Genomic DNA, 57,671 nt, shown 5'->3' on the forward strand with positions numbered 1-57,671 from the left:
CAACGACGGCACCACGACCACCTCGTTCACGGTGGACGCGGCGGACCGCACCACGTCGACCACGATGGACCCGGGCGGGCTCGCCCGGACCAACAAGGTCTCCTACGACCCGGACGACAACGTCGTGTCCGAGACGGACTACGACCCGACCGGCGACACCAGCACCACCGACACGCGCTACGACGCGCTCGGCAACGTCACCGGCAACACCGTCCACGACGGCACCACCGCGCCGGTCGGCCGCTGGAAGCTCAACGAGACCAGCGGCACCAACGCGGCGGACTCCTCCGGCGGCACCAACAAGGTCACCCTCGGCACCGGCGTCACCCGCTCCACCGAGCAGGGCGGCAGCGCCGTCTTCGACGGCACGGCCAACGCGTACGGCCAGGGCACCGGCCCGGCCGTCAACACCAACGGCAGCTTCACCGTCTCGACCTGGGTGAAGCTCGCCGACACCACCGCCAACCACACGTTCGTCTCCCAGGACGGCACGGCCGACCACGGCTTCCAGCTGTACTACTCGACGGCGTACGGCTGGACGTTCAACCGGACCTCCGGCGACGTGGCGTCCCCGACGCTGGCGCGTGCCACCTCCGGCACGGCGGCGGTGACGGCCAACACCTGGACGCATCTGACGGGTGTCTACGACGCGACGGCCGGGGAGATCCGGCTGTACGTCAACGGCGCGCTGAAGGCGACCACTCCGTACAGCGGCTCCTGGGAGGCCACCGGGCCGCTCCAGATCGGCCGCCGTATGTCGGGCGGCACGCAGGGCGAGTACCACAAGGGCTCCCTCGCGGACGTCCAGGTCTACGGCGAGGCGCTCACCGCGACGCAGGTCTCCGGCGTCTACGGCAAGACCCTGCCCGCCGCGGGCAGCTCGGTGCGCAGCACCAGCTGGAAGCTGGACCAGCGCGGCATGCCCCTCTCGGTGACCGACGCCAACGGCGCGACCACCGACTACGGCTACGACGAGTCGGGCCAGCAGACCAGCGTCACCGAGCCGGCGGTCAACGCCGAGCAGAACGGCGGCACTCCGACCTCCGTCCGCCCGGTCTCGCTCACCGGCTACAACACCTATGGCGAGCAGACCGAGTCCTCCGACCCGCTCGGCAACGTCACGGTCACCGCCTACGACGGCGAGGGCCAGGAGGCGTCCACGACGCTTCCCGACTACACCGCGCCGGGTGCCTCGACGCCGATCAAGGCGGTGTCCTGGAACGAGTACAACCACCTCGGCCAGGTCTCCGCGGAGGTCGACGCGCTGGGCAACCGCACCGAGTACACCTACACCCAGCTGGGCGACCTGGCCTCGGTGAAGGAGCCGGGCGGCGACACCACCCGATACACCTACGACACCAACGGCGACCAACTGTCGGCGACCCGCCCCAACGGCGCCCGCCAGGAGTCGACCTACGACTACCTGGGCCGCGAGGTCACCAGCACGGACATCGTCCGCCAGCCCACCCAGCGCGCGTTCACGGCGATCAACTACTACGACGCGCCGGGGCAGCAGCTGTCCCGCCGGGTGAGCCCGGCCGGGGTCCCCGAGTCGTACACGTACAACGCGCTCGGCGAGGTCGCGTCCACCACGGACGGGGCCAACAACACCACGCGGTTCACCTACGACAAGGACGGTGAGCTCCTCACCTCCACCGACCCGGACGGCACCAGCACCAAGAACACGTACAACGGGTTCGGCGAGCTGTCCTCGATCAGCGACCTGGACGCCAACGGCGCGGTGCTGCGCACCAGCGGCGCGACGTACGACCGGATGGGCAACGCGGTCTCCACGACCGACTTCCGCGGCCACACCACCGCCTTCACGGTGGACCCGACGGGTCTGGTCACCAAGGCCGTGCAGCCGGTCTCCGCGACGGAGTCGATCACCACGACCTACGGGTACGACGTCGGCGGTCACCGCACGCGCTCCACCGACGGCCGGGGCAACGCGTTCCTGACCACGTACAACACCTGGGGCCTGGAGGAGTCGCAGATCGAGCCCTCCACCCCGGCCTACCCGAACGCGGCGGACCGCACCTTCACGCTGGTGTACGACGCCAACGGCAATGTGCGCGAGCAGCGCTCGCCCGGCGGGGTGACCGTCACCAGCGAGTACGACGCCAAGGGCCGCCTCACCAAGCAGCACGGCACCGGTGCCGAGGCCGCGACGGCCGACCACACCTACACCTATGACTCGGACGACCGGATCACCTCGGTGACCGGCACCGACTCCGACACCGGAAAGGACACCTTCGGCTACGACGACCGCGGCCAGCTGCTGTCGACCAGCGGACCTTCGGGCACCGCGTCCTTCGCCTACAACGGCGACGGCGGGATGACCTCGCGCACGGACGCCTCGGGCACCTCCAGCTACGGCTACGACGGCGACGGACGGCTGTCCACGGTCAACGACGGCGCCACCGGCTCCGCGCTGACCTACGGCTACGACGTCAACAGCAACGTCAAGTCGATCGACTACGGCACCGGCAAGGCCAAGCGCGCCTTCGGCTACGACGCCCTGGAGCAGCTCAAGTCGGACACCCTGACCTCCCCGACCGGCAAGACCCTCGCCTCGGTGAGCTACGGGTACGACGAGAACGGCAACGAGACGTCGAAGACGACCACCGGGGTCGCGGGCGCGTCCGCCAACACCTACACCTACGACTGGGCGAACCGCCTGGCGTCCTGGAACAACGGGACGACGACCGAGGGCTACGGCTACGACGCCTCCGGCAACCGGACGCGGGTGGGCGGCGACACCTACACCTACGACGCCCGCAACCAGCTCAGCTCCGACGGGCACAACTCGTACACGTACACCGCCCGCGGCACGATGAGCACGCTCACCGACGAGCAGGGCAAGCAGACGGCGGTCAAGTCCGACGCCTTCAACCGGGTGATCAACGAAGGGGACCGCACCTACACCTACGACGGCCTGGACCGGGTGCTCAGCGCCAACGACCCGGGCATGGTCCCGGTGTTCCAGTTCGCCTACAGCGGCACCGGCAACGAGGTCGCGAGCGACGGTTCGGCCACCTACAGCCGCAACGCCGATGGCTCGCTGGTCGGGGTGAAGGACGCCTCGCGTTCCGCCCTGACGATGACCGATCTGCACGACGACGTCATCGCGCAGTTCACGGCGGGCGGCGAGGCGCTCAGCGGCTCGACCACCTACTCGCCGTTCGGCAAGGTCGGCCAGACCAGCACCATGCTGGGACGCCTCGGCTACCAGTCGGGCTGGACCGACCCGGAGACCGCCAAGGTCAACATGGCGGCGCGCTGGTACTCGCCGCAGACCGGCCAGTTCAACAGCCGCGACACCGCGGACGTGTCGGACGCGGCGTCCTCGGTCACCGGCAACAGGTTCGCCTACGGCGACGACAACCCGATGACGATGACCGACCCCACCGGTCACTGGAGCTTCGGCGGCGCCTGGAAGAAGTTCAAGAAGAAGGTCAAGCACGTCGCCAAGTCGGCGTGGCACAAGACCAAGAAGGCCGTCAAGCACGTCGCCAAGGCCGTCAAGAAGGCCGCGAAGAAGATCAAGCACGCGGTCAAGAAGGCGGTCAAGCGGGTCAAGCACGCGGTCCGCAAGGCCGTGCACTACGTGCACGACGCCGTCAAGAAGGTCAAGAGATACGTCAAGCGGACGTACAAGCGCGTCAGGCACTACGTCCACAAGGTCGCCAAGGCCGTCAAGCACGCGGTGAAGCGGGTCGCCAAGGCGGTCAAGCACGTCGCCCACAAGGTGGTCAAGGCCGCCAAGAAGGTGGGCCGGGCCGTCAAGAAGGCCGCCAAGGCCACGGCCAACTACGTGAAACAGCACGCCTCGACCATCGTCCCGATGGTGGTGGGCATCGCCGGTGCGGTGGCCTGTACGGCACTGACCGCCGGTGTCGGCGCGGTGGCGTGCGCCGCGGCGGCCGGAGCACTGGCCAACGCGGTCGGCTACGCGATGAGCGACGGACCCCACACCCTGAGCGGCTTCCTGGGAGCCGCCGCGATCGGCGCGGGCACCGGGCTGATCGGCATGGGCGCGGGCGCGGCGGTCGGCCGGGCCCTGGCGGGCAGCGCCCTGGGCGCGGTGGCCAGGGGCGGCCTGTCGGGCATCGCGGCCGGAGCGGCCGAGAGCGGTTCGTACTACGGGGCCACCTGCGCGGGCAGCGAGGACGGCTGCAGCGTCAGCGGCGCCGTGAAGGCGACCGCGGCGGGCGCGGCGCTCGGCGGCATCTTCGGCGCCGTCGGCGGCAAGGTGCGCGGCGGCTGCCACAGCTTCAGCGGGCAGACCTCGGTCGTGCTCGCGAGCGGTGCGGCCCGGCCCATCAGCCAGGTCAAGGTCGGCGACCTCGTCCTGACCGCCGAGCCGGGCAAGGACAAGAAGGAGGTCCACAAGGTCACCAAGGTCCATGTGACCAAGCACGACCGGGACTTCGTGGACCTGACGGTCGCCACCAAGGAGGGCCCCAAGCCGCTCCACACCACGGCGCTCCACCAGATCTACGAGACGACCGCCAAGACGTGGACGCGGGCGAAGGACCTGCACCCGGGCCAGCGGATCCAGACCCTCGACGGCTCCACCGCCGAGGTCCTCAACGCCCGCGCCTTCTCCAGCGCCACGACCGTCACCTACGACCTGACCGTCGACGGACTGCACACCTACTTCGTCACGGTCGGCGACGAGTCGCTGCTCGTCCACAACTGCAACGCGCCGAAGAACGTCGACGCCACGATCTCCGCGAAGACCCGGGCGCACGTGCTCAACGGCGACGTCAACGACAAGGGCGCGTTCGGCGGGTGGCACATGCACCCCAAGCAGTCCGGCGGCATCCCGGCCAACCGCTACATCAACGGCGAGCTGAGCACCAACGCCGACGGCTCGGTGACCGTCCGCGGCACCAACGGCGAGGGCAACGGCAAGGTCGGGGCCATCCGGGAGGACGGCACCACCCTGGAGAAGGACGGCAGCGCCGGCCAGACGTTCTTCCCGGAGGACTGGACGGCCGATGACATCATGGAAGCCGGAGCGAAGCTGTTCTGCTCCGGGAAGTACAAGTACGGCAACACGAGAGTGACGCACACGCACAGGGGAGTGAAGATGCAGGGCTTCCTGGAGAAGGGGGGCGACGGCGTCTACCGGCCGTCGACCTTCTTCCCGAAGGGCAAGTGATGACCGGCTCCGACCGACCGGCCGTGTGGTCGTTCACCCTGGACGAGGACGAGGACTGGGTTCCGTCCAGGGAGCCCGCCGGGGACGAGAACCTCCGGCGGGCGGTGGAGACGCTGCTCCTGGGGATCGCCTCGGCCAAGGCCGCCGAGGCCTACCTCGCGGCGTGGCGCGCCGACACCGAGCGCTGGGGGTCGGGGTTCTCCCTGTCGACCGCCGGCGCCGGGGCCGAGCGGGTCTCCGCCGGGACCGTCCGGCTGGTCGACCTGTACGGGCAGTTCGAGGACTGCGACATCGCGGCGGACGAGTTCGACGCGATGCTCCGGGACTACCTGGCGGCCGCCCGGGCCGCCGAGGGCTAGCGGTACGGCCGGGCCGCCGTCGGCCCGGCCGTGCACAACGAGCGGTGCCCGGACCCCTTGTGGGGGTCCGGGCACCTTTCACGTTCCAGTCAGCCGCCTGACCGTCAGAACGTGAGCTTGAAGTTGTCGATGTAGCCCGTGTCGTACCGCGCCTTGTCCTGGACCTTCAGCTTCCAGGTGCCGTTGGCGACCTCCGAGGAGGCGTTCACGGTGTACGTGGTGTCGATGTTGTCCGTCGAGCCGCCGGTCCCGGTGGTCTTGAGGGAGTACACCGAGCCGTCGGGCGCCACCAGGTCGATCTGGAGGTCGCCGATGTAGGTGTGGACGATCTTGACGCCGACCTTGAGGGCGCTGGGCGCGTTGCCCGTGACACCGGTGACGTTGACCGACGAGGTGACCGCCGCTCCCGGGGAGTCCGGGATGTTGACGTTGGTGCCGTTCTCGAAGACCTTGCCGCCGCCCGGGTCGCCGCCGTGGCGGGCGCCGACCGCGATGGCCGCCCACGCGTCGGTGATGTTGTTGACCTCGGCGCTGCCGGCGCCGTACAGCTCGGTCGCCGCGGCGATCGTGCCGTCGCGGGCACCCTTGTAGTCGGTGCTGGAGTTGAACTTGGTGGTGAGCGCCTTGTACCAGATCAGCTGGGCCTTGTCGCGGCCGATGCCGGTGACCGGCAGGCCGTCGGAGGTCGGCGAGTTGTAGGTCACGCCGTTGATGACCTTGGTGCCGCTGCCCTCGGAGGCCAGGTAGAACCAGTGGTTCGCCGGGCCGGAGGAGTAGTGGACGTCCAGGTTGCCGATGCCGGCGTACCAGCTGTCCTTGGAGCCGCCGTCCTTGCTCGGCTGGTCCATGTAGCGCAGCGGGGTGCCGTCGCCGTTGATGTTGATCTTCTCGCCGATGAGGTAGTCGCCGACGTCGGAGCTGTTGTTGGCGTAGAACTCCACCGCGGTGCCGAAGATGTCCGAGGTCGCCTCGTTGAGGCCGCCGGACTCACCGCTGTACTCCAGGCCCGCCGTGTTGGAGGTGACGCCGTGCGTCATCTCGTGGCCGGCCACGTCCAGCGAGGTCAGCGGGTCGTTGTTGCCCGAGCCGTCGCCGTACGTCATGCAGAAGCAGCTGTCGTCCCAGAACGCGTTGACGTACGCGTTGCCGTAGTGGACGCGGGAGTACGCGCCGACGCCGTCGCCCTTGATGCCGCTGCGGCCGAAGACGTTCTTGTAGAAGTCCCAGGTCTCCCCGGCGCCGTAGGCGGCGTCGGCGCCCGCGGTGGCGGCGTTGGAGTTGGTGCCGTCGCCCCAGGTGTCGTTCGTCTGGGAGAACAGCGTGCCGGTGCCGGACGAGCCGTGGTTCAGGTTGTACGTCTTGTGGCCGCCGCGGCCGCCGTCGGTCAGCGTGTAGTTCGAGCCCGACTGCGTGGTGCCGAGGGTGACCTGGCCGCTGTAGTGGGTGTTGCCGACACCGGTCTCGATGCCCTGCCACTGGTACAGCTTCGCGCCGGTCGACGCGTCGGTGATGACGTGCAGCTGGTTCGGGGTGCCGTCGTCCTGCAGACCGCCGACGACCGTCTCGTACGCGAGGGTCGGCGTGCCCTTGGCCATCCAGACGACCTTGCGCGGGGCGCGGTCGGCGGTGGCCTTCTTGGCGCCCTTGTCGGCGGCGGCCGCGAGGGCCTGCTTCTGCGCGCCGGCCGGACCCTGCTTGGCGGTGGTGGCGATGTTCTTCAGCTCGGCGCGGTTGGCCTTGAGGACGGCCTGGGTGGCGCCGCCCGCGGCGGTGTCGACGACGAGGTCGCCGCCGAGGACCGGGAGTCCGGCGTAGGTGCGCTCGTACCGCGTGTGCTGGGTGCCGTTCTGGTCCTTGGTCACATCGCGGACGACGAGCTTCTCCTGCGCGCCGAGGCCGAGCTGCTTGGCGGTCTCGGCCGTCTTGTCGCCGGCCTGGCGTATGAGCTCGGCCCGCTGCGAGGGCGAGAGCTTGGCGGGCAGAGCGCCCGGGTTGCGTACGGCCTGCGCCTTGAGGGCGGCGGCCGACGCGGAGTCGTCGGGACGTGCGCTGGCGCTACCTGCCTGGACTCCGACGGTGAGCATGGCGGCTGCGGAGAGCAGAGCGGCGGTGGCGGTGGCACGACGACGGTGCGTGGATCTCACGCGAACTCCTTCTGCGAGGGGGGTACCGGCGGCTGGGTCGGCCGTCCGGGCGGAGCATGCGGAGCGGTGGTTCTTGGATCGGGGAGAGAGTGCCAGGAGTGGCCGACTGCTGTCAGGAGCGCGTCAAGAAGTTGGCCGGAATTCGTTCGTTGTACGAAGGACGCCGTTCGTTAAGCGGACGTTTCCTTTGTCAACACCATGTGTACGGGGGGCAGTTGGGTGCGCCGCGATCGACGGGAGTGTCCGGATACGCACCCTGTCCCACCAGCACGAAAGCCGTCCGGAGCGGTCGCGGAAGCCGCTCGCGACAATGGCCGCAATGTGTCTCCGCACTTGTCCGTCCCGGAGCCCGCCGGGCGTCCGCCAGGCGGACAGTGGGACGGGTGCGGCGGCGATCCGGTTCCCGCCGCCGCACCCTTTCCGCTAGGCGAGGCTCTCGCGCCAGGCCCGGTGCAGATCGGCGAACCGGCCGGTCCCCGCGATGAGTTCGGCGGGCCGGCCGTCCTCGACGACGCGGCCGTGCTCCATCACCAGCACCCGGTCCGCGATCTCCACGGTCGACAGCCGGTGGGCGATCACGACGGCGGTACGGCCGTGCAGCACCGTGTGCATCGCGCGCTGGACCGCCCGCTCGCCCGGGATGTCCAGGGACGAGGTCGCCTCGTCGAGGATCAGCACCGCCGGGTCCGCGAGCAGCGCCCGGGCGAAGGCGACCAGCTGGCGCTGGCCCGCCGAGATGCGTCCGCCGCGCTTGCGTACGTCCGTGTCGTAGCCGTCCGGCAGCCGGGTGATGAAGTCGTGCGCGCCGATCGCCTTCGCGGCCCGCTCGATCTCCTCGCGGCTCGCCTCGGGGCGGCCGATGGCGATGTTGTCGGCGACCGTGCCGGAGAAGAGGAACGCCTCCTGGGTGACCATGACGACCCCGCGCCGCAGCTCGGGAACGGCCAGTTCGCGCAGATCTACGCCGTCGAGCAGGACGCGGCCCGTGGAAGGGTCGTAGAAGCGGGCGAGCAGCTTGGCGAGGGTGGACTTGCCCGCGCCGGTCGAGCCGACCACGGCCACGGTCTGCCCGGCCGGGATGGTCAGGTCGAAGCGGGGGAGGACCTCACCGCCCGTACGGTACGAGAACCCGACGCCCTCGAACTCGACGCGCCGCCCCGGCAGTTCACCGGACCGCTCCGGCAGCGGCACCGGCCGCTCGGGCTCGGGCACGGTCGGGACCTGGGCAAGGAGTCCGGCGATCTTCCCTAGGGAGGAGACGGCCGCCTCGTACGAGTTGAGGAACATCCCGAGCCGGTCGATCGGGTCGTAGAGCCGCCGCAGATACAGCACGGCGGCGGCCAGCACGCCCAGCGCGAGGGTGCCGTCGGCGACCCGGTAGGCGCCCCACAGCACCATCGCGGCGACGGCGGTGTTGGCGACCAGACGCGACCCCACCACGTACTGGGCCATCTCCAGGATGGCGTCGCCGTTGGTGCGCTCGTGCGTGTGGTTGAGCTTCTGGAACTCCTCGTCGTTGGTCCGCTCGCGGCGGAACGCCTGGACCGGCCGGATGCCGTTGAGGGTCTCCGCGAACTTGACGATCACGGCGGCGATCGCCGTCGAGCGGGCGTCGAACGCGCGCGAAGCGCGGCGCCGGTAGCGGCGGATCAGCAGGTGCAGCGGCGCGTACGAGGCGACGGCGAGCGCGCCGATGCCCCAGTCGAGCCAGAGCAGCACGACGCAGATGTACACACCGGAGAGCACCACGCCGATGAGCTCCTGGAGCCCCTCGTTGAACAGCTCGCGCAGCGACTCCACGTCGGAGGTGGAGCGGGAGATGAGCCGGCCCGAGGTGTACCGCTCGTGGAAGTCCACGCTCAGCGCCTGCGCGTGCCTGAAGATCCGCCCGCGCAGATCGAGCAGCACGTCCTGGCCGACGCGGGTGGAGGCGCTGATGAACGCGTACTGGAGCAGCCCGGCCCCCAGCGCGCAGACGAGGTACCCGGCGCCGACGGCCACCAGTGGCCCGTAGTCGTCCTCGCGGAACGCGGGCACGCCCCGGTCGATGGCGTACGCGACGAGCAGCGGCCCCGCCTGCACGGCGGCCTGCTGCAACAGAATGAGCAGCGCGGTGACCACGACGCGGCGCCGCATGGGGCGGAGCAGGTCGAGGAGGAGGGCGCGGGTGGCGCCGGCGGGGGAGGGAAGGGCGTCGCGATCGAACGGATCGTCCTGCGGCGGGGTTCTCGGCCCTTCCGGCTCCTCCGGATCGGCCTGCCGCTCCGCGCCGATGGTGGTCGTCATCGTTCTTCCCCCTCGTCCCCCGCGCCGGACATCAGCCAGGCGTACTCGGCGTTGCTGCGCAGCAGTTCCTGATGCGTGCCGACGGCGGCGATGCGGCCGCCGGAGAGCAGCGCGACCCGGTCGGCGAGCATCACCGTCGACGGGCGGTGGGCGACGACCAGCGCGGTGGTCTCGCGCAGGACGTCGCGCAGGGCCGCCTCGACGCGGGCCTCGGTGTGGACGTCGAGGGCGGAGAGCGGGTCGTCGAGCACCAGGAACCTGGGCCGCCCGACGACCGCCCGCGCGAGGGCGAGCCGCTGGCGCTGCCCGCCGGAGAGGCTGAGCCCCTGCTCGCCGACCTGGGTCTCGACGCCGTGCGGCAGCTCCCGTACGAACCCCGCCTGCGCGACGTCGAGCGCCCGGTCGAGGTCGTCGGTGTCGCCGCCGCCCATGAGGACGTTCTCGCCCACGGAGGCGGAGAAGAGGGTCGGCTCCTCGAACGCCACGGCGACGAGCGCGCGCAGCTCGTCGCGCGGCATGCCCGCGATGTCGACGCCGTCGAGGGTGATGCGCCCCCCGGTCGCCTCGTACAGCCGCGGCACGAGCGCGGTGAGCGTGGTCTTCCCCGACCCGGTCCCCCCGACGATGGCCATGGTCTCGCCGCTGCGGATGTGCAGATCGATCTCGGAGAGGAGGGGCGGGCTGTCGCTGGGGGCGTCGGGGTAGCGGAAGGCGACGTGGTGGAACCGGATGCCGAGGTTTTCGTCTGCGGGTTGTGTGTGGCTGGTCGCGCAGTTCCCCGCGCCCCTAGGCATCTCCAGCCCCTCCGGCGTTTGAGGAGCGGGGTCCGGGGCGGAGCCCCGAAGGCGGGGTGCAGGGGCCGCAGGCCCCGCGTGGGGGTCCGGGGGCGTAGCCCCCGGGAGACCGCCCTTACCCCCACCCACCCCCGGAGGGTTTAGGGAAGGGGCGGGGAGGGGCTCATCCAGGACCTCAAAGAATCGCTCCGTCGCCGTCCCCGCCTCCTGGCTCATCGCCAGCAGGAACCCGATCGAGTCCACCGGCCACCGAAGGGCCAGCGCCGTGGACAGGAACGCCACCAACGTCCCGGCCGACAGGCCCCCGTCGGCCACCCGCACAGTCCCCAGCACCAGCGCCGCCCCGATGGCCAGCTCCGGAATCGCCGTGATCACACCCCACAGCGCCGCCAGCAGCCGCGCCTTGTGCAGCTCCGTGCCCCGCAGCTCCCGCGCCAGCGAACCGAACGCCCGCGCCTGGCTGCGATGCCGCCCGAACCCCTTGATGATCCGCACGCCGAGCACGCTCTCCTCGACCAGCGTCGTCAGATCGCCCACCTGGTCCTGCGCCCGCCGCGCCGCCAGCGAGTACCGCGTCTCGAAGAGCGAGCACAGCCCCACCAGCGGCACCACGGGCACGATCAGCACCAGCCCCAGCGTCCACTCCTGGGACAGCAGGATGACGAAACCCACCAGAATCGTCACCGCGTTGACCAGCAGGAACGTCAGCGGGAACGCCAGGAACATCCGTACCAGACTCAGATCCGTCGTCCCCCGCGACAGCAACTGGCCCGACGGCCACCGGTCGTGGAAGGAGACGGGCAGCCGTTGCACATGCCGGTACAGATCCGCCCGCATCGCCGCCTCCACCCCCGCCAGCGGCCGCGCCACCAGCCACCGCCGCAGGCCGAAGAGGAGCGCCTCCGCCACCCCGAGCAGCAGCAGGACGAGCGCCCCCAGCCAGACCCCGCCGGGGTCGCCGTCGCTCACCGGCCCGTCGACGATCCACTTCAGTACGAGCGGGATCAGCAGTCCGAGACAGGACGCGAGCACGGCGATGAAAGCCGCGCTGAACAGCCGAGTTCGAACGGGACGCACGTACGGCCAGAGCCTCAGCAGCGTACGGACCGTCGACTGGTTCTTGGTGGGTGCATGTATGTCTGGCATCAATCATCGAGCCTAAACTTCCCCACCGACAACGCCCACAGGCTTTTTGACCGGGGACCAAGGTCGTAGAGGCCGTGCACCATCCGCCCTAGCCCGTCACGCGCAGCACCTGTACCGACCGCGCCCCCACCCTCACCTCCACCCCACCCCGATGCACCCGCCCGGCCACCCCCGCCTGGTCCTCCAGCGCCGTGTCGACCACCACCTCGTACCCCTCGCCCCACGGCGCCCCCGGCACCACGAACCCCGTCGGGCGGCTGCCCGCGTGCAGCACGATCAGGAAGCTGTCGTCCACCACCGGCGCGCCGAAGGCGTCCCGCCCGGGGATATCACGGCCCGACAGGTACAGGCCGAGCGTGGACGTCGGCGCGTACCAGTCCCGCTCCGTCATCTCCGATCCGCGCGCCGTGAACCACGCCAGGTCCCGCAGCCCGTCCGCCCGCTGCGCCCGGCCGGAGAAGAACGCGCGCCGCCGCAGCACCGGATGGCGGTGGCGCAACGCGACCAGCCGGCGCGCCAGTTCGAGCAGCCCGCGCGGGCCCGGCTCGTCAAGGAGGGACCAGTCGACCCACCCCACCTCGCCGTCCTGGCAGTACGCGTTGTTGTTGCCCCCCTGCGTACGCCCCATCTCGTCCCCGGCCACCAGCATCGGCACCCCCGTGGACACCAGCAGCGTCGTCAGCAGGTTGCGCAGCTGGCGGCGGCGCAGCGCGTTGACCCGGGGGTCGTCCGTCTCGCCCTCCACCCCGCAGTTCCAGGACCGGTTGTCGTCCGTCCCGTCCCGGTTGCCCTCCCCGTTCGCCTCGTTGTGCTTGCGCTCGTACGAGACCAGGTCCCGCAGGGTGAAGCCGTCGTGGGCCGTGACGAAGTTGATCGAGGCGTACGGGCGGCGGCCGCCCCACGCGTAGAGGTCGCTCGACCCCGACAGGCGGTAGCCCAGATCGCGCACATCTGGCAGCGCCCCCCGCCAGAAGTCCCGCACCGCGTCCCGGTACCGGTCGTTCCACTCCGTCCACAGCGGCGGGAAGGCCCCGACCTGGTACCCGCCGCGCCCCACGTCCCACGGCTCCGCGATCAGCTTGACCCGGCGCAGCACCGGGTCCTGGGCGATGACCGCGAGGAACGGGGAGAGCATGTCGACGTCGTGCATCGAGCGGGCGAGCGCCGCCGCCAGGTCGAAGCGGAAGCCGTCCACCCCCATCTCCGTCACCCAGTACCGCAGCGAGTCCGTGATCAGCCGCAGCACCTGGGGCTGCACCACGTGCAGCGTGTTGCCGCAGCCCGTGTAGTCGGCGTACCGGCGCGCGTCGGACTGGAGGCGGTAGTACCCCTTGTTGTCGATGCCGCGCAGCGACAGCGTCGGGCCGCGTTCGCCCGCCTCCGCCGTGTGGTTGTAGACCACGTCGAGGATGACCTCGATGCCCGCCGCGTGCAGCGCCCGCACCATCCGCTTGAACTCGCCGACCTGCTGGCCCGCCGTCCCCGACGCCGAGTACGCCGCGTGCGGCGCGAAGTAGCCGATCGAGTTGTAGCCCCAGTAGTTGCGCAGGCCCCGGCGCAGCAGATGGTCCTCGTGGGCGAACTGGTGCACCGGCAGCAGCTCGACCGCCGTCACCCCCAGGCGTACGAGATGGTCGAGCGCCGCCGGGTGCGCGAGGCCCGCGTACGTGCCGCGCAGCTCCTCCGGGATCCCCGGGTGCCGCTTGGTGAAGCCGCGCACATGCAGCTCGTAGATGACCGAGTCGGCCCACGGCGTCTTCGGGCGGCGGTCGTCGGCCCAGTCGTCGTCATCGTGGACGACGACCCCCTTGGGGACGTACGGCGCCGAGTCCCGGTCGTCCCGTACGGTGTCGGCCACCTGCTGCTGCGGCCAGTCCCGCACGTGTCCGTACACCTGCGGCGGCAGCGCGAAGTCGCCGTCGACCGCGCGCGCGTACGGGTCGAGCAGCAGCTTCGAGTGGTTCCAGCGGGCCCCCGTCCACGGGTCCCAGCGGCCGTGCACCCGGTAGCCGTACCGCTGCCCGGGTCGCACGCCCGGCACGAAGCCGTGCCAGATCTCATGGGTGAGCTCGACCAGGGCCAGCCGGGTCTCGGTGCCCGCCGTGTCGAACAGGCACAGCTCCACCGACTCCGCCCCGCCCGCCCACAGCGCGAAGTTGGTGCCCGCCACCCCGTCCGGCCCCACCCGGAACCGGGCCCCCAATGGTGTCGGTGCGCCCGGCCAGACCGCCGGGCGCACCGCGCCGGGACCGGCCCGCGGACCGCGCCGGCCGTTCAGTTCCCGGTGCCCTTCCCTCTGCGGAACCGGGCGCCCCACCCCCCGCTCCGCCTCCTGCTCGGCTGCGCTCGACACCCCTCGGCCTCCCGCGGCTCGGCGCCTGGACGGAGCGCGGCGTCCCGGCCGCGGCTCCCCACGCGTGTCCTCGCAGGTTTTCTTCCCGTTACCCGGCTCGTACTCACGTTTCCCCCGGCGGGGCGCGGTCGTTGACCGGGCGTGAGATTCGTACTGAAGCGGGCAGGGGCGACCACCGCGGCCGCCCTGACATGGGCGGGACTGACGGCGGCGCTGGTGGCCGGGCTGGCCGGGTGCAGCGGGGACCACCTGGACATCGGCGGGGTCGACGGGGTCAAGGACGTCGTCGCGGGCAAGGCGCGATCGCCCCGGGACGTGATCCTGGTGACCCCCGAGGACGGGGCCAAGGGCGTCAAGGCGGACGGGAGGATCGAGGTGCGGGTGCCCGGCGGGCGCCTGGAGCGGGTCAGGGTGATGAAGGCCGAGGACGCGCAGCCCGAGGAGGTGCCGGGCCGGATCACCGAGGACGGGCTCTCCTGGGAGCCGAGCCAGGACGCGGGGCGGCTCGAACTGGCCGCCAAGTACACGGTGGACGCGGTGGCGCTGGACGGCCACGGCCACCGCCAGGCCCGCCACACCACCTTCACCACGCTGGTGCCCGAGCACCGGTTCATCGGCTACTTCAAGCCGGAGAACCGCTCGACGGTCGGCGTCGGCATGATCGTCTCGTTCAACTTCAACCAGGCGATCGAGAACAGGGCGGCCGTGGAGCGCGCCATCAAGGTCACCTCGACGCCGCCGGTCGAGGTCGTGGGCCACTGGTTCGGCAAGGAGCGCCTGGACTTCCGGCCCAGGGAGTACTGGAAGCCCGGCACCAAGGTCGCCGTGGACATGCGGCTGCGTGACGTCCCCGGCGCCCCCGGGGTCTACGGCATCCAGGAGAAGCGGATCGGGTTCACCATCGGGCGCGACCAGCAGTCCCTGGTGGACGCCGACGCGCACACGATGGAGGTGCGCCGAGGCGGCGAGCTGGTCAGTACGGTCCCGATCTCGGCGGGGGCGCCGAAGAACACCACGTACAACGGCAAGATGGTCGTCACCGAGATGTTCGACGTGACCCGGATGAACAGCCGCACGGTCGGCTTCGGCGGGGAGTACGACATCCCGGACGTGCCGCACGCGATCCGGCTGACCGCCTCCGGGACCTTCCTGCACGGCAACTACTGGGCGTCCTCCGGCACCTTCGGCTCCAGCAACACCAGCCACGGCTGTGTGGGCCTGCGCGATGTGAAGGGCGGCAGCCCGGACACCCCGGCGGGCTGGTTCTTCGACCGCACGCTCGTCGGGGACGTGGTGGAAGTCATTAACTCCCGGGACAAAACGGTCGCGGCCGACAACGGGCTCGGTGGCTGGAACCTGGACTGGGCGAAGTGGAGGGCGGGCTCGGCCCTCTGACCCTCCCTCGCCGGCCGGCCCGGCCCGTACAGGCCCCCGGTGACGTCTGGATGTAGCCACAGCGAACGCACAGGACTATTGGGACTGAACAGTGACATTCGCGTGGCGGTGAGTGTGCGTCCGGTGTGATTACCTAGGCAATCGTGTGCGCGCGAGGACGCGCGCGGGGGTGTTTTTCAGTGCGGGCCGTGGCGTGATCCAGGCCGTGCGAGGGGAGAGAACTGTCGTGAACGGGCAGCACATATCGGGGGCTCCGACGAGAGCGGCGGGGCGGCGCGGTACGCCGGGTCTGCTGGCTCTTCTGCTGGGGGCGCTGCTCCTGCTGGTCACCGCGTGCGGTGGCGGCGACGACTCCGCCGGCGGCGGTGACGGCAAGGGCAAGGGCGGCGCCGGCAAGGCGGGCGAGGACACCAAGGCCTCGGCCGCGGTCGTCACCATCGCGCCCAAGGACGGCGCGAGCGACGTGCAGACGAGCGGCGCGCTGAAGGTCTCCGCCTCGCAGGGCAAGCTGACCGCCGTCGCGGTCGCGGACACCAAGGGCAACGCGGTGGCCGGAAAGATCTCCGCCGACGGCACCGGCTGGAGCCCGGACCAGCACCTCGCCTCCGCCACCAAGTACAAGGTCCACGCGGTCGCCAAGGACGACGACGGCCGGGAGTCCGCCAAGGACACCACGTTCACCACGCTCGTCCCCAAGAACACCTTCATCGGCACCTACGCCCCCGAGGACGGCGACACCGTCGGCGTCGGCATGCCGGTCTCCATCAACTTCAGCCGCGGCATCACCAACCCGCAGGCCGTCGAGAAGGCCATCAAGGTGACGGCCGAGCCGTCGGTGCCGGTCGAGGGCCACTGGTTCGGCAACGACCGCCTGGACTTCCGCCCGGAGAAGTACTGGGCCGCGGGCACCAAGGTGACCGTCAAGTTCAACCTGGACGGCGTCGAGGGCCGCCCGGGCGTCTACGGCAAGCAGACCCGTACGGTGAAGTTCACCGTCGGCCGCTCGCAGGTCTCCACGGTCGACGCCGCCGCCCACACCATGACCGTCGTGCGCGACGGCAAGACGCTGAAGACCATCCCGATCAGCGCGGGCTCCCCGCAGAACACCACGTACAACGGCCAGATGGTGATCAGCGAGAAGTACCAGGTGACCCGGATGAACGGCGCCACCGTGGGCTTCGGCGGCGAGTACGACATCAAGGACGTGCCGCACGCGATGCGCCTGTCCAGCTCGGGCACCTTCATCCACGGCAACTACTGGGGCGACCCGTCGGTGTTCGGCAACACCAACACCAGCCACGGCTGCGTCGGTCTGCGGGACGCGCGCGGCGCGGGCGACTCCTCGACCCCGGCGGCCTGGTTCTACGACCGCTCGCTCATCGGTGACGTGGTCGTCGTGAAGAACTCCAAGGACAAGCAGATCCAGCCCGACAACGGCCTCAACGGCTGGAACATGTCCTGGGCGGAGTGGACGAAGTAAAACGCATGTGAAGGCTACGGACCCGGTCGCTGTGACGCACAGCACCGGGTCCGTCGCCGTTAACGGCAACTAACCTGCTGCCATGACTGTGACCCTCGAAGTCTCCGAAGGCGTCGGCACCCTCCGCCTGGACCGCCCCCCGATGAACGCCCTGGACATCGCGATCCAGGACCGGCTGCGCGAGCTCGCCGAGGAGGCGACGCGCCGCGACGACGTCCGCGCCGTGGTGATCTACGGCGGCGAGAAGGTGTTCGCGGCGGGCGCGGACATCAAGGAGATGCAGGCGATGGACCACACCGCGATGGTGGTGCGGTCCCGGGCGCTCCAGGAGTCGTTCACCGCCGTCGCGCGCATCCCCAAGCCCGTCGTCGCCGCCGTCACCGGGTACGCGCTCGGCGGCGGCTGCGAGCTCGCGCTCTGCGCCGACATCCGCATCGCCGCCGACAACGCCAAGCTGGGCCAGCCCGAGATCCTGCTCGGTCTGATCCCGGGCGCGGGCGGCACCCAGCGCCTGTCCCGGCTGATCGGCCCGTCCCGGGCCAAGGACCTCATCTTCACCGGCCGGATGGTCCGGGCCGACGAGGCCCTGTCGATCGGTCTGGTGGACCGGGTGGTCGCGGCGGAGAAGGTGTACGAGGAGGCGCACGCCTGGGCGGCGAAGCTCGCTCAGGGACCGGCGCTCGCGCTGCGCGCCGCCAAGGAGTCCATCGACGCGGGTCTGGAGACGGACATCGAGACCGGCCTCGCCATCGAACGGAACTGGTTCGCGGGCCTGTTCGCGACCGAGGACCGCGAGCGCGGGATGCGCAGCTTCGTCGAGGAGGGCCCCGGCAAGGCCAAGTTCCTCTGAGCCGAGCGCCGTTGGCGGCCGGTCGTACACCCTGCGGGTGGATTAGCCTGGCCTTAACGGAGCCTTAAGTACGACCGGCTCCGAACGCTTGGTGATCAGCTGATCGCTGCCCGTCATCGCAGCTCGTAGGCGGTACGGACGTGATCCACTGCCCTCGGCATATGCTGAACGAGCTCCCCGGAACCTCTGGTTCCGGGGGCCGTTTTCCCCAGGAACGGCCCCGGAGGCGGCTCCGGGCGGCCATGATGGGTCCATGGCGGGGCTGGAGGGTGTGGAACAACCGCGGCAGCGCGCTGGCGCGACCGCGGCTCGGTGGTCGCCGGCCGTCGAGGACGAACGGGCGCTCAAGGCGCTGGAGTTGTTCGGCAACCCGACGGACCAAGAGGTACGGCTGCCGTCCCGGCCCGAGTCCGCGGCCACCGCGCGCCGGCTCACCCAGTGCGTGATACTGCGCCAGTGGGCGCTCTCCCCGGCCCTCGCCGAGCAGGCGATCCTGCTCGTCTCCGAGCTGGTCGGCAACGCCGTGCGGCACACCGGTGCCCGCGCCTTCGGGCTGCGGATGATGCGGCGCCGGGGCTGGATCCGGATCGAGGTGCGCGACCCCTCGCGCGGGCTGCCCTGTCTGATGCCGGTCCACGAGATGGACACCAGCGGGCGCGGGCTCTTCCTCGTCGACAAGCTCTCCGACCGCTGGGGAGTGGACCTGCTGCCGCGCGGCAAGACGACCTGGTTCGAGATGCGGGTCGCCGACCGCTAGAGCGGCCCCCGGACCTGCCGTGAGTACGCCGAAGCCCCCGTGCCTGCCGGGTGTGGCGTGCCTGCGGGGGCTTCTGCGGAGCGCCGCCGCGGATCGAAGGGGGTGTGATCCACGGCGACTAAGACGACCGAGCTCGGGTCAATGAGGGGTCGTGTCTCCGACTATGGCAGACGGGGGGCCTTCACGCCAAAAGTCCTTACTCGGACAAACTTCCCCATACCGTCACAGTTTAGCTGTGAATCGTAGGTGAACTAGAGCACGCACCTTGTTAATGGTGAATAAGTATGGGCGCCGCTGAGTGTTTCATCGAACCCGTCTGCCCGGCGGATGGCGTGTCCTCGGCGACCCGCAAAGGTCCTGAAATGGGTCAATCATTACCTTCCGCCCGTGGGCCCACTTAAATGTCCATGTGCTGAATCCATCTCCCCGTGGGGTCGACCGCCGCAGCGCACTGCGTGCCGGGGCGGGGGCGGCCGTCGCGGGGGCCTTCGCGGCCGGCTGCACGGACGACGAGGGCGGCGCCGGGCCGCCGCCCGCCGCCGCGACGCCCACCGCGTCCGCCGCCTCCGCCCGCCCCGGCACCACCCGCGCCGCCCCGGCCCCGCGCGCCTTCCCGCAGCAGCCCGCCCAGATCGCGCACGGCCCCCGCGACCGGCCGAAGATCGCGCTCACCTTCCACGGCCAGGGCGACCCCAAGGAGGCCACCGCCGTCCTCGCCGAGGCCGAGCGGGCCGGCGCCAGGGTCACCGTCCTGGCCGTCGGGAGCTGGCTCGACGAGCACCCGGGGATGGCCCGCCGCATCCTCGACGGCGGCCACGACCTCGGCAACCACACCCAGCGCCACATCGACATCTCCGCGCTCGCGGAGCGGGACGCGTACGCCGAGATCACCGGCTGCGCGGACCGGCTGCGCCGGATCACCGGCTCCATCGGGACCTGGTTCCGGCCGTCCCGTACCCAGTACGCGACGCCGCTCGTTCAGGGACTGGCCCGGCGGGCCGGGTACCCGCACGTCCTCTCGTACGACGTCGACTCGCTCGACTTCACCTCGCCCGGCGCCTCGGCCGTGACGCGCAACGTGACCGGGCGGATCCGCAACGGATCCGTGGTGAGTCTGCACTTCGGCTACGCGGACACGGTCGCCGCGCTGCCGGTCCTCCTCGCCGACCTCGACCGCCGCGGACTGCGCGCGGTGACCACCACGGAGTTGCTGACCTGATGCCGACCCCCACCAAGAGGACCGCCGCGCTGCTGTGCGGCCTCCTGCTCGCCGCGCTCGCCGGCTGCGGCTCGTCCGCGGACAAGGGAGGGAACGAGGCCCTGGGCACCAAGGGCGCCGAGCGGCCCCCGGTCCCCAGGAAGGCGGTGCCGCAGGGCCTGCCCGGGATGCCGCCGGTCCTGGACCCCAAGGACGCCTACGCCGCGGACCGCCCCAACGCCCTCCAGCCGTCCGTGAAGAACTTCCTCGAACGCGTCTACGTGCCCAACACCAACTCCAACACGGTGTCGGTGATCGACCCCAAGACGTACAAGGTGATCGAGACCATCCCGGTCGGCCACCAGCCCCAGCACGTCGTGCCCTCCTGGGACATGAAGACCCTGTGGGTCAACAACGACCTGGGGGACAGCCTCACCGCCATCGACCCGGCGACCGGCAAGACCGGCCGCACGGTCCAGGTCTCCGACCCGTACAACCTCTACTTCACTCCCGACGGCAAGTACGCGGTCGTGATGGCGTCGATGGACCGCGAGCTGGTGTTCCGCGAGCCCGTCAACATGAACCGGGTCAAGACCGTCCCGGTGCACTGCGCGGGCGTCAACCACGCCGACTTCTCCATGGACGGCCGCTACTTCATCGTCTCCTGCGAGTTCTCCGGCGAACTGCTCAAGGTCGACACGGCGAAGATGCAGGTCATCGCCCACCAGAAGCTGCCGTTCGAGGGGGCGATGCCGCAGGACGTGAAGATGTCCCCGGACGGCAGGACCTTCTACATCGCCGACATGATGGCCCACGGCATGTGGGTCATGGACGGCGACCGGTTCAGCACGCCGACGCTGCTGCCCACCGGCAAGGGCTGCCACGGCCTGTACGTCAGCCGCGACTCCAAGGAGATGTACATCTCCAACCGGGGCGAGGGCACCATCTCCATCTTCGACTTCGCCCAGAACAAGCTGACCAAGAAGTGGCACCTGCCGGACGGCGGCAGCCCCGACATGGGCGGCGTCTCGGCGGACGGCAAGGTCCTGTGGCTGTCCGGCCGTTACGACGCCGAGGTGTACGCGATCGACACCACCACCGGCAAGGAGCTCGCCCGCATCCCGGTCGGCTCGGGCCCGCACGGCCTCGCGGTCTACCCGCAGCCGGGCCGCTACTCGCTGGGCCACACCGGCATCTTCCGCTGAGCCGGTACGCGAAGCCGCCCCCGGGGAAGGCGTCCCCGGGGGCGGCCGCGTCTCACCGGCTGTTTGTCACCGGCCGTTTGTCACCACAGCACCGGCAGCCGTTCCGGCAGGCGCTTGATGAAGCCGGTGCGCCACACCAGCTGCTCCGGCGGGACCGCCAGGCGCAGCCCCGGCAGCCGCTCCACCAGGACGCCGAGCGCGATCTCCGCGTGCGCCCGGCCCAGACCGGTGGCCGGGCAGAAGTGGCGGCCCGCGCCGAACGAGAGGTGCGGGTTGACCTCGCGGTCCAGGTCGAGCCGTTCGGGGTCGGTGAAGACCTCCGGGTCGAAGTTGGCGCCCTCGACCAGGACGAGCACCAACTCGCCCTTCTTCACCAGCACTTCACCGACCCGTACGTCCTCGGTGGCCAGCCTCGGCAGGCCGTCCCCGATGGAGAGGTTCCAGCGCAGCAGCTCGTCCACGGCCCGGTCCATCCGGTCCGGGTGCTCCCGCAGGTACGCGATCAGCTCCGGGTGCTGGAGCAGCGCGAGCACCGCGAGGACCAGGAACGCGGACGTGGAGACGGCGCCCGCGCCGAAGAGCGAGACCGCGACCGTCGCCAGCATCTCGTCGGTGAGGTGCGCGGACTCCTCCTCCGTACGCAGCTCCGCGAGGCGGCCGAGCAGGCCCGCACGCTGGTCCTCCGGCGCGTTGAGCCGGTCGACCATGTACCCCAGGTCCTTGTACCAGTTGAGGCGGGAGCCGTCGAAGGCGTGCGGGCTGGTCATGAACGCGATGTCCAGCCCGCTCATCAACCGCCGCCAGTCCGCGAACGGCACCCCGACCACCTTGCAGTGCAGAGCCGCCGAGAAGGGGTCGGCGAACCCCGCCCGGAAGTCCGCCGGCGGTCCCTCGGCGAGCAGGCCGTCGACGAATTCGTCGGCCCGCTCCCGCAGCCACTCCCGCAGGCCGTCGGTGCGCGGGTTGAGCGCCTTCATCACGGCGCCGCGCAGCCCCGCGCTGTTGATGTTCCCCATGTTGTTGACGACCTCCGGCGGGATCGTCAGCGCGTACTGGCGGGGCGCGTCCGGGGCCGCGGTGTCCTTGAGGCTGAACCGGTCGTCCTCCAGGACGCGTTTGGCCAGCGCGTAACTGCTCACCAGCCAGGCGGTGTCACCGGTCAGGGTGCGCACCCGGGCCACCGGCTCCTTGCCGCGCAGGGCGGCGCACTCCTCGGGGAGGACGTCGCCGCGCCGGCCGAGCGGGAAGTCGAGCAGGGGGCCGGTGTCAGTGGTGGTGCTCGTGGTGCTTGTGGTGCTTGTGCGGCTCATGCGGCGACTCCTTCCGGGCGGACGGCCTGCGGGCGCACGATCGCGTACGCCTGGTTGCGGGAGGCGCGCAGACCGCCGCCCTTGGCGTAGAGGAGCTCGGTGAGCGGGATCAGCGCGTGGTAGCTGGACACCGAGGACGGGACCTGGAGGATCCCCGGGGTGTCCAGGAAGAACGGGAGCTCGGCGGCGATGTAGTCGAGGCAGGCGGCGGTCTGCGCCGGGCTCACCGGGGCGCCGTCGGCCTTCCCGGCCAGGAACGCGGCGGCCATCTCCTCGCAGCCGGTACGGAATTCGCGGTCGGTCGCGAGGAAGTGCCGCACCCGGCGGTGCAGCAGGTCGTACACCGGGTTGCCCTCGAACTCCGAGAGCGCGTGCACCCCGACCGGGAGCCCCGGGCGGGCGGCCTCCTCGACGCCCCGCACGATCCTTCTGCGGACCGCCTTCAGCTCCTTGGCGGCCCGCCTGCGCGCGTGCTCGTCGTCGTAGCCGAGCGTCGCGAACATCCGGTCCACATGGCGGTCGGCGTAGACGAGGTCGACCCGGTCGAAGCGGGCGGAGGCCCAGCGGACGAGACCGGCGATGCGGTCGGCGCTGAAATAGCTGTTCCCCGGACTCACCCCGATGAGGACGTGGTCGCCCTCGTCCCAGATGAAGCGACAGCTCCGGGTGAACGGCTGGAAGGTAAAGGTGGTGGTTGCTTCAGTGGTGGCAGTCACTCCTGAATCGCCCCAGCGCCGCGAGTCCCTGGGAGCCCTGTGCTCCCGGTGTGGCGGCGACAGCACGAAGTTATCGCCCGGTGGCGGAGCGTAGGGAAGGGGGTCCCGGACTTTTGGCGGGAATTCGCCCCTCGAAACACCGGGGACGATGTTTGCGGGATGAGGCTGGAGGGGACCTAGTCGGCCCCGGCGGGGCTCAGTGCGCGACGAGCAGCGCTTCCGAGCCGACGGGGCGGTACCCCGCCGCCTGGAACGTCCGTACGCTGCACCTCGTCCCGGAACTTCAGTGCCCGGGTGCCGTACGGGAAGGGCCCGGGGCCCGTTAGTCTGACCCCCGTCAAAAACGCACCAAGATAGGGGTGGACCCAGTGGCGGACATCGAAGAGGCCCGCAAGGCGTTCGCGCGGCTCGACGTCGACGGCAACGGCGAGGTGACGGCGACCGAGTACAAGCAGGTCATGGCCCAGCTGGGCGACTTCCACGTCACCGAGACCGTGGCCCAGGCCATCATCAGGGCCAAGGACGCCAACGGCGACGGCAAGCTCTCCTTCGAGGAGTTCTGGGCGTCCCTCAACAAGTGACCCCCGCTCTCGCGTCCGCCGGCCCGTGCTGAATCGGGTCGGCGGACGTCGTGTTTCTGCCGGTCGCGGCCCCGCCCACGCGCCGCGCGCATCATGATCGATCGTGGATCGAGCCAATAACGGACCTGCACGCGTCAATATAGGAAACAACTCGCAGACGATAGGTGCAGAACTGTCCCAACAAGGGTCGCGCCGCTCGATATCGCCGCCTTGTGAGCGTCTCACCAACTAGATTTTCGCCAGGGACTTCGCTACCGTTCGTGCACGTTACTCGCCGGTCCGATTTTCGAGCCAGGCTCGGTGGGATGAAGTGAATAGGATGAAAAGGAGTCGACGATGCCTTTCTCATTATCACTTGGGCGAGAAGGAGCGTGGGGCCGGATCATGCGTCGTATTCTTTCCTGGGTGAGGCCGGGTGCCACGGGCCGCCGGTCGGCGGACGACGGGAATCCGGATACGGAGGCCTGCCTCTTCTGCCAGCGCGAGCGACCGGACCTGAACCGGATCATGCGTGAGAACAAGACCTTTTACGTCCGCTACGACAACTTCCCCGCGGCGGAAGGCCATGTCGAAATCGTGCCGAAGCGCCATGTCGAGTCGTTCTTCCAGCTGACGACCAGGGAGCTGAAGGACGCCTATTCCCTGATCCGCTTTGCGCAGGAGAACATCGACGACCGGCATCATCCCGACGGATACACGATCGGCGTGAACGAGGGACGGGCCGCCGGGCGGACCATCGACCACCTCCATATCCATCTGATTCCCCGGCACCGCGGCGATGTGCCCGACCCACGGGGCGGCATCCGCCGGGCGGTTCCCAACTGTGAACCGGACACCTGGACGGCCCGGCCGGAACCCGAGGAGAAGGCCGCCGAGGATCTCGCCGGGGCACACCGGGGCCGGACCTGACGGCGGGACCCGACCGCTGTTCCGCGGAGCCTAGATGTCGTCGAGACCGCCGTGCCCGAGGCGTGAGCACAGCGAATTGATCTCGTCCCACAGCGCCCGGACGGCGAGGGAGTCGTGCCCGCGGCTCGCGTCCACGCTGACGCACCCGCGAAAGGTGCCGGTTCCCCCTCGGATCGGGCCGGCGAAGACCGCTCCCCGGTGCCGGACGCGCTGGAACTCCGCCCAGTCGAATCCCATGACGGCCTCGGCCCCGTGGGCGGCCCGGTAGGCCTCGAACTTCTCCTGGTCGCTCAGATCGGCGGCCAGTTTCTCCACGTCCATCGAGACCTCGGAATTCCGTTTCCAGCAGAGTCCGACCACGCCGACGCCCTTGGGCGGGGCGAACGTCCGGGTCGTCGGAGTGCTGCCGAGCCGGTAGGTCGCGACGCGCTGGAGATATCCGTGGACGGGATGCCGGAGCGACCGGCGGATGCGCCAGATGTGCAGACCCAGGTCCTGGAGTTCGACGGGCGGCTGCGCGCGTACGGCGAGGCACAGCATCTTCCCGTAATGAGTGAGTATCTCCTGGCGGATGGCCGACCTCCGCTCCACCCTTTTCCGCTCGGACAGCGCCTGGAAAGGGGTGAAGGCTCCGAATATCCCGATGATGCAGATCAGCGTCACGATGACAAAGGGACGGCCGTCCGATAAGTCGGTCCAAAACTTCCGGTCGGGGAAGTCGTACTGACGAGCCACCATGCAGATACTGGCCGCGAGCAGGATCAAGCGATCCAGGATCTTGGCCGTCAAGGACCTCATTCGCACATTCTAGTGCGCACTCCCGGAGATGCTCCCGAGCAGTACCTGAATTCTCCGCCGCTCCTGCGCTATTCCTCCACGCGACCGGTGGCCAGCAGACTGATGTCGGACCTCTGGTGCTTCCAGGCAACTCCCGGAAGCGGGCGCACGGCACCGAGGTGGTTTACGGACTCCGCCCGGCCGGTGTCCGTCGCCTCACCGATGACATGGAAGTCCAGACCCGCGAGCGCGAACTCGGCCCGGCACTTTTCCAGCTTTCCCGCCTCCAGGGTGAAGGCGAGCTGGAAGTCCGAGGAGGCGCTCATCGACAGCGCCAGGGATTCGACGCCCATGAGGTCGGCGACCAGGCCCACGGCCGGCTCGACGGGGACGTCCTCCTCGACCACGCGGAACCCCACACCGCTCGCGTGCATGATCTGCTCGATGGTCGCCTTGAGGCCGTCCGAGGTGTCCTGGCAGGCCGTCGCGTACGCCTTCGTACCGAGGATCCGCCCTTCGGCGACCCGGGCCCGCGGACGCCTCCAGCCGTCCAGCAGCCGCCGCTCCACCTCGTCGGACAGCCCCTTCTCGAACGTGTCCCGCTTGGGGAAGTAGGCGACGGCCGCGCCGAGCAGCCCGCACGGGCCGGTGACACAGAGCAGGTCGCCCGGGCGCGCCCCGCTGCGCATCAGCGCGCTGCCCGGCCTGCAGACCCCGAACGCCGTGGCGGAGAGGATGATCCGCTCGGCGTTCCCGATGTCACCGCCGACATTCAGCGTTCCGCAGTCCGTGCACCCCCGGTGGATGCCCGCGATCACCTCCTGGAACTCCGCGTCGTCCACCTCGTGGGGATAGCGGACCACGCTGAGCACGCCGATCGGGGTGGCTCCCATCGCGGCGATGTCGCTGACGTTGGCGACGGCCAGGTAGTAGCCGATGTCGAACCCCGAGAGCAGCCCCATCTCGTAGAGGACGAACTTGGGGCCGCGGATGTAGTCCGAGCCGACGACCAGGCTCATGGGCGAGCTCAGGTCGTAGACGGCGCAGTCGTCCTTCGCGTCCGCCCCCGCGGTCAGCCGGACGTCGAGTCCGTCCGCGCCGACGCTCGTTCCCGACTGTCCGGTGAGGAACTCGCCGATGAGCTGCTGCACCCTGGTCGGCTCGTCCGAGTAGGTCGCCTTGCGAGGGGTCACGGTGTCCTGTTCTTCCTGGGGGCTCATGAGGAGTGCCGCCGGAGCCCGTGCAGGGCGGAGGCGAAGACGGCCGACGCGGGGCTGTAGGTCGAGTCGACCTCCAGCGCGTTCGGCATGGCCCGGATGGCGTCGCGGTTCTGCAGGTCGCGTTCCGTCGCCGGCCCCACGCTCGTGGAGCGGTCCTTGTGGGTGCGGTACTGCGCTCGGCGGCGTTCTCGGCGAATGGTCTCGCTGGCCGTCAGATAGACGTGCAGCGAGGCGTGGGGGAGCAGGGTGACGGCCACGTCGCGGCCGACCGCGACGATGTCGTCGTGCTTCTCCGCGATGTTCTGGTGCAGGCGGAGGATTTCCCGGCGACAGGCCTGGTCCTGGGCGATGGATTTGAGATTTCCGTCCAGCGAGGCGTGCCAGATTTTCTGCGTGATGTCCTCGCCCCGGAAGAGAATCGCGTGGTGCTGGCAGATTCCCTTTTTCCCCTGTCGGTGGTGGACCTCCGGCTGGTGGACGAGAAGGGATCCCAATTCTGTCCTCAGCCTGTCGATCGGTACGTGATCGAGGGCGTAGGCCAGGCTGCGATAAGTGACACCGGTGTCCAGGAAAGCCAGGCCGAGTTCTTCCGCAAGGCTGGTGGCCAGGGTGGTCTTTCCGCTGGCGGTCGGGCCGTCGATGGAAATGGATACGGCGGGCATGTACGTCCTCCGGGCCGGCTTCATGGCGGGTTCTGGTCCGGGCCGACGCGCCAGGCCGACGTCAGCGCGACCGTTTCACGAAAGAGTTCCTTGCGGACCACCAGCGCGTAGTCCCACAGCGGGTCCGCGATACCGACGATCTCCGCGACCTTCGCGCGCAGGTACTGGCGGGGCATGGCGGGCCGGGGCCGGTAGACGTTCATCCCGTCCTCGTGCAGGCACATGAAGTAGGGGACGGAGTCGAACGCGGCCAGGTGCTCCAGGCCCGCGAGCGCCGTCGGGGCCAGCCCGTCGGCCAGGATGAGCTCGTCCACGCGGCGGCCGTCGACCGGGAGGATGTGCCAGTGCGCATGGGAGATACAGGCGCCGGACTGCATGCCGGGGCTGGATCCGTGCTCCAGCACGGTGAACATGCCGAAGGTCTCCCGATAGGCGGGCTCGACCTTTCCCAGCAGCTCCGGGAGTTCTTCGTCGAAGGCATTGGCTAATTGCGCAAAGCTGAAATAGTGATCAACGGGCAGAAGGAGAAGATGACCGAGGGTCATGGGCGACAGATCGGCCAATAAGCGGAAGTTGTCCGTCGAGTGGATGAGGCGGCTGGGCGGCTCCCCCTTGTACACCATCGAAAACGTGGTGTCCCGCGAACCGGCGAGTTCTTGGCAGAGGTCGGATCCGACGCACTCAATCCCGCGCGGCATGTTCCACTCCTCGACTTGTGGAGCAGTTGCGTCCTCGGATGAAGGCCGGAAAGACGGCGATAACGTACTGTAGTCGCCCCTGGCGTGCAAGCGGAGTACGGTAATAGGCCAAAGTGGGTCGACAGGTTCCGATCAATACGGTGATCGGTGATTCCGCCCCACTGCCGAGGCTCGCCATTTCGTTCGGGGCGGCGACGGTCCGCGCCCTTCAAGACAAAAGGCGGCGGCGAGGACCACCAGGGTCCTCGCCGCCGCCGAGCCGGAGCGTCCGGCCGCCGTCAGCACTCGATGATGTTGACCGCCAGGCCGCCGCGCGCGGTCTCCTTGTACTTGACCGACATGTCCGCGCCGGTCTCCTTCATGGTCTTGATGACCTTGTCCAGGGACACCTTGTGGCTGCCGTCGCCGCGCATCGCCATCTTCGCGGCCGTCACGGCCTTCACGGCCGCCATGCCGTTGCGCTCGATGCACGGGATCTGGACCAGACCGCCGACCGGGTCGCAGGTCAGGCCCAGGTTGTGCTCCATGCCGATCTCCGCGGCGTTCTCGACCTGCTCGGGGGTGCCGCCGAGGACCTCGGCCAGCGCGCCCGCGGCCATCGAGCAGGCGGAGCCGACCTCGCCCTGGCAGCCGACCTCGGCGCCGGAGATCGAGGCGTTCTCCTTGAAGAGCATGCCGATCGCGCCCGCGGCCAGCAGGAAGCGGACCACGCCCTCGTCGTCGGCGCCGGGCACGAAGTTCATGTAGTAGTGCAGCACGGCCGGGATGATGCCCGCGGCGCCGTTGGTGGGCGCGGTGACGACGCGGCCGCCCGCCGCGTTCTCCTCGTTCACCGCCATCGCGTACAGCGTCGCCCACTCCATCGCGTGCGCGTCAGGGTTGCCCTCGGCGCGCAGCTGGCGGGCGGTGGTCGCGGCCCGGCGGCGGACCTTCAGACCGCCCGGCAGGATGCCCTCGCGGGACATGCCGCGCGAGACGCACGCCTGCATCACGCGCCAGATCTCCAGCAGCCCGGCGCGGATCTCGTCCTCGGTGCGCCAGGCCTTCTCGTTCTCCAGCATCATCGCGGAGATCGACAGGCCCGTCTCCTTGGCGAGGCGCAGCAGCTCGTCGCCGGTGCGGAAGGGGTACTTCAGGACCGTGTCGTCCGGCACGATCGGGTTCTCGCCCGCGGCGCCTTCCTTGTCCAGGGCGGACTCGTCCACGACGAAGCCGCCGCCGACCGAGTAGTACGTCTTCTCCAGGACCAGGGCGCCCTCGCTGTCGTACGCGAAGATCGTCATGCCGTTGGCGTGGTACGGCAGCGCCTTGCGGCGGTGCAGGATCAGGTCCGCGTCGAAGTCGAAGGGGATCTCGTGGGCGCCGAGCAGGCTGATTCGCCCGTCCGACTTGATCCGCTCCACCTGCTCGTCGGCGCTCTCCACGTCGACCGTGCGCGGCGAGTTCCCCTCCAGGCCGAGCAGCACCGCCTTGGGGGTGCCGTGGCCGTGTCCGGTGGCGCCGAGCGAGCCGTACAGCTCCGCGCGTATCGCCGCCGTGTGGGCCAGCAGGCCCTCGTTCTTCAGCCGCCGCGCGAACATCCGGGCAGCGCGCATCGGGCCGACCGTGTGGGAGCTGGACGGGCCGATGCCGATCGAGAACAGGTCGAAGACCGAGATGGCCACGGGAGACTCCTAGGGGTAGACGCCGTTGTCTGCCGGGGTGGTGCAGAGCGAGCAGGTGGAACGGGCGGTGCAAGGGTTCGGGGCACCGCACTCACTGTCCAGTGTGCGCGGTGCCCCGAAGGTTCGTACGAATAAAAGGGTACGAAACTACTTCAGGCCGGGGTACAGCGGGTGCTTCGCGGCCAGGGCGGAGACCCGGGCGGCGAGCGCGGCCTTGTCGAAGTCCGGCTTCAGGGTCTCGGCGATGACGTCGGCGACCTCGCGGAAGTCGTCGGCGTCGAAGCCGCGGGTGGCCAGCGCCGGGGTGCCGATCCGCAGGCCCGAGGTGACCATCGGGGGCCGCGGGTCGTTCGGGATCGCGTTCCGGTTGACCGTGATGCCGACCTCGTGGAGGCGGTCCTCGGCCTGCTGGCCGTCGAGCTCGGAGTTCCGCAGGTCCACGAGGACCAGGTGGACGTCCGTGCCGCCGGACAGGACCGAGACGCCGTGCGCGGTGACGTCGTCCTGGACCAGCCGCTCGGCCAGGATGCGGGCGCCGTCCAGGGTGCGCTGCTGGCGCTCCTTGAACTCCTCCGAGGCCGCCACCTTGAACGAGACCGCCTTGGCCGCGATCACGTGCTCCAGCGGGCCGCCCTGGAAGCCCGGGAAGACCGCGGAGTTCAGCTTCTTCGCGAAGTCCTTGTTCCGGGCCAGGATGATGCCGCCGCGCGGGCCGCCGAGCGTCTTGTGCGTGGTGGAGGTGACCACGTCCGCGAACGGCACCGGGTTCGGGTGCAGCCCGGCCGCGACCAGGCCCGCGAAGTGCGCCATGTCGACCCACAGCAGGGCCTCGACCTCGTCCGCGATCCGGCGGAACTCGGCGAAGTCCAGCTGGCGCGGGTACGCCGACCAGCCCGCGATGATCACCTTGGGGCGGTGTTCCTTGGCGAGCCGCTCGACCTCGGCCATGTCGACCAGACCGGCGTCGTCGACGTGGTACGGGACCACGTTGAACTGCTTGCCGGAGAAGTTCAGCCGCATGCCGTGGGTGAGGTGGCCGCCGTGCGCCAGGTCCAGGCCGAGGATCGTGTCGCCGGGCTGGGCGATCGCGAACAGGGCGGCCTGGTTGGCGGAGGCGCCGGAGTGCGGCTGGACGTTGGCGTACTCCGCACCGAACAGGTCCTTGACCCGGTCGATCGCGATCTGCTCGGTCACGTCCACGTGCTCGCAGCCGCCGTAGTAGCGGCGGCCCGGGTAGCCCTCGGCGTACTTGTTGGTGAGGACCGTGCCCTGCGCCTCCATGACCGCGACCGGAGCGAAGTTCTCCGAGGCGATCATCTCGAGGGTGGACTGCTGGCGGACGAGCTCGGCGTCGACGGCGGCGGCGACGTCCGGGTCCAGCTCATGGAGGGACTGGTTCAGAAGCGACATCGGAAGTTCCCTGGAGTTGGTGGGTCAGCCGGCGGTGAAGGCGGTGTACTCGTCGGCGGAGAGCAGGTCGCCCGGCTCCTCGGCGACGCGCACCTTGAACAGCCAGCCGCCCTCGAACGGGGCGGAGTTCACCAGCGACGGGTCGTCGACGACGTCCTGGTTGGCCTCGACGACCTCGCCGGAGACCGGGGAGTAGAGGTCGCTGACCGACTTGGTCGACTCCAGTTCGCCGCAGGTCTCGCCCGCGGTCACCGTGTCACCCACCGCCGGGAGCTGGACGAACACGACGTCACCGAGCGCGTTGGCCGCGTGCTCCGTGATGCCGACCGTCGAGACGCCGTCCTCGGCGCCCGACAGCCACTCGTGCTCCTTGCTGTAGCGCAGCTGCTGGGGGTTGCTCATGACCTGAATTCTCCTGTACGAGGGGGAGTGGTGGTGAACAAGAAAGTAGTGCGGTGCGTGTGCGAGGGGTCACTTCTGGCGCTTGTAGAACGGCAGCGCCACGACCTCGTACGGCTCATGCGTACCGCGGATGTCGACGCCGACACCGGAGGTGCCCGGTTCGGCGTGCGCGGCGTCCACGTACGCGATGGCGATCGGCTTGCCCAGCGTCGGCGACGGGGCGCCCGAGGTCACCTCGCCGACGACCTCGCCGCCCGCGACCACGGAGAACCCGGCGCGCGGCACCCGGCGGCCCTCGGCGATCAGGCCGACCAGCTTGCGGGGGGCCTTCGCGGCGGCGCGCTCGGCGGCGGCCTCCAGGGCCTTGCGGCCCACGAAGTCGCCCTCCTTCTCGAACTTCACGACCCGGCCGAGGCCCGCGTCGAACGGGGTGAGCGCGGTGGTCAGCTCGTGCCCGTACAGCGGCATGCCCGCCTCCAGGCGCAGCGTGTCGCGGCAGGAAAGACCGCACGGCACCAGGCCCGCGTCCTTGCCCGCCTCGGTGAGCGCCTGCCACAGCTGCTCGGCGTCGGCCGGGGCCACGAAGAGCTCGAAGCCGTCCTCGCCGGTGTAGCCCGTACGGGCGATCAGCGCCGGGACGCCGGCCACGGTGCCGGGCAGGCCCGCGTAGTACTTCAGGCCGTCCAGGTCGGCGTCGGTGAGCGACTTCAGGATGCCGGGGGACTCGGGGCCCTGGACGGCGAGCAGCGCGTAGGCGTCGCGGTCGTCGCGGACCTCGGCGTCGAAGGCGGCCGCGCGCTCGGTGATCGCGTCCAGGACGACCTGGGCGTTGCCGGCGTTGGCGACGACCATGTACTCGTCCTCGCCGAGGCGGTAGACGATCAGGTCGTCGACGATGCCGCCGTCCTCCTGGCAGATCATCGTGTAGCGGGCGCGGCCCACGCCGATGGTGCTCATGTTGCCGACCAGCGCGTAGTCCAGAGCCTGCACGGCCTGCGGGCCCGTGACGGTGATCTCGCCCATGTGGGAGAGGTCGAAGAGACCGGCCTTGGTGCGCACGGCGGTGTGCTCGTCGCGCTCGCTGCCGTACCGCAGCGGCATGTCCCAGCCGGCGAAGTCGGTCATGGTCGCGCCCAGCGAACGGTGCGTTGCGTCAAGGGCGGTGAGACGGGGATTGCTCATGAGGGTGTGACTCCCAGGGCATGACGGCGAGGACGATCCTCCCCATCTGTCATCGGAACCTGAGAGGTTCGCCGGGAGACCCGGCTTGCACCTTGGGTGGAGTCGCGCCGTCCGGGGACGCGCGACTCGCTTTTCAGATCTGCCTCATCCACGCGGTACGGGGCCTGAGAGATTCAAGGGAGGGACTTGCTCCTTCGGCGCCCCGCGATCCTCCCGGCCTTCTGGGGCCTTGGGGGAACTGCCGGGGACTCTCCCGCGTGGATTCAAGCGGCCGGTATGCAGTTTGGCGCGCACATCATTGCACGCCTCCCACGGGGACCACATCACCCGAGTCTCATTACCATCCTTTTACGCGCATGGGGAAAGGGTCGCACGACCCGGCAGAGGGAGCACCGATGACGGTTCACACGACGGCGGCGGCGCACGCGGACGCCCCGGTTCCGGTGGTACGGGACCTGCGCGGCCGGGGCGGTCGCTCACCGCACACGCTCCGGTTCGCCGAGGGCGACGTGGTGGTGGTCTCCGGCCTGCCCGGCAGCGGCAAGACGACCCTGCTGCGCCGGGCCGTCACCGGCGTCGGCATTGACTCGCAGGACACCCGGCGCGCCTGGGAGGCCCGGATGGGCGGGGTGCCGTACGCGCTCTACCGGCCGGTAGTAAGGGTCGCCCACTTCCTGCGGATGCACCGGGCGCTGCGGTCGGGCGGGGGCCTGGCCGTCCACGACTGCGGCACCCACGCCTGGGTGCGCTGGTCGCTGGCGAAGGGCGCGGCGCGGGGCGGCCGCGCGCTGCACCTGGTGCTGCTCGACGTCTCCCCCCAGACGGCCCTGGCGGGCCAGCTGGCCCGCGGCCGCAAGGTCTCCTCGTACGCCTTCGCCCGCCACTCCAGGGCGGTGCCCCGCCTGATAGCGGCGGTGGCGCAGGGCCGCCTGCCGAGGGGGGTGGCCTCGGCGGTCCTGCTGGACCGGGAGGCGGCGCAGGCGCTGGCCCGGATCGCTTTCGAGGAGAGCCCCGGCCGGGGCTAGAGTTTCATCGAGGGGCGCGGGGGCTCCGACTTCTGTGGCTCCGCCGCGCTGGGGGTCCCCCCTGCTCGAGCGAAGCCGAGAGCTTGGGGGAGCGACCAGCCGTACCCCCAGGGGCGCGGGGAACTGCGCGACCAGCCACATTCGGCCCGCAGACGAAGGACGGCAGATGGACCTGCTCCACCCACACGGCGGCGGTGGCTGGCCCGGCAACGAGCTGGAAGAGGCACTGGCGGCCTCGCTCGGCGTTCCGGGCGCGGGCCCCCGCCTGATAGAGGTCCTGGGGCGCAACCCCGTCTGGATCCCCCTCCCCAACGGCGGCAGCCGGGACAGCACCGACCTCGACCTCCCCACGATGGAGATCGCCGGCTCCCCCTACGTCCCCGTCTACAGCTCCGAGCAGCAGTTCCTCCAGTGCGTCGGCCCGCACATGTCGTTCGCCGTCGCCCCCGCCGTGGAGTTCGCCCGCGGTCTGCCCCCGCAGCTCGGCATCGCGCTGAACCCGGAGGGCGCCGTCGGCGTACCGCTGCCGCCGCCCGCCGTCGCCGAGCTGTGCCGCACCGGGCGCACCGCGCTCGACGGGCCCGCCTCCGGCGCCCGGGTGCGGCTCTTCGAGCCCGACTGGCAGGAGGACCCGGTCGACTTCCTGTCCGCCGCGGCCGAGGAGTTCGACGCCACCGGCGTGGTGCGCACCGCCCGCCGCGCGCTCGCCTCCATCGAGGGCGACTCCCCGACGCTCTTCATCGGCGTGGAGTTCTCCACCTGGGACGGGGCCGGGCGCAACGCCCCCATGGAGGCGCTGGGCCGGGCGCTGGGCCGGGTCCCGGTCGGCTGGCCGGTCAACCTGGTGCTGCTCGACGTGGCCCAGGACCCGGTGGGCGACTGGATGCGCGAGCGAGTGCGCCCCTTCTACACGCGGGCCACCCCCTAGCTACTCCCGCATAAGCTGGTTTCATAATCCGTAGACCCCCGCGGCCGCACGCCTGTGCACCGGCGGCGCGGGGGAACGAAGAGGGGCGGGACCCAGGGTGAGTGCGTCAGGCACCGCGGCGGCCGGGCAGGTCGAGCACATGCTGCGCCAGGTGGCCCCCGGACGCTACGACGCGTACGAGGCGCTGCTGCACGCCCTCGCCGACCCCTCCTCCGGCCGGCTGTGGATGCTGCTCTGGCACGGCCGGCCCGGCGCCCCCGACGCGCAGTACGGGAACATGGAGGTCGACGGGGTGGCGTACGCACCCTGTGTGACCTCCGCCCAGGAGCTCTCCGCCAGTGGCTGGAACCGGGCCCACGAGGTGGTCACCGGCCGTGACATCGCCCGCACCCTCTACCCGGACCGGTACGGGATCTGGCTCAACCCGCACGCCCCCGGCGGCGGGGTCGGCATCCCCTGGCCGGATCTGCGCCGGATCGCCACCGGCCTGGACCGGATGCCCGCGGGCCCGCTGCGGATCACCGAACCGGCCGTGGAGATCCCGCAGTTCTACGCCCTGCTGGCGCAGCACGCGCACCGCACCCCGGCCGTCCGGGCGCTGCGCCGCGCCTGGGTGCAGCCCGCGCTCGGCACGCCGTATCTGGCCATCGGGCTGGACCTCTACGACACCGGGCCGCAGTCGGTGGACGCGGTGCGCGCGATGATGCAGCAGGCCGTCGCCGCCGTGCCCGACGGCCTTCCGGTGTCCACGGTCGCCCTGTCCGACGAGTACGACCCGGTCGGGATGTGGCTGCGCGCCAAGGGGCGCCCCTTCTACGACCGCGAGGCGCACTCCGCCCCCGCGGCCCCGGCGGGCGGCTACGGCTACCCCCCGGCAGCCCCGCGCGCCTACTGACGTCACACGTATCACCTACGCAACACGCCTCAAACCCTTCCTCATCGGTCATCGGTGTCCCGGTTGCCCTGGCTGCTCCACCCAATTCGGCCGCTCATAAAGGCAGTTGGGTGACATGCCCGATCTGGTCGGTTAGTGCACGACTGGTCCGCTCAGACGATCACGACGTCCGGATAACGGAAGCCGTCTGACCGCATCACGTTTAGGCAACCATTCACCGTCAGGTCTGGCGGGTGATCGCGAACGCGTTGAAGACTCCCGGCTAACAAGGGCCGGTTGGCCCGTCGCAGATCACCGCACCACCTGATGGAACAAGCCGCCACAGCGGCTGGTACGGGCCGGCCATCCGCCGGCCGGGAGGGGTCAGAGGCACTGTGACCGCACCGCTCGAGACCACCGGATCGGCTGCCGAGGTGCCGCCGGAGGCAGTACTCACGGGGGCCAAGCAGAGCCAGATCGAGGGCCGTTCACTCGGACAGATCGCCTGGACGCGCTTCAAGCGCGACAAACTCGCGGTCGCCGGTGGCGTCGTCGTCGTCCTGCTCGTCCTGCTCGCCGTTCTCTCCAAGCCGATCCAGTGGGCGTTCGGGATGGATCCGAACGAGTTCCACCAGGACCTGATCGATCCGGCCCTGCTGGCGCCCAAGGGAGCCTGGGGCGGCATGAGTTGGGAACACCCGCTGGGTGTCGACCCGCAGTACGGGCGCGACATCCTGTCCCGGATCATCGAGGGCTCCTGGGTCTCGCTGCTCGTCGCGGGCGGCGCCACGCTGCTCTCGGTCGTCATCGGCGTGATCATGGGCGTCACGGCAGGGTTCTACGGCGGCTGGGCGGACACCCTGATCAGCCGCGCGATGGACGTCTTCCTGGCGTTCCCGCTCCTGCTCTTCGCCATCTCGATCTCCGCGTCGCTGCAGGACGGGGCGTTCGGACTGACCGGGCTGCCACTGAGGATCAGCGTGCTGATCTTCGTGATCGGCTTCTTCAGCTGGCCGTACATGGGCCGTATCGTCCGGGCCCAGACGCTCAGCCTGCGCGAACGCGAGTTCGTCGAGGCGGCCAAGAGCCTCGGCGCCCGCGGTCCGTTCATCCTGATCCGGGAGCTGCTGCCGAACCTGGTCGCACCGATCCTGGTCTACTCCACGCTCCTGATCCCCACGAACATCCTGTTCGAGGCCGGACTCAGCTTCCTCGGCGTCGGCATCTCGCCGCCGCAGGCTTCGTGGGGCGGAATGCTCTCCACCGCGACCGACCTCTACGAGGCGGACCCGCAGTACATGATCGTGCCGGGCCTGGCGATCTTCATCACGGTCCTGGCGTTCAACCTGCTGGGCGACGGGCTGCGAGACGCCCTCGACCCGCGAGGCAAGTAAGCACGCGGCACCTGCCACACACGACACATCTGCCGCAACCATCCATAGAGGGGGCATTCCTCAGGTGAAGACGAGAAAAGCGACCGTCCTGATCGCTACCGCCGTGGCGCTGACGCTGGGGGCCACCGCGTGCAACGACTCCAAGGACGACAAGAGCGGTTCCAAGCCCGGCAAGTCCGCCGCTGACGCCGCTCTGACCCAGATCGTCAACAAGTCCGACAAGAAGGGTGGCACCGCCACCTACGCGATGTCGGACGTCCCGGACTCCCTGGACCCGGGCAACACGTACTACGGCTGGGTGCAGAACTTCTCCCGCCTGTACGGCCGCACGCTCACCACGTTCAAGCCGGCCGCCGGCAAGGACGGCCTGACCGTGGTCCCGGACCTCGCGGAGTCGCTCGGCAAGCCCAGCGCCGACGCGAAGACCTGGACGTACACCCTGAAGAAGGGCCTCAAGTTCGAGGACGGCACGCCGATCACCTCGAAGGACGTCAAGTACGCCGTCGAGCGGTCGAACTTCGCCCCCGAGGCCCTGTCCAACGGCCCCACGTACTTCAAGTCCCACCTGATCGGCGGCGACAAGTACGAGGGTCCGTACAAGAACAAGGACCCCAAGGGCATCGAGTCCATCGAGACGCCGGACGACACCACCATCGTCTTCAAGCTGAAGGACGCCTTCGCGGACTTCGACTACCTGGCGACGTTCTCGCAGACGGCTCCGGTGCCGAGGGACAAGGACAAGGGCGCGACCTACGTCCAGCACATCGTCTCCTCCGGCCCGTACAAGTTCGAGTCGTACGAGGAGGGCAAGAGCGCGACCCTCGTCCGCAACCCGCAGTGGGACGCGAAGACCGACCCGAACCGCCCGGCCCTGCCGGACAAGATCAGCATCCGGTTCAAGGTCAACGCGGTCACGGTCGACAACGACCTGCTCGCCGACAACCTGACCGTCGACGCGGCCGGCACCGGTGTCTCCCCGCAGACCCAGCCGAAGGTCATCACCAACCCCAAGTACAAGGCGCAGACGGACGGTTCCTACGCCGGCGCGACCTCGTACATCGGTCTGAACGTCAACGTCGCCCCCTTCGACAACATCCACTGCCGCAAGGCCGTCCAGTGGGGCATCGACAAGGCGTCGATCCAGGCCGCCGCGGGTGGCGCGCCCAAGGGTGACGTCGCCTCTACGCTGCTGCCGCCGTCGGTCAACGGCTACGCCAAGTTCAACCTGTACGAGACCCCGGGCGACAAGGGCGACGAGGCCAAGGCCAAGGACGAGCTCAAGCAGTGCGGTCAGCCGAACGGCTTCTCCACCAGCCTGACGGCCCGCTCCGACCGCCCGTCCGAGATGGCCATGGCCACCGCGGTCCAGGCGTCGCTGAAGAAGCTCAACATCAACGCCGAGATCAAGTCCTTCCCGGCGGGCAAGTACTTCCAGAACTTCGCCGGCAACCCGCAGTACGTGCACGACCACAAGCTCGGCATGATCATGACCGCGTGGGGTGCCGACTGGCCGACCGGCTTCGGCTTCCTGGACCAGATCATCAACGGTGCGGCCATCAAGCCGTCCGGTGGCAACAACGTCCAGGAGCTGAACGACCCGGCGATCAACAAGGCGCTGAACGACGCCATCGCCAACACGGACAAGACCGCCCGTGAGAAGGCCTGGGGCGACATCGACAAGATGGTCGCCGAGAACGCCTCCGCCGTTCCGCTGATCTACCGCAAGAACCTGCTGTTCCGCCCGACGTCCGCGACGAACGTCACGGTCACCCAGGCGTACCTCGGTATGTACGACTACCTGCTGATGGGTTCCTCCAAGTAAAGCGGCTGAGCCCCCGAGTTCTTTGAAAGGCAGGTGAAGGCTCCGGTGCCCGCCGGGTCGGGAAGACCCCCGGCCTGGCGGGCACCGGTTGCCGGACAGCTGTGGCTGCGTACATCATCCGACGCGCTTTCGGCGCGGTGGTCCTGCTGCTGATCGTCAGCGCGGTCACCTTCGCGATTTACTTCCTGGTGCCCCGGCTGGCCGGCCAGACGATGGACCAGTTGGCCGCCCAGTACGTGGGCAAGGACGCCAATGCCGGTGCGATCGCCGCGGTGAAGAAGAACCTCGGGTTCGATCAACCGCTCTACGAGCAGTACTGGCACTTCATCAAGCAGATCTTCGTCGGCGCGACCTACAAGTTCGGCCCCGACGCCTCGGTCTGCAACGCCCCCTGCTTCGGCTACTCGTTCAAGAACCACGTCGAGGTCTGGCCGCAGCTGACCGAACGCATCCCGGTCACCTTCTCGCTCGCCATCGGTGCGGCCGTCATCTGGCTGATCTCCGGTGTGGCGATCGGTGTCGTCTCCGCCCTCAAGCGGGGTTCGTTCATGGACCGCTTCTTCATGGCGATCGCCCTCGCCGGCGTCTCGCTCCCGATCTTCTTCACCGGCATGCTGGGCCAGGGACTGTTCACCGTCCAATGGCCCATCTGGAACGGTGTGCACTATGTGAACTTCACGGACAACCCGGCCGACTGGGCCTGGAACCTGCTGATCCCGTGGTGCAGCCTCGCCTTCCTCTACTCCGCGCTCTACGCCCGGCTCACCCGGGCCGGAATGCTGGAGACCATGGGCGAGGACTACATCCGCACCGCCCGCGCCAAGGGCCTGCGGGAGCGGACCGTCATCGGCCGACACGGCCTGCGTGCCGCGCTCACCCCGATCGTCACCATCTTCGGCATGGACTTCGGTCTGCTGATCGGCGGCGCGGTCATCACCGAGCAGGTCTTCTCCTTCCCGGGCCTCGGCTTCTACGCGGTCGACGGCGTCCGCAACAACGACCTCCCGGTCGTCATGGGTGTGACCCTGGTCGCCGCTTTCTTCATCGTTCTCTGCAATCTGCTGGTGGACCTGGTGTACGCCGCGATCGACCCCAGGGTGAGGCTCTCGTGAGCGACCTGAACAAGACCGGCGCGGCCGTCGGCGAGCCGGTGGCCGAGCGCCCCGCCGACGCCGGGGAGGCCTTCCTCTCCGTACGCGACCTGCGCATCCACTTCAACACCGACGACGGCCTGGTCAAGTCCGTCGACGGGGTCAGCTTCGACATCAAGCCCGGCCAGACCCTCGGCATCGTGGGCGAGTCCGGCTCGGGCAAGTCCGTCACCTCGCTCGGCGTGATGGGGCTGCACCGCAGCGCCAACGCCAAGATCTCCGGCGAGGTGTGGCTGGACGGCGAGGAGCTGATCGGCGCCGACCCCGACCACGTACGGCGGCTGCGCGGCCGGAAGATGGCCATGATCTTCCAGGACCCGCTCTCCGCGATGCACCCGTACTACACGGTCGGCGCGCAGATCGTGGAGGCCTACCGGGTCCACAACGAGGTCTCCAAGAAGGTCGCCCGCACCCGGGCGATCGAGATGCTCGACCGGGTCGGCATCCCGGAGCCCGGCAAGCGCGTCGACGCGTACCCGCACGAGTTCTCCGGCGGTATGCGCCAGCGCGCGATGATCGCGATGGCGCTGGTCAACAACCCCGAGCTGCTGATCGCGGACGAGCCGACCACCGCCCTGGACGTCACCGTCCAGGCGCAGATCCTGGACCTGATCCGCGATCTGCAGAAGGAGTTCGGCTCCGCCGTCATCATGATCACGCACGATCTGGGCGTGGTCGCCGAGATGGCGGACGACCTCCTGGTGATGTACGGCGGCCGGTGCATCGAGCGGGGACCCGCCGAGAAGGTCTTCTACGAGCCCCAGCACCCGTACACCTGGGGCCTGCTGGGGTCGATGCCGCGCATCGACCGCGAGGAGACCGACCGGCTGATCCCCGTCAAGGGCTCGCCGCCGTCGCTGATCAACGTGCCGTCCGGCTGCGCCTTCAACCCGCGCTGCCCGTACGCGGACCTGCCCAAGGACAACGTCACGCGCACCGTGCGTCCCGAGCTCAAGCAGTGGGACGACGCCGAAGGGCACTTCTCGGCCTGCCACATGTCGCAGGAGGAGCGGACCCGTATCTGGACCGAAGAGATTGCGCCGAAGCTGTGAGCGACAAGAACCCCACGGGCGCCGAGGGCACCGAGAAGGCGATCCCGGAGCAGTCGGCCGCCTCGCCCGAGCCGATCCTCAAGGTGGAGGGGCTCACCAAGCACTTCCCCATCAAGAAGGGCCTGTTCGGGCGGCAGACCGGCGCGGTCAAGGCGGTCGACGGCGTCTCCTTCGACGTCCGGGCGGGTGAGACCCTCGGCGTGGTGGGCGAGTCGGGCTGCGGCAAGTCGACCATGGGCCGACTGGTCACCCGGCTGCTCGAACCGACGGGCGGCAAGGTCGAGTTCGAGGGCCACGACATCACGCACCTGTCGGCCGGGCGGATGCGTCCGCTCCGCCGCGACATGCAGATGATCTTCCAGGACCCGTACGGCTCGCTGAACCCGCGCCACACCATCGGCGGGATCGTCTCCACCCCCTTCCGGCTCCAGGGCGTCACGCCCGAGGGCGGGGTGAAGAAGGAGGTCCAGCGGCTGATGGAGCTGGTGGGCCTCAACCCCGAGCACTACAACCGCTATCCGCACGAGTTCTCCGGCGGCCAGCGCCAGCGCATCGGCATCGCCCGCGCGCTCGCGCTCAACCCGAAGCTGGTCGTGGCGGACGAGCCGGTCTCGGCGCTCGACGTGTCGATCCAGGCGCAGGTGGTCAACCTCCTGGACGACCTCCAGAGCGAGCTGGGCCTCACGTACGTGATCATCGCCCACGACCTGTCGGTCATCCGGCACGTCTCGGACCGGATCGCGGTGATGTACCTCGGCAAGATCGTGGAGCTCGCCGACCGCAAGTCGCTCTACTCGGCGCCCATGCACCCGTACACCAAGGCGCTGCTTTCGGCCGTGCCGGTGCCGGACCCCAAGCGCAAGGGCGTCAAGAGCGAGCGGATCCTGCTCAAGGGCGATGTGCCGTCGCCCATCTCGCCGCCCAGCGGCTGCCGCTTCCACACCCGGTGCTGGAAGGCGACGGAGATCTGCAAGACGCAGGAGCCGCCGCTGATCGCCCTGAAGACGGGCCACCAGGTGGCCTGCCACCACCCGGAGAACGCGCCGGACCAGGCCCCGGGCGAGGCGGTACTGCCCGAGGCGCGGGGGTCGGTGGAGGTGGTGTCGGTGACGAAGACCGAGGCGGCGGCGGAGGTGTCCCCGGAGGCCGAGCCGGTCGCCGAGGCGGCTGTCGACGCGGAAACGCCGGAGGCTGCTGAGCCCGAGTCGGAATCTGAGCCCGAGTCGGGGTCCACATCCGGACCGGACTCCACCGTTCAGGAGTCAACCGACAAGTAACGCATGACGGTTCGGCAAAGTCATGTTCACGCCGAAACGGGAGAGTGCAGAGTCTGCCTGTCCGTACGCACGGAAACGCGTTCGAAGGGCAGACTCATGGCACTCTCCCGTTCGGCACGCCGTACCTCACGGCTGCTCGCCCTCGCCACCGCGGCGGCATCGGCCTTCACCATCGCCGCCGCACCCGGCGGCGGCTCGCCCGGCGCCGCCGGCATCGGCGACCCCTACTTCCCCGACCTCGGCAACGGCGGCTTCGACGCCCTCCACTACGACCTCGGCGTCAGCTACCACCCGGACTCCGGGCGGCTCGACGGGCGTACCACGATCACCGCCCGCGCCACCCAGACCCTCACCAGCTTCGACCTCGACCTCCAGAAGCTCACCGTCGACGCGATACGGGTGAACGGCAGACCCGCCGACTTCACCCGCAACGGCGACGAGATCGTGGTGACGCCCCGTCACAAGCTGCACAAGGGTCAGGAGTTCGAGGTCACCGTCGTCTACGGCGGCGTTCCCGTCGCCCTCAACGGCCCCATCGTCTTCGGCTCCGACTACGGCTGGATGAAGACCAAGGACGGCGTCTTCGTGGCCTGCGAGCCGAACGCCGCCTCCACCTGGTTCCCCTCCAGCGACCACCCCGCCGACAAGGCCACCTACGACATCCGCATCGACGCCCCCAAGGGCCTGACCGGCGTCTCCAACGGCCGGCTCATCTCCTCGTACGACCGCGGCGACCGCTCGTACGCCCACTGGCGCGAGAACCGGCCGATGGCGACCTACCTGGCCACGGCGACCATCGGCAAGTTCGACGTGCGGACCGGGAAGACCCCGGCCGGGACGCCGATCTACGTGGCGATCGACCCGGTGCTCAAGGGGCAGAACCAGGTCGACGTGTACGGAGTGACGGCCGAGGCGACCGACTACTGGTCCGAGGTCTTCGGCCCGTACCCGTTCGAGGAGACGGGCGCGATCGTCGACGACATGCCGCAGGCGGGCTTCTCGCTCGAAGTGCAGTCCAAGCCCGCGTACTCGGCGGTGCGCAACGAGACCACCATCGTCCACGAGCTCGCCCACCAGTGGTTCGGCGACTCGGTCTCGGTGGCGCAGTGGAAGGACATCTGGCTCAACGAGGGCTTCGCGAGCTACGCCCAGTGGCTGTGGGAGGAGCACAAGGGGCGGGGGACCGCCCACGACCTGGCCCGCGCGTACTACAACGGCCGGCCTGCCACGGACGCCTTCTGGCAGACGAAGGTCGCCGACCCGCAGCGCGACACGATGTTCGCCGGGGCGGTCTACCGGCGCGGCGCGCTGACGCTCCAGGTGCTCCGCGAGCGCATCGGCGACCAGGCGTTCTTCAAGCTGCTGCCCGCGTGGACGAAGCTCCACCGGTACGGCAACGCGAACACGGCGCAGTTCGTCAAGCTGGCCGAGAAGATCTCGGGACAGCAGCTGGACGACCTGTTCCAGACCTGGATCTACTCGACGGGCAAGCCGGCGTGGTGAGGCGGCGAGGCTGAAAGCGCGGGCACCGCACATGTTCGAGTAAAAATGTCGGGTGCTCCACGAACTGTTCACCCCCTCCGTCCAGCATGCGCTCGACCTCGTCGGAATCTTCGTCTTCGCGATCTCCGGCGCGCTGCTCGCCGTACGCAAGAACTTCGACGTGTTCGGCATCGCGGTCCTGGCCGAGGTCACCGCGCTGGGCGGAGGGCTGTTCCGCGACCTGATCATCGGCGCGGTACCGCCCGCCGCGTTCAGCGATCTCGGGTACTTCATCACTCCGCTGCTCGCCGCCGTCCTGGTGTTCTTCCTCCACCCCGAGGTGGAGCGGACCCAGAACGCGGTCAACGTGTTCGACGCGGCGGGCCTCGGCCTGTTCTGCGTCACGGGCACGACGAAGGCGTACGACTACGGGCTCGGGCTCACCTCGTCCGCGGCCCTCGGCCTGGCCACGGCGGTCGGCGGCGGCGTCCTGCGCGACATCCTGGCCAACGAGGTCCCGTCCCTGCTCCGCTGGGACCGCGACCTGTACGCCGTCCCGGCGATCGTGGGCGCCACGATCGTGGCGCTCTGCATCCGCTTCGACACCCTGAACGCGGCGACGAGCGGCACGGCCATCGTCACGGCATTCCTGCTCCGCCTGGCGGCGATGCGCTACCACTGGCGCGCACCGCGGGCGTGGAACCGGAGGAGCGCGACGGCGGAGGAGGGGTAGGGGGCGAAGCCCCCCACCCCACCCCACCCCTTCCCGAAAGCCCTCGGGCGGGCGGCCGGGTGCTTCGTCTGCGGGCCGGTGGTGGGCTGGTCGCGCAGTTCCCCGCGCCCCTAAAGGGGCGCCCCAGCAGGGGCGCATTTAAGGGGCGCGGGGAACTGCGCGACCAGTTGGGGACGGCTCGTAGACGAACGAATACCTCGCGGTCCGGGGGCGTAGCCCCACCCCCGGAGGGTTTAGGGAAGGGGCGAGGTGGAGCAAAAAAAGCTACCGCTCAGTAACGTACCGGTGTACCGTGGCCGCATGGCACAGGCAACGATCGGGGACAGCGAGTTCGACCGGGACACCGCCGTCACCCCGCGCGCAGACGAAGACGGCGTCTACGACGCCCACCTCTCGGCAGGATGGACGATCATCCACGCCGTGAACGGCGGATACCTCCTCGCCCTCCTCGGCCGCACACTCGGCCAAGCCCTCCCGCACGCCGACCCCTTCAGCGTGACGGCCCACTACCTCACCCCCTCCGCCCCCGGCCCCGCCGTCATCCGCACCCAGCGCGCCCGCACCGGCCGCACCCTCTCCACCGGCCAGGCCTCCCTCTTCCAGTACGACGAGAACGGCGCCGAGATCGAGCGCATCCGCGTCCTCGCCTCGTACGGCGACCTGGATGCGCTCCCGGACGACGTCCGCACCACCGCCAAGCCGCCCGCGATCCCGCCGATCGAGCACTGCCTCGGCCCGGCCGACGGCCCCGCCCCGATCCCGGGCAGCTCGGCCATCACCGAGCGGCTGATGCTGAAGCTCGACCCGACCACCCTCGGCTGGGCGGTCGGCGCCCCGTCCGGCAAGGGCGAGATGCGCGGCTGGTTCGGCCTGGCCGACGGCCGCGACCCCGACCCGTACTCGCTGCTGCTCGCCGTCGACGCCCTCCCGCCGACCGCGTTCGAGATGGGCCTGACCGGCTGGACGCCCACCGTCGAGCTGACCGCGCACATCCGCTGCCGCCCGGCGCCCGGCCCGCTGCGGGTCTCCATCACCACCCGCAACCTGGCCGGCGGCTTCCTGGAGGAGGACGCCGAGGTCTGGGACAGCGCCGACCGTCTGGTCGCCCAGTCCCGCCAGCTGGCCCGCGCCCTGCGCACGCCGTAACCCGTACGCCCGACTCGACGCCGGGCCGCCGCCCTCGGCTCTGCTCTCAGTCCAGCCAGTGGCGGCGGCCCAGCGTGACCAGCCTCAACTGCCGCCGTGCGGTGGCCAGTACGGCCTCCTCGGCCCGCCGCGCCGCCGCCTCCTCGTCGCCGTCCGCACCCGCGCCCGCCTCCAGGATGGCGGAGGCCGTCATCACCATGTGGTCGACGTAGACCCCGGCCAGCATCCGCAGATCCGCCGCGCTCCAGCCCCCCGACTCCGGGTCCGCGCCCAGCGCCTCGGCCACCTCGTCGGCGAACCGCCGCAACTGCACGCCGATGGCGGCCCGCACCGGCGCCACCCCGCCGTGCCGCTCCCGCGCGATGAACCGGACGTGCGCCGGGTGTGCCCGTACATGAGCGGCGATCAGGTCCACCGCGCGGTCGATGCGCTCGTCGCTCCCGCCGGTCGTCACGATCGCCGCCCGGATCGTCTCGTGCAGACTCCCCAGCGCCTCCTCGACCAGCGCCACCCCGAGGTCGGCGGTGTCCTTGAAGTGCCGGTAGAACGCGGCGGGGGCGACCCCCACGGCCCGGGTGACCTCGCGAAGGCCCAGGCTGCTGAGGCTCTGGTGTTCCAACAGCCCGAGGGCCGCGTCCAGGAGGGCCTGACGCGTCTTCTGCTTCTGGGCCTGCCGGATCCCGAGAGTGTGGCTCATTCCACTCAGTAAACAGCTGTTCGCTGATTTTGGGAAGGCTAGACTGGGTAGTCAGTGAACAGTCGTACTCCGGAATTATGGACTCCAACGACGGACTCCCGAACGACTGATCCGACACGAGACAAGAGAGGCACCCCATGCTTTTCCTCGTCGCAGCCCTCCTCCTGCTGGGGGTCGTGCTGGGCTCAGCGGCGCACCTCCCGCTCCCGGTCACCCTCGCCGCCGCCGGCGCCATCGGGCTCTGGCTGATCGTCTTCGCCATACGTGAACGCATCTCGTCGCACCGGAGGGCCTGACCATGGAACTCGTCCTGAACCGCCGCCGCGTCCGCGACAAGGACGCCGACGGCATGGCCGTCGCCGCCTTCGTCCTCGGCCTGCTCGGCCTGCTGGTCATGAACGTCGTGCTCGGCCCGATGGCCATCGTGCTCGCCGCACTCGCCCTGCGGTACCGCACCACCCGGCGCGGCCGCGCCTGGCTCGGACTCGCCCTCGGCATCGCCGATCTCGCGGTCCTCGCGGGCCTGGTCATGGCCGACGGAACCGTCTCCTGGGGGCTCGGCGCCTGAGGCTGGTCCGGGTGGCTCGTAGAATCGGGCCCACCATGGCTTACCTCGACCACGCCGCGACCACCCCGATGCTCCCGGAGGCGGTCCAGGCGATGACCGCCCAGCTCACCGCCACCGGCAACGCTTCCTCGCTGCACGCTGCCGGACGCCGGGCCCGCCGAACCGCCGAGGAGGCCCGCGAGGAGCTCGCCGAGGCCCTCGGCGCGCGACCCAGCGAGGTCGTCTTCACGGCCGGCGGCACCGAGGCAGACAACCTCGCCGTCAAGGGCCTGTACTGGGCCCGCCGCGACGCCGACCCCCGCCGGGTCCGCGTCCTGACCAGCCCCGTCGAGCACCACGCCGTGCTCGACGCGGTCCACTGGCTCGCCGAGCACGAGGGCGCGACGGTCGAGTACCTCCCCGTCGACCGGTACGGGCGGGTGCACCCCGAAGCCCTGCGCGAGGCGATCGCGCGCGACCCCTCCGACGTGGCCCTGGCCACCGTCATGTGGGCCAACAACGAGATCGGCACGGTACTGCCGGTGGCCGAACTCGCCTCCGTGGCCCGCGAGTTCGACGTCCCGCTGCACGCCGACGCCGTCCAGGCGGTGGGCCAGCTCGACGTCGACTTCGCCGCGTCGGGCCTGGCCGCGATGACGGTCTCGGGCCACAAGATCGGCGGTCCGTACGGCATCGGCGCGCTCCTCCTCGGCCGTGAGTACACCCCCGTGCCCGTGCTGCACGGCGGCGGCCAGGAGCGCCATGTGCGCTCCGGCACCCTGGACGTCCCCGCGATCGCCGCGTTCGCGGTGGCGGGGCGGCTGGCCACCGAGCGCCGCGCCGACTTCGCCCGCGAGGTCGGGGGCCTGCGCGACCAGCTGGTCGACGCGGTCCGCGCGGCGGTCCCGGACGCGATCCTGGGCGGCGACCCGGCCCCCGGCGGCCGCCTCCCGGCGAACGCGCACTTCTCCTTCCCGGGCTGCGAGGGCGACTCGCTGCTGCTGCTCCTGGACGCCCAGGGCATCGAGTGCTCCACCGGCTCCGCCTGCACGGCGGGCGTGGCGCAGCCCAGCCATGTGCTGCTCGCCACCGGCACGCCGCCCGACCTGGCCCGGGGCACCCTGCGCTTCTCCCTCGGCCACACCTCCACGGAAGCCGACGTCCAGGCGGTGGCGACGGCGATCGGGCCGGCGGTGGAGCGGGCGCGGACGGCGGGGCTCAGCTGACGCCCCGGGCGCGGGGTGCGGCCTGGCCCGCACCCCGCGCCCGGGATACTCGCGAGCCACCCGCCCCGTACGCCACGTACTCTGGTGGGTGCTATGACGAAGACATCCCCGCGCCCCCTCCGTGTCCTCGCCGCCATGTCCGGCGGCGTCGACTCGGCCGTCGCCGCCGCCCGCGCAGCCGAGGCGGGCCACGACGTCACCGGCGTCCACCTCGCCCTGTCCGCGAACCCGCAGTCCTTCCGCACCGGCGCACGAGGCTGCTGCACCATCGAGGACTCCCGCGACGCCCGCCGCGCGGCCGATGTCATCGGCATCCCCTTCTACGTCTGGGACCTCGCGGAACGCTTCCGCGAGGACGTCGTCGAGGACTTCGTCGCCGAGTACGAGGCGGGCCGCACCCCCAACCCGTGCCTGCGCTGCAACGAGAAGATCAAGTTCGCCGCGCTGCTCGACAAGGCCCTCGCCCTCGGCTTCGACGCCGTCTGCACCGGCCACTACGCCACGGTCGTCCTCAACGAGGACGGCAGCCGCGAGCTGCACCGCGCCAGCGACATGGCCAAGGACCAGTCGTACGTCCTCGGCGTCCTGGACGAGAAGCAGCTCGCCCACGCGATGTTCCCGCTCGGCGACACTCTCACCACCAAGGACGAGATCCGGGCCGAGGCCGAGCGCCGGGGCCTGGCCGTCGCCAAGAAGCCGGACAGCCACGACATCTGCTTCATCGCCGACGGCGACACCCAGGGCTTCCTGGCCAAGCGGCTCGGCAAGGCCGAGGGCGACATCGTCGACGAGTCCGGCACCAAGGTCGGCTCCCACGAGGGCGCCTACGGCTTCACCATCGGCCAGCGCAAGGGTCTGCGCATCGGCCACCCGGCCGCCGACGGCAAGCCCCGCTACGTCCTGGACATCTCCCCGGTGAACAACACGGTCACCGTCGGCCCCGTCGAGGCCCTGGACGTCACCGGCCTGACCGCGATCAAGCCCCGCTGGTGCGGCGACGCCCCGGCCGGCCCCGGCACGTACACCGCGCAGCTGCGCGCCCATGGCGGCGAGACGACGGTGACGGCGGAGCCGGTGGACGGCGAGCTCGTGGTGAGCTTCGCCGAGCCGGTGCGCGGCGTCGCGCCCGGCCAGGCGATCGTGCTCTACGACGGCACGCGCGTGGTGGGGTCGGCGACGATCGCGACCACCACGCGGCGTACCGAAGCCGCGGTCTAGTTCGCCGGTCTAGTTCACCGCGAGGGCCTCGCCGGGCTCGATGTCGGACTCCGTGCCTATGAAGCACAGGTGGTCCTTTATCAACGTCACGGCCGCCAGCGGCTCGTGGTAGGCCCAGGCTATGTCCGGCGCGTCCGGCAGCGACCAGTACGCCGCAACTCCCTTGTACGGGCAGGTGGTCCGGGTGTCCGACGGGCTCAGCAGATCCAGTCGGACGTCCTCGGGCGGCAGGTAATAGCGGACGGGCAGACCGTCCTCGTGCACCAGCAGCGGGCGGGTGCTGTCGGCGAGCACCTGCCCGTCCCGCACCACGCGGACGCGGAGCGCGCCCTCCCCGGCGGCCTCGGCCGAGACCAGGTGGTCCGGATCGTAGGGCGGCGGCGGGCCCGGCGGGGGTGTCGCGGCGCCGGTGGGCTCGGCGAGGATCGTGCGAATCGTCGTAGTCATGCCCGCTCAACGGCCCGTCGCCCGCTGCTTGTTCCCCCGATTCGCCGTTCGGGACACTGTTCACCCGTTCGAGTGGCGGAGGTCTTTCGGCGTACGGTTGAGCCATGAACATCTGCGTCTTCCTCTCCGCCGCCGACCTCGACGACCGCTACACCCGCCCCGCCCGCGAGTTCGCCGAGCTGCTCGGCAAGGGCGGCCACACGCTGGTCTGGGGCGGCTCGGAGAGCGGGCTGATGAAGGTCGTGGCCGACGGCGTGCAGGAGGCGGGCGGGCGGCTCGTCGGGGTCTCCGTCGACTTCCTGGCCGCCAAGGCGCGTGCCAACGCGGACGAGATGGTCATCGCCAAGGACCTCGCCGAGCGCAAGGCGCTGCTCCTCGACCGGGCCGACGCCGTGGTCATCATGGTCGGCGGCACCGGAACCCTCGACGAGGCCACCGAGATCCTGGAGCTGAAGAAGCACGGCAAGCACACCAAGCCGGTGGTGCTGCTGAACACCGCGGGGTTCTACGACGGCCTCAAGGAGCAGTTCCGTCGCATGGACGACGAGGGCTTCCTGCCGCTGCCCCTCACTGACCTGGTCTTCTTCGCGGAGGACGCGGTCGCCGCCCTCGCCTACCTGGAGGCGTGACACTAGCGGCTGCCGCCGCGGGGGCAGGCATCCAGTAGTGCGAGCATGTCGGGTATGGCTACACACCTGATCACTGGGGCCGGCTCCGGCATCGGCGCGGCGGTCGCGCGGCGGCTGCACGAGCGCGGCGACGAACTCGTGCTGCTCGCGCGCGACGCCGGGCGCGCCAAGGAGCTCGCGGCGCGGTTCCCCGGCGCCCGCACCCTCGTCGCGGACCTCGCCGACCCGGACCGCATCTCCAAGTCGCTCGGCATGCAGCCGATGCCCGACCACCTCGACTCCCTCCTGCACATCGCGGGCGTCGTCGACCTCGGGCCCGTCGGCGACCTGCGCCCCAAGACCTGGCACCAGCAGCTCAACGCCAACCTGATCTCGCCCGCCGAGCTCACCCGGCTCTTCCTGCCCCAGCTGCGCGCGGCCCGCGGCCACGTCGTGTTCGTGAACTCCGGCGCCGGGCTCAACGCGCACGCCGAGTGGGGCGCCTACGCCGCCTCCAAGCACGGCCTCAAGGCGCTCGCGGACTCGCTGCGCCACGAGGAGCACGCGGCCGGGGTGCGGGTCACCTCCGTCTACCCGGGCCGCACCGCCAGCCCCATGCAGGCCAAGGTGCACTCGCAGGAGGGCAAGGAGTACGACCCGGCGAAGTTCATCGACCCGGAGTCGGTGGCGACCACGATCGTCATGGCGATCGACCTGCCGCGCGACGCCGAGGTCAACGACCTGACGGTGCGGCCGGGCCGATGAGCGACGCCGTCAGCGACTTCCCCTGGGGCGCGGCCACCGGCGTCGGCTCCATGCCCGGCGGCGACGCGCGCGAGGCCGCCAAGACCGTCACCGGGTCCCTGATCGGGGCCGACGGCTCGGCCGGCGACTTCCCGTTCCTGCCCGAACTGCCCGCGCGCGGCCCCGGCGCCGACATGATCGGGCGCACGGCCGGGCTGCTCGTCGAGATGTACGCGCGCGTGGAGCCCAGCGGCTGGCGGCTCGGCGACCGGCCGGGCCGCGACACCCGGCGGGCCCACTCCTGGCTGGGCGAGGACCTGGACGCCCTGGAGGAGTTCACCCAGGGGTACCAGGGTCCGCTCAAGGTCCAGGCGGTCGGGCCGTGGACGCTGGCCGCCGCCCTGGAGCTGCGCGGCGGCGAGGCCTCGCTCGGCGACCCGGGCGCCTGCCGCGACCTGGCCGGCTCGCTCGCCGAGGGCCTGCGCGCCCACCTGGCGGACGTGCGTCGCCGGGTGCCGGGCGCGCGGATCCTGCTCCAGCTCGACGAGCCGTCGCTGACCGCCGTGCTGCGCGGGCAGGTCAGGACCGCCAGCGGCTACCGCACCTACCGCGCGGTCGACCGGCAGGTCGTCGAGTCGGCCCTGCGGGACGTCGTCGCGGTGCACGACGGCCCCGTCGTCGTCCATTCCTGCGCGCCCGACGTGCCGTTCGCCCTGCTGCGCCGGGCCGGCGCGGCCGCCGTCTCGTTCGACTTCTCCCTGCTCACCGAGCGTGACGACGACGTGATCGGCGAGGCGGTCGAGAGCGGCACCCGGCTGTTCGCCGGAGTGGTCGGCGGCACCGACGGCCCATTGTCAGACCCTGCCGGTAGCGTCATGGGTGTCAGGACGTTGTGGCGCAGGTTGGGGCTGCATCCGGGGACTCTCGCGGAGTCCGTGGTGCTCACCCCGTCGTGCGGTCTCGCGGGCGCCTCGCCGGCGTATGCCCGCGCGGCCCTCGCGCACTGCGTCCGGGCGGCGAGATCGCTCGCGGACAACCCTGAGTGACGGGGAAGACGGGAAACGGGAGGACATGACAGTGGCTGGCGAACAGAACGACGTGGTGCCCGCGGACGCACGGGAGAAGCACGCGCTCCTCGCCGAGCAGGTCGAGGAGCACCGCTTCCGGTACTACGTGAAGGACCAGCCGGTCATCAGCGACGGCGCGTTCGACAAGCTGCTGCGCGGCCTGGAGGCCTTGGAGGAGGAGTATCCGGAGCTGCGCACACCGGACTCGCCCACCCAGAAGGTCGCGGGGGCGTACGAGACGGACTTCGCCTCGGTGGAGCACCGCGAGCGGATGCTGTCGCTCGACAACGCCTTCGACGACGAGGAGCTGGCCGCCTGGGCCGAGCGCGTCGCCAAGGACGTCGGCACCGCCGAGTACCACTACCTGTGCGAGCTGAAGGTCGACGGCCTCGCGGTCAACCTGACGTACGAGCACGGGCGGCTGACCCGCGCCGCCACCCGCGGCGACGGCCGCACCGGCGAGGACATCACGCCCAACGTCCGCACGATCGCGGACATCCCCGACCGCCTCAAGGGCGACCGCGTCCCCGACCTGGTCGAGATCCGGGGCGAGGTCTACTTCCCGATGGAGGCCTTCGAGGGGCTGAACGCGCGTCTGGTGGAGGCGGGCGACAAGCCGTTCGCCAACCCGCGCAACGCGGCGGCCGGTTCGCTGCGCCAGAAGGATCCCAAGGTCACCGCCACCCGCCCGCTCCACATGGTGGTGCACGGCATCGGCGCGCGCGACGGCTTCACCATCGACTGCCTCTCGCACGCGTACGAGCTGCTGCGCGAGTGGGGCCTGCCCACCGCCCAGCACAACAAGGTGGTCGGCTCGCTGGACGAAGTGCGCGACTTCATCGCGTACTTCGGGGAGAACCGCCACTCGGTGGAGCACGAGATCGACGGCGTCGTCGTCAAGCTCGACGAGATCCCCCTCCAGGGCCGCCTCGGCTCCACCGCGCGCGCCCCGCGCTGGGCGATCGCCTGGAAGTACGCGCCGGAGGAGGTCAACACCAAGCTGGTCAACATCCGCGTCGGCGTCGGCCGCACCGGCCGCGTCACGCCGTACGCGCAGGTGGAGCCGGTGACCGTGGCGGGCTCCGAGGTCGAGTTCGCCACCCTGCACAACCAGGACGTGGTCAAGGCCAAGGGCGTCCTGATCGGCGACACGGTGGTGCTGCGCAAGGCCGGTGACGTCATCCCGGAGATCCTGGGCCCCGTCACGGACCTGCGGGACGGCACCGAGCGGGAGTTCGTGATGCCCGCCGAGTGCCCCGAGTGCGGCACCGCGCTGCGGCCCATGAAGGAGGGCGACATCGACCTGCGCTGCCCCAACGCGCAGTCGTGCCCGGCCCAGTTGCGCGAGCGGCTGTTCTACCTGGCGGGCCGCAAGTGCCTGGACATCGAGAACTTCGGCTATGTCGCCGCCGCGGCCCTCACCAAGCCGCTGGAGCCGTCCGAGCCGCCGCTGCTCGACGAGGGCGACCTGTTCGACCTGACCATGGACCGGCTGCTGCCCATCAAGGCGTACGTCCTGGACCAGGACAGCGGGCTGCCCAAGCGCGACCCCAAGACCGGTGAGGAGAAGGTCGCCCTGGTCTTCGCCAACATGAACGGCGAGCCGCGCAAGAACGCGGTCTCGATGCTGGAGAACATCGCGGCCGCCAAGGAGCGCCCGCTGGCCCGGATCCTCACCGGGCTGTCGATCCGTCATGTCGGCCCGGTCGCCGCCGAGGCGCTGGCCCGCGAGTTCCGCTCGGTCGACCGCATCGAACAGGCCACCGAGGAGGAGCTCGCGGCGGTCGAGGGCGTCGGTCCGACCATCGCGGCCTCCCTCAAGCAGTGGTTCGAGGAGGAGTGGCACCGCGAGATCCTCCGCAAGTGGAAGGCCGCGGGCGTCCGTATGGAGGAGGAGGGCTCCGGCGAGGACGAGGGCCCTCGTCCGCTGGAGGGGCTCACCGTCGTGGTGACCGGAACGCTGGTCAACCACACCAGAGATGGCGCGAAAGAAGCGCTCCAGAGCCGTGGAGCCAAGGTCACCGGTTCCGTTTCCAAGAAGACGTCGTTCGTCGTCGTCGGGGACAGCCCTGGTTCGAAGTACGACAAGGCGATGCAGCTGAAGGTTCCGGTTCTCGACGAGGACGGGTTCGCTGTCCTGCTGGAACAGGGTCCCGAGGCTGCTCGCGAAGCGGCTGTGCCGAGCGCGGAAGAGGGGGAATAAGAGGAGTGGAAGGCTCCTCTCGGACGGTCCTTGGTCACCCGTTCAGCGCATAGCAGACGGATCGAGGTGCCCAGGTCGCATTCGGGCAAGAGCTGTAGACCGCTGCCCGTCGGAGCCTTCCGCGGCCTACTGTTGTGATGAGCGCCAGTCGTGCACGGCTGAAACGGGGAGCTTGGGGGAGTTCCCGGTCGTGGTGGCATGACAGAGGGGCCATCGCGTGGCATCGGCACCGCCGGCTGTGAGAGGGACGGGAATGAAACCGACCGAGAGCACCGCCCCGGCCGCACGGCTGCGCGGGTTCGCGGGATTCTCCTCCAGGCTGACCGCCGGCGTCCTCGGGACCGCCGCCCTCGCCCTGGCCGTGGGGTTCTACCGCGCCCTCGACACGGGCGACGCCCTCTTCCCCGGCTCCACCACGGGCTGGGCGCTGGCCGTCCTCACCGGGATCATCGTGGGCCATCTGGTCGCGCTCGGGCGCGACCGCTGGTGGGGCGGCACCGGCTCCGGCGCCGCCCTCACCCTCGCCGTGCTGCTCCTGTACGGCTGGGTGCCGGCCGGGCTCGTCTCCATGGCGGTGGTGGTGCTGGTCGGCGCGGCCCGCCGGCACCGCTGGCGCCAGGGCGTGCTGCACGGCGCGGTCGACGTCCTCGGCATCGGCGCGGCCGCGCTGCTGCTCGCGGTGTTCGGCCACCATCCCAGCGTCCGCTCACCCTGGTGGCCCACCGAGTGGACCGTCTCCTCGGCCCCGGTGGTGGTCCTGGCCGCCGGAACGTATCTGGTGGTCACCCGGATACTGCTCTGGTACGCGCTGGCGCCGCGCGGCGGCGGACTGCCCACGGTCGCCCGGACGGCCCTGCTGCGGCAGGGCCTCGTCGCGGTCGCCCTGCTCGGCATCGCCCCGCTGATCTGCGTCGTCGCGATGGCCCTGCCGGTCCTGCTGCCGCTGTTCGCGGTCCCGCTGATCGCCCTCGACTCCACGCTGTGGATCGCCCGGGCCCGCGCCGAGGAGCAGTTGCGCGACCCGCTCACCGGACTGCCCAACCGCCAGTGGCTCCTGGAGCGCACCTGGGCGGCCCTGGAGGAGGCCGAGGGCCCCGGCAACCGGGCCGCCCTCGTCCTGATCGACATGGACCGGTTCCGCTCGGTCAACGACACCCTCGGCCACCTCGCCGGGGACCGGCTGCTCCTGCAGATAGCCGAACGGCTGCGGCTCGCCCTGCCGCGCGGCGCCGAGGCGGCCCGGCTCGGCGGCGACGAGTTCGCCGTGCTGCTGCCCGTGGCGGACTCCGCGACCAGCACCATGCGGATAGCCCGAGGCCTGGTCGCCGAGCTCTCCTCGCCGCTCGACCTGGACGGGCTGACCCTCGTCCTGGAGGCCAGCGCGGGCGTCGCCGTCTACCCCGACCACGCGCTGGACGCCGAAGGCCTGCTGCGCCGGGCGGACGTGGCGATGTACCAGGCCAAGCGGGACCGCACGGGCGTGGAGGTGTACGAGTCGAAGCGGGACTCCAACACCCCCGACCGGCTGGGCCTGCTGGGCGATCTGCGGCGCGCCCTCGACGCGGGCGACGTGGAGCTCCACTACCAGCCCAAGGTCCGCTTCGACGGCCAGGTGGCGGGCCTGGAGGCGCTGGTGCGCTGGGTGCACCCGGAGCGCGGCCGGGTCCCTCCCGACGAGTTCATCGCCATCGCGGAGTCCTCGGGGCTGATGCCGCACCTGACCGAGTACGTCCTGGAGACCGCGCTCGCCCAGGTCGCCCGGTGGCGGGCGCAGGGGCTCACGGTCCCGGTCGCGGTCAACGTGTCGCCGCGCGACGTCCACACGCCGGGCTTCGCGGGCGCGGTGGCGGCCCGGCTCGCCCGGCACGGCGTCCCGGCGGGCGCCCTCCAGCTGGAGATAACCGAGCACGTGCTTCTGGAGGACCCGCAGCGGGCCGCCGACACCCTGGCGGGCCTGACCGGCCACGGCGTGAAGATGTCGCTGGACGACTTCGGTACCGGGTACTCGTCGCTGGTGCACCTGCGCCGGCTGCCCGTCAGCGAGCTCAAGATCGACCGCTCCTTCGTGGCCCGGCTCGCCGTCGACAACGAGGACGCCGAGATCGTCCGCTGCACCCTCGACCTGGCCCACTCCCTCGGTCTGCTCGTCGTCGCCGAGGGCGTCGAGGACGACGAGACCTGGGAGCGGCTGCGCGACCTGGGGTGCGACGCCGTCCAGGGCTGGCTGGTCGCCGCCGCGATGCCGCCCGCCGAGGCCACCGCCTGGCTGCTCGCCCGCGGCTCGCGCGGCTGGCAGCGCCCCGCCGACCTGGAGGCGGCCGCCAAGTCCGCCGCCGCGGCCGAGGAGCCGTCGGGCACGCCGGTCCAGTGACCCGGCGCGCCCGCCCGCGCGGTGCTCAGCCCGCGTGGACCGTGCCCGCGTACCGCTGGACGAACCGGGTGCCCGCGTCCGACGTCACCGTAACGTCATAGCGGCCCTTCAGGACACGGCAGTTGAGGGAGCCGTGGCCGTGCGGGCCCACCCAGACCGTGCGGGCGCCCCGCGCGTCGTCGTCGGACGTGACCGTGAACGCTGTCGCCGTGTCACCGGAGTTGGCGAACCGCAGCTCCACCGTGGCGCGCTCCGGCCGGGTGCCGCGCAGCGCCGCCGTGGCCGACGGCACGGCCGCTCCCGCCTCGCGGCCCGCCCGGACGACCGTGCCGGAGAAGCGCCGCAGGAAGCCGTCCGCGCCGTGCACCGCGAAGTCGTAGCGGCCGTCCGTCTCTGCGGTGTCCCAGACGTACGTGGCACGCGCCCCGGGGGCCACCGTGAACGGCGTACCGGTGAAGGGTTTCAGGACGTTCGGCAGCACCAGGAAGTGGAAGGTCTCGCTGCCGTGGTTGGCGAGCGTGCAGGTGACCTTGCCGGAGACCCGGTCCACCGAGACGTCCGCCCACGGGCGGTACGGCAGCGGGCGGTGCGGGCGCGCGCCCGGCTCCTGGGTGGCCATGGACTGGGCGCCGTTGCCGGGCAGCTTCACCGCGGGCAGCGCGTTGCCCGCGTCCGCCTTCGCCATCAGGGCCGTGGTGTCGGGCAGCGCCGGAATCGAGTAGTCCGGGTTGCCGAAGTCGAAGCAGCTGGTCAGATCGCCGCAGACGGCCCGGCGCCAGTCCGAGATGTTGGGCTCCCGCACCCCGGTGACCACCTCCAGGAACCGCAGGACCGACGTGTGGTCGAACACCTGCGAGTTGACCCAGCCACCCCGCGACCAGGGCGATATCGCCCACAGCGGCACCCGGTTGCCGAGCCCGATGGGCCGCCCCCCGGCGAACTCGTCGGGCGTGCCCGGCTCGGGGAACGGCGGCGGCACATGGTCGAAGTA

The 57,671-nt window shown here is 70.5% G+C and carries 47 protein-coding genes and 1 riboswitch (1 of these 48 cut by a window edge); of the genes, 30 read left to right on the forward strand and 17 right to left on the reverse strand.

Annotation, left to right across the window (positions count from 1 at the left end; translation table 11 throughout):
- Both IE252_RS20695 and IE252_RS20700 read left to right on the forward strand, forming a co-directional pair.
- The coding region (locus IE252_RS20695) for a LamG-like jellyroll fold domain-containing protein (protein WP_190090936.1) at positions 1-5,170 on the forward strand (5,170 nt) is incomplete at its 5' end.
- On the forward strand, positions 5,170-5,529 hold the full coding sequence (locus IE252_RS20700) for a hypothetical protein (RefSeq protein ID WP_190090937.1): 360 nt from the start codon (positions 5,170-5,172) through the stop codon (positions 5,527-5,529). The genes IE252_RS20695 and IE252_RS20700, both read left to right, overlap by 1 nt.
- Before the next feature lie 104 nt (positions 5,530-5,633).
- Here the strand turns inward: IE252_RS20700 and IE252_RS20705 are convergent, their stop codons facing one another.
- The 4 genes from IE252_RS20705 to glgX all read right to left on the reverse strand — a co-directional run bounded on the left by IE252_RS20705 (position 5,634) and on the right by glgX (position 14,252).
- On the reverse strand, positions 5,634-7,673 hold the full coding sequence (locus IE252_RS20705) for a M4 family metallopeptidase (protein ID WP_190090938.1): 2,040 nt from the start codon (positions 7,671-7,673) through the stop codon (positions 5,634-5,636).
- 423 nt (positions 7,674-8,096) lie between these two features.
- A complete protein-coding gene (locus IE252_RS20710; RefSeq protein ID WP_190090939.1) occupies positions 8,097-9,959 on the reverse strand; it encodes an ABC transporter ATP-binding protein in 1,863 nt (620 codons plus the stop codon).
- On the reverse strand, positions 9,956-11,899 hold the full coding sequence (locus IE252_RS20715; RefSeq protein WP_190090940.1) for an ABC transporter ATP-binding protein: 1,944 nt from the start codon (positions 11,897-11,899) through the stop codon (positions 9,956-9,958). Before IE252_RS20715 ends, IE252_RS20710 begins: the two co-directional genes overlap by 4 nt.
- Before the next feature lie 88 nt (positions 11,900-11,987).
- Positions 11,988-14,252, reverse strand: a complete 2,265-nt coding sequence (gene glgX, locus IE252_RS20720; protein WP_373298582.1) for a glycogen debranching protein GlgX — start codon at positions 14,250-14,252, stop codon at positions 11,988-11,990.
- A gap of 141 nt (positions 14,253-14,393) precedes the next feature.
- On the opposite strand from glgX, the gene IE252_RS20725 reads away from it, so the two are divergent.
- The 6 genes from IE252_RS20725 (at position 14,394) to IE252_RS20750 (ending at position 21,137) form a co-directional block, all read left to right on the forward strand.
- The gene (locus IE252_RS20725; protein WP_190090941.1) at positions 14,394-15,647 is read left to right on the forward strand and encodes a L,D-transpeptidase; all 1,254 of its coding nucleotides are present in this window, start codon (positions 14,394-14,396) and stop codon (positions 15,645-15,647) included.
- A gap of 226 nt (positions 15,648-15,873) precedes the next feature.
- Positions 15,874-17,127, forward strand: a complete 1,254-nt coding sequence (locus tag IE252_RS20730; RefSeq protein WP_190090942.1) for a L,D-transpeptidase — start codon at positions 15,874-15,876, stop codon at positions 17,125-17,127.
- Positions 17,128-17,209: 82 nt separating this feature from the next.
- A complete protein-coding gene (locus IE252_RS20735; RefSeq protein WP_101390227.1) occupies positions 17,210-17,977 on the forward strand; it encodes an enoyl-CoA hydratase/isomerase family protein in 768 nt (255 codons plus the stop codon).
- 148 nt (positions 17,978-18,125) lie between these two features.
- The gene (locus IE252_RS20740) at positions 18,126-18,734 is read left to right on the forward strand and encodes an ATP-binding protein (RefSeq protein ID WP_190091111.1); all 609 of its coding nucleotides are present in this window, start codon (positions 18,126-18,128) and stop codon (positions 18,732-18,734) included.
- A 412-nt stretch (positions 18,735-19,146) separates the two neighbouring features.
- Positions 19,147-19,953, forward strand: a complete 807-nt coding sequence (locus tag IE252_RS20745) for a polysaccharide deacetylase family protein (protein ID WP_190091112.1) — start codon at positions 19,147-19,149, stop codon at positions 19,951-19,953.
- Positions 19,953-21,137, forward strand: a complete 1,185-nt coding sequence (locus IE252_RS20750) for a YncE family protein (protein WP_190090943.1) — start codon at positions 19,953-19,955, stop codon at positions 21,135-21,137. Before IE252_RS20745 ends, IE252_RS20750 begins: the two co-directional genes overlap by 1 nt.
- 80 nt (positions 21,138-21,217) lie before the next feature.
- Here IE252_RS20750 and IE252_RS20755 read toward each other — a convergent pair whose 3' ends face one another.
- The gene (locus IE252_RS20755; protein ID WP_190090944.1) at positions 21,218-22,447 is read right to left on the reverse strand and encodes a cytochrome P450; all 1,230 of its coding nucleotides are present in this window, start codon (positions 22,445-22,447) and stop codon (positions 21,218-21,220) included.
- On the reverse strand, positions 22,444-23,163 hold the full coding sequence (locus tag IE252_RS20760) for a tRNA-dependent cyclodipeptide synthase (protein WP_190090945.1): 720 nt from the start codon (positions 23,161-23,163) through the stop codon (positions 22,444-22,446). Before IE252_RS20760 ends, IE252_RS20755 begins: the two co-directional genes overlap by 4 nt.
- Before the next feature lie 368 nt (positions 23,164-23,531).
- Here IE252_RS20760 and IE252_RS20765 point away from each other — a divergent pair, with 368 nt between their 5' ends.
- Together IE252_RS20765 and IE252_RS20770 are read left to right on the forward strand one after the other, a co-directional pair.
- Entirely contained in the window at positions 23,532-23,744 is a 213-nt protein-coding gene (locus tag IE252_RS20765) for an EF-hand domain-containing protein (protein WP_190090946.1), read from the forward strand.
- A 336-nt stretch (positions 23,745-24,080) separates the two neighbouring features.
- Positions 24,081-24,653 carry an HIT family protein gene (locus IE252_RS20770; RefSeq protein ID WP_229848666.1) on the forward strand — a complete coding sequence of 191 codons (573 nt, stop codon included), beginning with the start codon at positions 24,081-24,083 and terminating at the stop codon, positions 24,651-24,653.
- Positions 24,654-24,683: 30 nt separating this feature from the next.
- On the opposite strand, the gene IE252_RS20775 is transcribed toward IE252_RS20770, so the two are convergent.
- From IE252_RS20775 to gcvT, 8 genes are all read right to left on the reverse strand, one after another.
- The gene (locus IE252_RS20775; RefSeq protein ID WP_190090947.1) at positions 24,684-25,451 is read right to left on the reverse strand and encodes a hypothetical protein; all 768 of its coding nucleotides are present in this window, start codon (positions 25,449-25,451) and stop codon (positions 24,684-24,686) included.
- A gap of 68 nt (positions 25,452-25,519) precedes the next feature.
- A complete protein-coding gene (thiL, locus tag IE252_RS20780; protein WP_190090948.1) occupies positions 25,520-26,623 on the reverse strand; it encodes a thiamine-phosphate kinase in 1,104 nt (367 codons plus the stop codon).
- 23 nt (positions 26,624-26,646) lie between these two features.
- Positions 26,647-27,312: a (d)CMP kinase gene (locus IE252_RS20785; RefSeq protein WP_190090949.1), complete on the reverse strand. Its 666-nt coding sequence runs from the start codon at positions 27,310-27,312 to the stop codon at positions 26,647-26,649.
- A 20-nt stretch (positions 27,313-27,332) separates the two neighbouring features.
- Entirely contained in the window at positions 27,333-28,010 is a 678-nt protein-coding gene (locus IE252_RS20790) for an HIT family protein (protein ID WP_190090950.1), read from the reverse strand.
- Between the two features lie 278 nt (positions 28,011-28,288).
- Positions 28,289-29,674 carry an L-serine ammonia-lyase gene (locus tag IE252_RS20795; RefSeq protein ID WP_190090951.1) on the reverse strand — a complete coding sequence of 462 codons (1,386 nt, stop codon included), beginning with the start codon at positions 29,672-29,674 and terminating at the stop codon, positions 28,289-28,291.
- Positions 29,675-29,821: 147 nt separating this feature from the next.
- Positions 29,822-31,084 carry a serine hydroxymethyltransferase gene (gene glyA / locus IE252_RS20800; RefSeq protein WP_229848668.1) on the reverse strand — a complete coding sequence of 421 codons (1,263 nt, stop codon included), beginning with the start codon at positions 31,082-31,084 and terminating at the stop codon, positions 29,822-29,824.
- A 24-nt stretch (positions 31,085-31,108) separates the two neighbouring features.
- Positions 31,109-31,486, reverse strand: coding sequence for a glycine cleavage system protein GcvH (gene gcvH / locus IE252_RS20805; protein ID WP_190090952.1), 378 nt, complete (start codon positions 31,484-31,486; stop codon positions 31,109-31,111).
- Between the two features lie 69 nt (positions 31,487-31,555).
- Entirely contained in the window at positions 31,556-32,668 is a 1,113-nt protein-coding gene (gcvT, locus tag IE252_RS20810) for a glycine cleavage system aminomethyltransferase GcvT (RefSeq protein ID WP_190090953.1), read from the reverse strand.
- 143 nt (positions 32,669-32,811) lie between these two features.
- Positions 32,812-32,934, reverse strand: a riboswitch (glycine riboswitch).
- Between the two features lie 129 nt (positions 32,935-33,063).
- On the opposite strand from gcvT, the gene IE252_RS20815 reads away from it, so the two are divergent.
- The 11 genes from IE252_RS20815 (at position 33,064) to IE252_RS20865 (ending at position 45,552) form a co-directional block, all read left to right on the forward strand.
- Entirely contained in the window at positions 33,064-33,693 is a 630-nt protein-coding gene (locus IE252_RS20815) for an AAA family ATPase (protein WP_190090954.1), read from the forward strand.
- 166 nt (positions 33,694-33,859) lie between these two features.
- A complete protein-coding gene (locus IE252_RS20820; protein ID WP_190090955.1) occupies positions 33,860-34,621 on the forward strand; it encodes an enhanced serine sensitivity protein SseB in 762 nt (253 codons plus the stop codon).
- 97 nt (positions 34,622-34,718) lie between these two features.
- Complete coding sequence (locus tag IE252_RS20825; RefSeq protein ID WP_101390244.1) at positions 34,719-35,516, forward strand: enhanced serine sensitivity protein SseB C-terminal domain-containing protein; 798 nt, start codon at positions 34,719-34,721, stop codon at positions 35,514-35,516.
- Positions 35,517-35,890: 374 nt separating this feature from the next.
- On the forward strand, positions 35,891-36,889 hold the full coding sequence (locus tag IE252_RS20830; RefSeq protein ID WP_067164548.1) for an ABC transporter permease: 999 nt from the start codon (positions 35,891-35,893) through the stop codon (positions 36,887-36,889).
- Positions 36,890-36,953: 64 nt separating this feature from the next.
- Positions 36,954-38,711 carry an ABC transporter substrate-binding protein gene (locus IE252_RS20835; RefSeq protein WP_190090956.1) on the forward strand — a complete coding sequence of 586 codons (1,758 nt, stop codon included), beginning with the start codon at positions 36,954-36,956 and terminating at the stop codon, positions 38,709-38,711.
- A gap of 101 nt (positions 38,712-38,812) precedes the next feature.
- Entirely contained in the window at positions 38,813-39,823 is a 1,011-nt protein-coding gene (locus IE252_RS20840) for an ABC transporter permease (protein WP_190090957.1), read from the forward strand.
- Positions 39,820-40,914: an ABC transporter ATP-binding protein gene (locus IE252_RS20845; protein ID WP_190090958.1), complete on the forward strand. Its 1,095-nt coding sequence runs from the start codon at positions 39,820-39,822 to the stop codon at positions 40,912-40,914. The genes IE252_RS20840 and IE252_RS20845 overlap by 4 nt, the downstream gene beginning before the upstream one ends.
- Positions 40,915-40,955: 41 nt before the next feature.
- The gene (locus tag IE252_RS20850) at positions 40,956-42,191 is read left to right on the forward strand and encodes an ABC transporter ATP-binding protein (RefSeq protein ID WP_190091115.1); all 1,236 of its coding nucleotides are present in this window, start codon (positions 40,956-40,958) and stop codon (positions 42,189-42,191) included.
- 96 nt (positions 42,192-42,287) lie between these two features.
- Complete coding sequence (locus IE252_RS20855; RefSeq protein ID WP_190090959.1) at positions 42,288-43,694, forward strand: M1 family metallopeptidase; 1,407 nt, start codon at positions 42,288-42,290, stop codon at positions 43,692-43,694.
- A 52-nt stretch (positions 43,695-43,746) separates the two neighbouring features.
- Positions 43,747-44,406, forward strand: coding sequence for a trimeric intracellular cation channel family protein (locus IE252_RS20860; protein ID WP_190090960.1), 660 nt, complete (start codon positions 43,747-43,749; stop codon positions 44,404-44,406).
- 300 nt (positions 44,407-44,706) lie between these two features.
- Positions 44,707-45,552, forward strand: a complete 846-nt coding sequence (locus IE252_RS20865; protein ID WP_190090961.1) for a thioesterase family protein — start codon at positions 44,707-44,709, stop codon at positions 45,550-45,552.
- Between the two features lie 46 nt (positions 45,553-45,598).
- Here the strand turns inward: IE252_RS20865 and IE252_RS20870 are convergent, their stop codons facing one another.
- Positions 45,599-46,249 (reverse strand): TetR family transcriptional regulator, encoded by a 651-nt coding sequence (locus IE252_RS20870; protein ID WP_190090962.1) that lies wholly within the window; start codon positions 46,247-46,249, stop codon positions 45,599-45,601.
- A 137-nt stretch (positions 46,250-46,386) separates the two neighbouring features.
- On the opposite strand from IE252_RS20870, the gene IE252_RS20875 reads away from it, so the two are divergent.
- The 4 genes from IE252_RS20875 to mnmA all read left to right on the forward strand — a co-directional run bounded on the left by IE252_RS20875 (position 46,387) and on the right by mnmA (position 49,240).
- Complete coding sequence (locus tag IE252_RS20875; protein ID WP_190090963.1) at positions 46,387-46,545, forward strand: hypothetical protein; 159 nt, start codon at positions 46,387-46,389, stop codon at positions 46,543-46,545.
- Between the two features lie 2 nt (positions 46,546-46,547).
- Positions 46,548-46,817 carry a DUF4190 domain-containing protein gene (locus IE252_RS20880; protein ID WP_190090964.1) on the forward strand — a complete coding sequence of 90 codons (270 nt, stop codon included), beginning with the start codon at positions 46,548-46,550 and terminating at the stop codon, positions 46,815-46,817.
- Between the two features lie 35 nt (positions 46,818-46,852).
- Positions 46,853-48,022: a cysteine desulfurase family protein gene (locus IE252_RS20885; RefSeq protein WP_190090965.1), complete on the forward strand. Its 1,170-nt coding sequence runs from the start codon at positions 46,853-46,855 to the stop codon at positions 48,020-48,022.
- A gap of 93 nt (positions 48,023-48,115) precedes the next feature.
- Positions 48,116-49,240, forward strand: coding sequence for a tRNA 2-thiouridine(34) synthase MnmA (gene mnmA, locus IE252_RS20890; protein ID WP_190090966.1), 1,125 nt, complete (start codon positions 48,116-48,118; stop codon positions 49,238-49,240).
- Positions 49,241-49,249: 9 nt separating this feature from the next.
- Here the strand turns inward: mnmA and IE252_RS20895 are convergent, their stop codons facing one another.
- On the reverse strand, positions 49,250-49,597 hold the full coding sequence (locus tag IE252_RS20895) for a DUF427 domain-containing protein (RefSeq protein WP_229848682.1): 348 nt from the start codon (positions 49,595-49,597) through the stop codon (positions 49,250-49,252).
- A gap of 194 nt (positions 49,598-49,791) precedes the next feature.
- On the opposite strand from IE252_RS20895, the gene IE252_RS20900 reads away from it, so the two are divergent.
- From IE252_RS20900 to IE252_RS20920, 5 genes are all read left to right on the forward strand, one after another.
- Positions 49,792-50,316: an LOG family protein gene (locus tag IE252_RS20900; RefSeq protein WP_190090968.1), complete on the forward strand. Its 525-nt coding sequence runs from the start codon at positions 49,792-49,794 to the stop codon at positions 50,314-50,316.
- Positions 50,317-50,370: 54 nt separating this feature from the next.
- The gene (locus IE252_RS20905) at positions 50,371-51,060 is read left to right on the forward strand and encodes an SDR family oxidoreductase (RefSeq protein ID WP_190090969.1); all 690 of its coding nucleotides are present in this window, start codon (positions 50,371-50,373) and stop codon (positions 51,058-51,060) included.
- Positions 51,057-52,085 carry a methionine synthase gene (locus IE252_RS20910; protein ID WP_190090970.1) on the forward strand — a complete coding sequence of 343 codons (1,029 nt, stop codon included), beginning with the start codon at positions 51,057-51,059 and terminating at the stop codon, positions 52,083-52,085. Before IE252_RS20905 ends, IE252_RS20910 begins: the two co-directional genes overlap by 4 nt.
- Positions 52,086-52,110: 25 nt before the next feature.
- A complete protein-coding gene (gene ligA, locus IE252_RS20915) occupies positions 52,111-54,309 on the forward strand; it encodes an NAD-dependent DNA ligase LigA (protein WP_373298583.1) in 2,199 nt (732 codons plus the stop codon).
- Between the two features lie 253 nt (positions 54,310-54,562).
- Positions 54,563-56,680, forward strand: a complete 2,118-nt coding sequence (locus tag IE252_RS20920) for a putative bifunctional diguanylate cyclase/phosphodiesterase (protein WP_190090972.1) — start codon at positions 54,563-54,565, stop codon at positions 56,678-56,680.
- A gap of 25 nt (positions 56,681-56,705) precedes the next feature.
- On the opposite strand, the gene IE252_RS20925 is transcribed toward IE252_RS20920, so the two are convergent.
- Positions 56,706-57,671, reverse strand: the final stretch of a protein-coding gene (locus tag IE252_RS20925; RefSeq protein WP_190090973.1) for a phosphocholine-specific phospholipase C. 1,011 nt of this gene lie beyond the right edge of the window; only the last 966 of its 1,977 coding nucleotides appear in the window; its start codon lies off the right edge, out of view — the gene reads right to left on this strand; it ends in the stop codon at positions 56,706-56,708.

Source organism: Streptomyces melanogenes, from assembly GCF_014649795.1.
Classification (GTDB): domain Bacteria; phylum Actinomycetota; class Actinomycetes; order Streptomycetales; family Streptomycetaceae; genus Streptomyces; species Streptomyces noboritoensis.

Coding starts and splice junctions, on each gene's coding strand:
- IE252_RS20870 (WP_190090962.1), bottom strand. CDS start 46,249: ATGAGCCACACTCTCGGGATCCGGCAGGCCCAGAAGCAGAAGACGCGT.
- IE252_RS20900 (WP_190090968.1), top strand. CDS start 49,792: ATGAACATCTGCGTCTTCCTCTCCGCCGCCGACCTCGACGACCGCTAC.
- IE252_RS20785 (WP_190090949.1), bottom strand. CDS start 27,312: ATGCCCGCCGTATCCATTTCCATCGACGGCCCGACCGCCAGCGGAAAG.
- IE252_RS20910 (WP_190090970.1), top strand. CDS start 51,057: ATGAGCGACGCCGTCAGCGACTTCCCCTGGGGCGCGGCCACCGGCGTC.
- IE252_RS20755 (WP_190090944.1), bottom strand. CDS start 22,447: ATGAGCCGCACAAGCACCACAAGCACCACGAGCACCACCACTGACACC.
- gcvT (WP_190090953.1), bottom strand. CDS start 32,668: ATGAGCAATCCCCGTCTCACCGCCCTTGACGCAACGCACCGTTCGCTG.
- IE252_RS20920 (WP_190090972.1), top strand. CDS start 54,563: ATGAAACCGACCGAGAGCACCGCCCCGGCCGCACGGCTGCGCGGGTTC.
- IE252_RS20815 (WP_190090954.1), top strand. CDS start 33,064: ATGACGGTTCACACGACGGCGGCGGCGCACGCGGACGCCCCGGTTCCG.
- mnmA (WP_190090966.1), top strand. CDS start 48,116: ATGACGAAGACATCCCCGCGCCCCCTCCGTGTCCTCGCCGCCATGTCC.
- IE252_RS20865 (WP_190090961.1), top strand. CDS start 44,707: ATGGCACAGGCAACGATCGGGGACAGCGAGTTCGACCGGGACACCGCC.
- IE252_RS20700 (WP_190090937.1), top strand. CDS start 5,170: ATGACCGGCTCCGACCGACCGGCCGTGTGGTCGTTCACCCTGGACGAG.
- IE252_RS20855 (WP_190090959.1), top strand. CDS start 42,288: ATGGCACTCTCCCGTTCGGCACGCCGTACCTCACGGCTGCTCGCCCTC.
- ligA (WP_373298583.1), top strand. CDS start 52,111: ATGACAGTGGCTGGCGAACAGAACGACGTGGTGCCCGCGGACGCACGG.
- IE252_RS20750 (WP_190090943.1), top strand. CDS start 19,953: ATGCCGACCCCCACCAAGAGGACCGCCGCGCTGCTGTGCGGCCTCCTG.
- IE252_RS20875 (WP_190090963.1), top strand. CDS start 46,387: ATGCTTTTCCTCGTCGCAGCCCTCCTCCTGCTGGGGGTCGTGCTGGGC.
- IE252_RS20790 (WP_190090950.1), bottom strand. CDS start 28,010: ATGCCGCGCGGGATTGAGTGCGTCGGATCCGACCTCTGCCAAGAACTC.
- IE252_RS20880 (WP_190090964.1), top strand. CDS start 46,548: ATGGAACTCGTCCTGAACCGCCGCCGCGTCCGCGACAAGGACGCCGAC.
- IE252_RS20820 (WP_190090955.1), top strand. CDS start 33,860: ATGGACCTGCTCCACCCACACGGCGGCGGTGGCTGGCCCGGCAACGAG.
- IE252_RS20735 (WP_101390227.1), top strand. CDS start 17,210: ATGACTGTGACCCTCGAAGTCTCCGAAGGCGTCGGCACCCTCCGCCTG.
- glyA (WP_229848668.1), bottom strand. CDS start 31,084: ATGTCGCTTCTGAACCAGTCCCTCCATGAGCTGGACCCGGACGTCGCC.
- IE252_RS20770 (WP_229848666.1), top strand. CDS start 24,081: ATGCCTTTCTCATTATCACTTGGGCGAGAAGGAGCGTGGGGCCGGATC.
- IE252_RS20905 (WP_190090969.1), top strand. CDS start 50,371: ATGGCTACACACCTGATCACTGGGGCCGGCTCCGGCATCGGCGCGGCG.
- gcvH (WP_190090952.1), bottom strand. CDS start 31,486: ATGAGCAACCCCCAGCAGCTGCGCTACAGCAAGGAGCACGAGTGGCTG.
- IE252_RS20710 (WP_190090939.1), bottom strand. CDS start 9,959: ATGACGACCACCATCGGCGCGGAGCGGCAGGCCGATCCGGAGGAGCCG.
- IE252_RS20885 (WP_190090965.1), top strand. CDS start 46,853: ATGGCTTACCTCGACCACGCCGCGACCACCCCGATGCTCCCGGAGGCG.
- IE252_RS20715 (WP_190090940.1), bottom strand. CDS start 11,899: ATGCCAGACATACATGCACCCACCAAGAACCAGTCGACGGTCCGTACG.
- IE252_RS20775 (WP_190090947.1), bottom strand. CDS start 25,451: ATGAGGTCCTTGACGGCCAAGATCCTGGATCGCTTGATCCTGCTCGCG.